57 protein-coding genes and 2 pseudogenes (2 of these 59 only partly in view) are annotated in these 54282 nt (G+C 61.0%); 24 read left to right on the plus strand and 35 right to left on the minus strand.

The annotated features are described in order from the left end of the window. The 6 genes from WGT02_RS06730 to WGT02_RS06755 form a co-directional block, all read right to left on the minus strand. On the minus strand, positions 1-55 hold the 5' end (the start) of the coding sequence (locus WGT02_RS06730) for a hypothetical protein (protein ID WP_024317912.1). Its footprint begins 377 nt before the window's first position; only the first 55 of its 432 coding nucleotides appear in the window; it begins with the start codon at positions 53-55; the stop codon falls past the left edge of the window. 120 nt (positions 56-175) lie between these two features. Beyond that, on the minus strand, positions 176-334 hold the full coding sequence (locus tag WGT02_RS06735; RefSeq protein WP_167546200.1) for a hypothetical protein: 159 nt from the start codon (positions 332-334) through the stop codon (positions 176-178). 421 nt (positions 335-755) lie between these two features. Then, positions 756-2264, minus strand: coding sequence for a glucose-6-phosphate dehydrogenase (gene zwf / locus WGT02_RS06740; RefSeq protein WP_024317914.1), 1509 nt, complete (start codon positions 2262-2264; stop codon positions 756-758). A gap of 146 nt (positions 2265-2410) precedes the next feature. Then, positions 2411-3181, minus strand: coding sequence for a trans-aconitate 2-methyltransferase (tam, locus tag WGT02_RS06745; protein WP_208248584.1), 771 nt, complete (start codon positions 3179-3181; stop codon positions 2411-2413). After that, positions 3141-3884 carry a hemolysin family protein gene (locus WGT02_RS06750; RefSeq protein ID WP_051166740.1) on the minus strand — a complete coding sequence of 248 codons (744 nt, stop codon included), beginning with the start codon at positions 3882-3884 and terminating at the stop codon, positions 3141-3143. Before WGT02_RS06750 ends, tam begins: the two co-directional genes overlap by 41 nt. Continuing rightward, positions 3881-4513: a CYTH domain-containing protein gene (locus WGT02_RS06755; protein ID WP_024317916.1), complete on the minus strand. Its 633-nt coding sequence runs from the start codon at positions 4511-4513 to the stop codon at positions 3881-3883. Before WGT02_RS06755 ends, WGT02_RS06750 begins: the two co-directional genes overlap by 4 nt. Positions 4514-4627: 114 nt before the next feature. Between WGT02_RS06755 and WGT02_RS06760 the strand changes: the two genes are divergently transcribed. Both WGT02_RS06760 and WGT02_RS06765 read left to right on the plus strand, forming a co-directional pair. Further along, entirely contained in the window at positions 4628-5059 is a 432-nt protein-coding gene (locus WGT02_RS06760; protein ID WP_029710366.1) for an NUDIX hydrolase, read from the plus strand. A gap of 159 nt (positions 5060-5218) precedes the next feature. Further along, positions 5219-5560, plus strand: a complete 342-nt coding sequence (locus WGT02_RS06765; protein ID WP_024317917.1) for a gamma-glutamylcyclotransferase family protein — start codon at positions 5219-5221, stop codon at positions 5558-5560. A 131-nt stretch (positions 5561-5691) separates the two neighbouring features. Here the strand turns inward: WGT02_RS06765 and WGT02_RS06770 are convergent, their stop codons facing one another. Next, a complete protein-coding gene (locus tag WGT02_RS06770; protein ID WP_157997330.1) occupies positions 5692-6021 on the minus strand; it encodes a hypothetical protein in 330 nt (109 codons plus the stop codon). A 276-nt stretch (positions 6022-6297) separates the two neighbouring features. Between WGT02_RS06770 and WGT02_RS06775 the strand changes: the two genes are divergently transcribed. Next, positions 6298-6849, plus strand: a complete 552-nt coding sequence (locus WGT02_RS06775) for an alpha/beta fold hydrolase (protein ID WP_208248581.1) — start codon at positions 6298-6300, stop codon at positions 6847-6849. A 45-nt stretch (positions 6850-6894) separates the two neighbouring features. Here WGT02_RS06775 and istB read toward each other — a convergent pair whose 3' ends face one another. Next, entirely contained in the window at positions 6895-7791 is an 897-nt protein-coding gene (istB, locus tag WGT02_RS06780; protein ID WP_208245168.1) for an IS21-like element helper ATPase IstB, read from the minus strand. Continuing rightward, positions 7788-9260, minus strand: a complete 1473-nt coding sequence (gene istA, locus WGT02_RS06785; RefSeq protein WP_208245170.1) for an IS21 family transposase — start codon at positions 9258-9260, stop codon at positions 7788-7790. Before istA ends, istB begins: the two co-directional genes overlap by 4 nt. 377 nt (positions 9261-9637) lie before the next feature. On the opposite strand from istA, the gene WGT02_RS06790 reads away from it, so the two are divergent. Next, positions 9638-10075: a DUF6634 family protein gene (locus WGT02_RS06790; RefSeq protein ID WP_024317919.1), complete on the plus strand. Its 438-nt coding sequence runs from the start codon at positions 9638-9640 to the stop codon at positions 10073-10075. 158 nt (positions 10076-10233) lie between these two features. Here WGT02_RS06790 and WGT02_RS06795 read toward each other — a convergent pair whose 3' ends face one another. After that, positions 10234-11016, minus strand: a complete 783-nt coding sequence (locus tag WGT02_RS06795; RefSeq protein WP_024317920.1) for a DUF6030 family protein — start codon at positions 11014-11016, stop codon at positions 10234-10236. 407 nt (positions 11017-11423) lie between these two features. Here WGT02_RS06795 and WGT02_RS06800 point away from each other — a divergent pair, with 407 nt between their 5' ends. From WGT02_RS06800 to WGT02_RS06810, 3 genes are all read left to right on the plus strand, one after another. Continuing rightward, a complete protein-coding gene (locus tag WGT02_RS06800) occupies positions 11424-12029 on the plus strand; it encodes a hypothetical protein (RefSeq protein WP_208248580.1) in 606 nt (201 codons plus the stop codon). A 163-nt stretch (positions 12030-12192) separates the two neighbouring features. Next, positions 12193-12741, plus strand: coding sequence for a nucleotidyltransferase domain-containing protein (locus tag WGT02_RS06805; protein WP_225039584.1), 549 nt, complete (start codon positions 12193-12195; stop codon positions 12739-12741). After that, complete coding sequence (locus WGT02_RS06810) at positions 12722-13048, plus strand: hypothetical protein (protein ID WP_225039867.1); 327 nt, start codon at positions 12722-12724, stop codon at positions 13046-13048. Before WGT02_RS06805 ends, WGT02_RS06810 begins: the two co-directional genes overlap by 20 nt. Here the strand turns inward: WGT02_RS06810 and WGT02_RS06815 are convergent. The 4 genes and pseudogenes from WGT02_RS06815 to WGT02_RS06830 form a co-directional block, all read right to left on the minus strand. Continuing rightward, positions 12981-13405, minus strand: a pseudogene (locus tag WGT02_RS06815) (CNNM domain-containing protein); the annotation flags it as partial. The gene WGT02_RS06810 and the pseudogene WGT02_RS06815 overlap by 68 nt on opposite strands. Positions 13406-13993: 588 nt before the next feature. Continuing rightward, complete coding sequence (locus WGT02_RS06820; RefSeq protein ID WP_208248576.1) at positions 13994-14458, minus strand: cupin domain-containing protein; 465 nt, start codon at positions 14456-14458, stop codon at positions 13994-13996. Between the two features lie 122 nt (positions 14459-14580). After that, on the minus strand, positions 14581-14739 hold the full coding sequence (locus tag WGT02_RS06825) for a hypothetical protein (protein WP_176703581.1): 159 nt from the start codon (positions 14737-14739) through the stop codon (positions 14581-14583). Between the two features lie 516 nt (positions 14740-15255). Next, positions 15256-16296, minus strand: a complete 1041-nt coding sequence (locus WGT02_RS06830) for a zinc-dependent alcohol dehydrogenase family protein (protein ID WP_024313837.1) — start codon at positions 16294-16296, stop codon at positions 15256-15258. A 240-nt stretch (positions 16297-16536) separates the two neighbouring features. On the opposite strand from WGT02_RS06830, the gene WGT02_RS06835 reads away from it, so the two are divergent. Continuing rightward, a complete protein-coding gene (locus WGT02_RS06835) occupies positions 16537-17424 on the plus strand; it encodes a branched-chain amino acid aminotransferase (RefSeq protein WP_208248574.1) in 888 nt (295 codons plus the stop codon). Between the two features lie 64 nt (positions 17425-17488). Here WGT02_RS06835 and WGT02_RS06840 read toward each other — a convergent pair whose 3' ends face one another. The 3 genes from WGT02_RS06840 to WGT02_RS06850 all read right to left on the minus strand — a co-directional run bounded on the left by WGT02_RS06840 (position 17489) and on the right by WGT02_RS06850 (position 20331). Beyond that, a complete protein-coding gene (locus tag WGT02_RS06840) occupies positions 17489-18730 on the minus strand; it encodes a multidrug efflux MFS transporter (RefSeq protein WP_024313835.1) in 1242 nt (413 codons plus the stop codon). Next, positions 18727-19404, minus strand: a complete 678-nt coding sequence (locus WGT02_RS06845; protein WP_208248572.1) for a YbhB/YbcL family Raf kinase inhibitor-like protein — start codon at positions 19402-19404, stop codon at positions 18727-18729. The genes WGT02_RS06840 and WGT02_RS06845 overlap by 4 nt, the downstream gene beginning before the upstream one ends. A gap of 87 nt (positions 19405-19491) precedes the next feature. Next, the gene (locus WGT02_RS06850) at positions 19492-20331 is read right to left on the minus strand and encodes a helix-turn-helix domain-containing protein (RefSeq protein ID WP_024313833.1); all 840 of its coding nucleotides are present in this window, start codon (positions 20329-20331) and stop codon (positions 19492-19494) included. A 166-nt stretch (positions 20332-20497) separates the two neighbouring features. On the opposite strand from WGT02_RS06850, the gene WGT02_RS06855 reads away from it, so the two are divergent. Beyond that, positions 20498-20842, plus strand: coding sequence for a nuclear transport factor 2 family protein (locus tag WGT02_RS06855; protein WP_024313832.1), 345 nt, complete (start codon positions 20498-20500; stop codon positions 20840-20842). A gap of 429 nt (positions 20843-21271) precedes the next feature. Here the strand turns inward: WGT02_RS06855 and WGT02_RS06860 are convergent, their stop codons facing one another. The 3 genes from WGT02_RS06860 to WGT02_RS06870 form a co-directional block, all read right to left on the minus strand. Continuing rightward, on the minus strand, positions 21272-22072 hold the full coding sequence (locus WGT02_RS06860) for an ATP-dependent Clp protease proteolytic subunit (RefSeq protein ID WP_024313831.1): 801 nt from the start codon (positions 22070-22072) through the stop codon (positions 21272-21274). After that, a complete protein-coding gene (locus tag WGT02_RS06865) occupies positions 22069-23370 on the minus strand; it encodes a hypothetical protein (protein ID WP_024313830.1) in 1302 nt (433 codons plus the stop codon). Before WGT02_RS06865 ends, WGT02_RS06860 begins: the two co-directional genes overlap by 4 nt. Positions 23371-23474: 104 nt before the next feature. Continuing rightward, on the minus strand, positions 23475-23726 hold the full coding sequence (locus tag WGT02_RS06870) for a hypothetical protein (protein WP_024313829.1): 252 nt from the start codon (positions 23724-23726) through the stop codon (positions 23475-23477). Positions 23727-24736: 1010 nt separating this feature from the next. Between WGT02_RS06870 and WGT02_RS06875 the strand changes: the two genes are divergently transcribed. Together WGT02_RS06875 and WGT02_RS06880 are read left to right on the plus strand one after the other, a co-directional pair. Then, positions 24737-25339: a superoxide dismutase gene (locus WGT02_RS06875; RefSeq protein ID WP_024313828.1), complete on the plus strand. Its 603-nt coding sequence runs from the start codon at positions 24737-24739 to the stop codon at positions 25337-25339. Positions 25340-25445: 106 nt separating this feature from the next. Continuing rightward, positions 25446-26300: a metallophosphoesterase gene (locus WGT02_RS06880; protein ID WP_024313827.1), complete on the plus strand. Its 855-nt coding sequence runs from the start codon at positions 25446-25448 to the stop codon at positions 26298-26300. A 197-nt stretch (positions 26301-26497) separates the two neighbouring features. On the opposite strand, the gene WGT02_RS06885 is transcribed toward WGT02_RS06880, so the two are convergent. Further along, positions 26498-26971 carry a VOC family protein gene (locus WGT02_RS06885; RefSeq protein WP_024313826.1) on the minus strand — a complete coding sequence of 158 codons (474 nt, stop codon included), beginning with the start codon at positions 26969-26971 and terminating at the stop codon, positions 26498-26500. 176 nt (positions 26972-27147) lie between these two features. Then, complete coding sequence (locus tag WGT02_RS06890) at positions 27148-28056, minus strand: AraC family transcriptional regulator (protein ID WP_024313825.1); 909 nt, start codon at positions 28054-28056, stop codon at positions 27148-27150. Between the two features lie 171 nt (positions 28057-28227). Between WGT02_RS06890 and WGT02_RS06895 the strand changes: the two genes are divergently transcribed. Continuing rightward, positions 28228-29007: an SDR family NAD(P)-dependent oxidoreductase gene (locus tag WGT02_RS06895; protein ID WP_037069158.1), complete on the plus strand. Its 780-nt coding sequence runs from the start codon at positions 28228-28230 to the stop codon at positions 29005-29007. Between the two features lie 118 nt (positions 29008-29125). Here the strand turns inward: WGT02_RS06895 and WGT02_RS06900 are convergent, their stop codons facing one another. Beyond that, positions 29126-29827, minus strand: a complete 702-nt coding sequence (locus WGT02_RS06900) for a YafY family protein (protein ID WP_024313823.1) — start codon at positions 29825-29827, stop codon at positions 29126-29128. 128 nt (positions 29828-29955) lie between these two features. Here WGT02_RS06900 and WGT02_RS06905 point away from each other — a divergent pair, with 128 nt between their 5' ends. The 4 genes from WGT02_RS06905 (at position 29956) to WGT02_RS06920 (ending at position 33314) form a co-directional block, all read left to right on the plus strand. After that, entirely contained in the window at positions 29956-30594 is a 639-nt protein-coding gene (locus WGT02_RS06905) for a LysE family translocator (protein WP_024313822.1), read from the plus strand. Between the two features lie 157 nt (positions 30595-30751). Further along, positions 30752-31201 carry a cytochrome c gene (locus tag WGT02_RS06910; protein ID WP_024313821.1) on the plus strand — a complete coding sequence of 150 codons (450 nt, stop codon included), beginning with the start codon at positions 30752-30754 and terminating at the stop codon, positions 31199-31201. 97 nt (positions 31202-31298) lie between these two features. Next, complete coding sequence (locus WGT02_RS06915) at positions 31299-32216, plus strand: cytochrome c (protein ID WP_024313820.1); 918 nt, start codon at positions 31299-31301, stop codon at positions 32214-32216. Between the two features lie 132 nt (positions 32217-32348). Beyond that, the gene (locus WGT02_RS06920) at positions 32349-33314 is read left to right on the plus strand and encodes a hypothetical protein (protein ID WP_024313819.1); all 966 of its coding nucleotides are present in this window, start codon (positions 32349-32351) and stop codon (positions 33312-33314) included. A gap of 120 nt (positions 33315-33434) precedes the next feature. Here the strand turns inward: WGT02_RS06920 and WGT02_RS06925 are convergent, their stop codons facing one another. Together WGT02_RS06925 and WGT02_RS06930 are read right to left on the minus strand one after the other, a co-directional pair. After that, the gene (locus WGT02_RS06925) at positions 33435-34013 is read right to left on the minus strand and encodes a type 1 glutamine amidotransferase family protein (RefSeq protein WP_024313818.1); all 579 of its coding nucleotides are present in this window, start codon (positions 34011-34013) and stop codon (positions 33435-33437) included. 39 nt (positions 34014-34052) lie between these two features. Continuing rightward, positions 34053-34547 carry a GNAT family N-acetyltransferase gene (locus WGT02_RS06930; RefSeq protein ID WP_024313817.1) on the minus strand — a complete coding sequence of 165 codons (495 nt, stop codon included), beginning with the start codon at positions 34545-34547 and terminating at the stop codon, positions 34053-34055. 343 nt (positions 34548-34890) lie between these two features. Between WGT02_RS06930 and dmeR the strand changes: the two genes are divergently transcribed. From dmeR to bla, 3 genes are all read left to right on the plus strand, one after another. After that, positions 34891-35163 carry a Ni(II)/Co(II)-sensing transcriptional repressor DmeR gene (gene dmeR, locus WGT02_RS06935; protein ID WP_024313816.1) on the plus strand — a complete coding sequence of 91 codons (273 nt, stop codon included), beginning with the start codon at positions 34891-34893 and terminating at the stop codon, positions 35161-35163. 24 nt (positions 35164-35187) lie between these two features. Next, positions 35188-36162 carry a CDF family Co(II)/Ni(II) efflux transporter DmeF gene (dmeF, locus tag WGT02_RS06940; protein WP_024313815.1) on the plus strand — a complete coding sequence of 325 codons (975 nt, stop codon included), beginning with the start codon at positions 35188-35190 and terminating at the stop codon, positions 36160-36162. A gap of 66 nt (positions 36163-36228) precedes the next feature. Continuing rightward, the gene (bla, locus tag WGT02_RS06945; RefSeq protein ID WP_024313814.1) at positions 36229-37119 is read left to right on the plus strand and encodes a class A beta-lactamase; all 891 of its coding nucleotides are present in this window, start codon (positions 36229-36231) and stop codon (positions 37117-37119) included. A 73-nt stretch (positions 37120-37192) separates the two neighbouring features. Here the strand turns inward: bla and WGT02_RS06950 are convergent, their stop codons facing one another. The 3 genes from WGT02_RS06950 to WGT02_RS06960 form a co-directional block, all read right to left on the minus strand. Then, positions 37193-37651 carry a hypothetical protein gene (locus WGT02_RS06950; RefSeq protein WP_024313813.1) on the minus strand — a complete coding sequence of 153 codons (459 nt, stop codon included), beginning with the start codon at positions 37649-37651 and terminating at the stop codon, positions 37193-37195. Between the two features lie 115 nt (positions 37652-37766). Further along, entirely contained in the window at positions 37767-40106 is a 2340-nt protein-coding gene (locus WGT02_RS06955; protein ID WP_208248569.1) for a glucose/quinate/shikimate family membrane-bound PQQ-dependent dehydrogenase, read from the minus strand. Between the two features lie 134 nt (positions 40107-40240). Further along, on the minus strand, positions 40241-41740 hold the full coding sequence (locus WGT02_RS06960) for a YdiU family protein (RefSeq protein ID WP_208248566.1): 1500 nt from the start codon (positions 41738-41740) through the stop codon (positions 40241-40243). A 316-nt stretch (positions 41741-42056) separates the two neighbouring features. Here WGT02_RS06960 and WGT02_RS06965 point away from each other — a divergent pair, with 316 nt between their 5' ends. Continuing rightward, positions 42057-43508, plus strand: coding sequence for a DHA2 family efflux MFS transporter permease subunit (locus WGT02_RS06965; protein WP_208248563.1), 1452 nt, complete (start codon positions 42057-42059; stop codon positions 43506-43508). A 5-nt stretch (positions 43509-43513) separates the two neighbouring features. On the opposite strand, the pseudogene WGT02_RS06970 reads toward WGT02_RS06965, so the two are convergent. From WGT02_RS06970 to WGT02_RS06980, 3 genes and pseudogenes are all read right to left on the minus strand, one after another. Then, positions 43514-44461, minus strand: a pseudogene (locus WGT02_RS06970) (homocysteine S-methyltransferase family protein). A 93-nt stretch (positions 44462-44554) separates the two neighbouring features. Next, positions 44555-45076: a DUF1697 domain-containing protein gene (locus tag WGT02_RS06975; protein ID WP_024313809.1), complete on the minus strand. Its 522-nt coding sequence runs from the start codon at positions 45074-45076 to the stop codon at positions 44555-44557. A gap of 16 nt (positions 45077-45092) precedes the next feature. Beyond that, positions 45093-47201, minus strand: coding sequence for a S9 family peptidase (locus WGT02_RS06980; protein WP_208248559.1), 2109 nt, complete (start codon positions 47199-47201; stop codon positions 45093-45095). A gap of 236 nt (positions 47202-47437) precedes the next feature. Here WGT02_RS06980 and WGT02_RS06985 point away from each other — a divergent pair, with 236 nt between their 5' ends. Next, positions 47438-47827 carry a DUF930 domain-containing protein gene (locus tag WGT02_RS06985; RefSeq protein WP_024313807.1) on the plus strand — a complete coding sequence of 130 codons (390 nt, stop codon included), beginning with the start codon at positions 47438-47440 and terminating at the stop codon, positions 47825-47827. 179 nt (positions 47828-48006) lie between these two features. After that, positions 48007-48816, plus strand: coding sequence for a polysaccharide deacetylase family protein (locus tag WGT02_RS06990; protein ID WP_024313806.1), 810 nt, complete (start codon positions 48007-48009; stop codon positions 48814-48816). On the opposite strand, the gene WGT02_RS06995 is transcribed toward WGT02_RS06990, so the two are convergent. The 3 genes from WGT02_RS06995 to WGT02_RS07005 all read right to left on the minus strand — a co-directional run bounded on the left by WGT02_RS06995 (position 48817) and on the right by WGT02_RS07005 (position 52227). Further along, complete coding sequence (locus WGT02_RS06995) at positions 48817-50109, minus strand: FAD-binding oxidoreductase (RefSeq protein WP_024313805.1); 1293 nt, start codon at positions 50107-50109, stop codon at positions 48817-48819. A 19-nt stretch (positions 50110-50128) separates the two neighbouring features. Continuing rightward, positions 50129-51295 (minus strand): AI-2E family transporter, encoded by a 1167-nt coding sequence (locus WGT02_RS07000; protein ID WP_024313804.1) that lies wholly within the window; start codon positions 51293-51295, stop codon positions 50129-50131. 71 nt (positions 51296-51366) lie between these two features. Further along, positions 51367-52227: a VOC family protein gene (locus WGT02_RS07005; protein ID WP_024313803.1), complete on the minus strand. Its 861-nt coding sequence runs from the start codon at positions 52225-52227 to the stop codon at positions 51367-51369. Positions 52228-52518: 291 nt separating this feature from the next. Between WGT02_RS07005 and WGT02_RS07010 the strand changes: the two genes are divergently transcribed. Together WGT02_RS07010 and WGT02_RS07015 are read left to right on the plus strand one after the other, a co-directional pair. Continuing rightward, positions 52519-52935: a universal stress protein gene (locus WGT02_RS07010; protein ID WP_208248556.1), complete on the plus strand. Its 417-nt coding sequence runs from the start codon at positions 52519-52521 to the stop codon at positions 52933-52935. Positions 52936-52970: 35 nt separating this feature from the next. After that, a complete protein-coding gene (locus tag WGT02_RS07015; protein ID WP_024313801.1) occupies positions 52971-53294 on the plus strand; it encodes a TraR/DksA family transcriptional regulator in 324 nt (107 codons plus the stop codon). A 57-nt stretch (positions 53295-53351) separates the two neighbouring features. Here the strand turns inward: WGT02_RS07015 and WGT02_RS07020 are convergent, their stop codons facing one another. Beyond that, positions 53352-54282 carry the 3' portion of an NAD(P)/FAD-dependent oxidoreductase gene (locus WGT02_RS07020; RefSeq protein WP_024313800.1) on the minus strand. The gene runs 614 nt beyond the window's last position, so the window shows 931 of its 1545 coding nt (coding positions 615-1545); its start codon lies beyond the right edge, outside the window; the stop codon is at positions 53352-53354.

The following is a 54282-nucleotide window of genomic DNA, read 5'->3' on the forward strand; positions in this document are numbered from 1 at the left end:
CGGCGAGGCTGACGCATCCACAGGCAAGAAGAGCTGCGGCAATCAACTGCAACATCGGGCTCCTTTGCTTGGCGCAAGCGGCAAGAGAATCACGCGAGACAAGCTCAAGGATTTCTTTACTTGTTAAAGGAGCACTTCTGAAGCGTCATTATGTCAGGATCGGCAAGGCAAGCGGTCAATGCTTGCTCTTCGTTTCCCTTGCCAGCTGAAGGATGACGTCGTCAGCCGCGTCGGCCAGCGCCATCGCGATTTCGGCCGCCTTCCATCCCCGCTTCTCACCATTGCGGATGAGCTCGAAGAGGAGGGGCTCGAACTCCGACCTGCAGGTTTCCATACGTTGATCGGAAATCGAACGATTCTTAGACAAATGAGTATCTACCATGTCAATACCCCAAAACCCTCGAGATAGATTTAGCAAGGCGGTGGAAGAGCGCAAGTAAATATATTAATCGAGCTTTAACAATTTCGACTAATATATACTTTATTCGCCAAATGATAGAAAAACGCAAGAAGGGCCCGTCGGGGTTGGACGAGCCCCGCCTTCTTTGTCGCATTGGAACAGCAACGCGGTCAGCAGGAAAATCTTCGCTGTCAAAGGCGAAAGGGTCAACACATCAATATTTTGTATAGCGTACCATAAATGTGTTGCGATGGACTACGATCACATATTCATGATACAATATTTTCGCTCGCCATACGGGAGGCGTAGCGAAATGCTCTTCTGCTTTACTTTAGTTAAACGTGTATTTCCGAAATTACTTTCGAATGTGGTTGTGGATGATCACACCCAGCTCGTGCCATTCTCGGCCATCGCGCCGGATGAGTTCCTCGGCGCAAGACGGACCCATGCTCCCCGGTGCATAGGCCTCCGGAGTTTCGCTGATTTTCGCCCAGATATCGAGGAATGGCTGCACGGCCGCCCAGCCGGCTTCGATGCCGTCGGCGCGCTGGAAGAGCGTCTGGTCGCCGATGAAGAGATCGTAGAGGAGGGACTCGTATCCGGTCATCTTGCCGATGTCGAATTTGTCGGCATAGCGGAAGTCGAGCGAGACGGGGACGGTGTCCACGGAAAGGCCGGGTGACTTGATGGAGATCTCGACGCTCAGCCCCTCATCCGGCTGGACCTGGATGACCATCCTGTTCGGCGGCAGTTGCCGCTTCACGTCGGTCTCACGAAACTGCGCGAACGGCACCTGCCGAAAAGTCACCACGATCTCCGTATCGCGCGCCTTCATCGCCTTGCCGGTTCTCAAATAAAACGGCACGCCTGCCCAACGCCATGTATCGACAAAGAGCTTCAGCGCGACGAAGGTTTCGGTGTTGCTGTCGGGCGATACATCCTTGGCCTGGCGGAACGCCGTGATGTCGTTGCCATCGAGCTTGCCGGCCGTATAGGCGCCGCGCACGGCATGGGTGACTGCCTCCTCCGGTGTGCAGATGCGAAGCGCGCTCAGCGCCTTGCTCTTCTCGGTACGGATCGCCTCTGCGCCAAAACCGTTCGGGGCCTCCATCGCGATCATCGCCAGCAGCTGGAACAGGTGATTGGGGACCATGTCGCGCAGCGCGCCGGTGGCGTCGTAGAATTTGCCGCGCGTACCGACGTCGACCGTTTCGGCGGCCGTGATCTGTACGTGGTCGATATAGTTGTTGTTCCAGAGCGCCTCGATCATCATGTTGGCGAAGCGGGCGGTCAGAATGTTCTGCACCGTTTCCTTCCCCAGGAAGTGGTCGAGGCGATAGACCTGGCTCTCGGCGACGTTGCTGAGAATGCGGGCGTTCAACGCGCGGGCCGAGGCGAGGTCGGTGCCGAAAGGCTTTTCGATGGCAATCCGGCGGAAGCATCCGTCAGCCTCGCGGGTCAGGCCCTGTTCGGCCAGCTTTTCGACAAGCGTTCCGAAAAACTGCGGCGGCACGGCGAGATAGAAGGCCGCGTTGCAGCGCGTCAGGTGCTTCTTGATCTCGAGGAATATGCCGTCCTGGGTGAAATCGCCTGAAATGTAGGAGATTCGCTGACGCAGCCGTCGCCATGCATCGTCCGTCTCCGGCAGGATCGGTTCGCTCAGTCCGGAAAGGAAACCGTCCAGTCGTGCCACCAGCGAAGCGTCGTCGCCCGGCTCTATGCCGACGCCGAGAATGTTGAGATCGTCGCCGACCAATCCGCTTCGCGTCAGATTGATGATCGCCGGTATCAGCAGGCGTTGCGTCAGGTCGCCCGTAGCACCGAAAATGACAAGTGTGGCTGGCGGAATGGGGGCGGCGGCCATGAATGTCTCCTCGCTATGTGCGACGACTATAGTGCGCGCGGGTGCGGCGGCAAGCAGGATGCCGCCTGACCATTGCAAGACAATGTCAGCCGATCCTGCCGCCCATCTGATGCGCTAGCCAGGAGGCTTCCACTTCGACGGCGCTCTCAAGCCTTGACGGCAACCATGAAGATCCGCGGGAACCGCAGCAATACGCGGCCGTCCGACATCTTCGGGTAGGCCCTTTCCACGCGGCCGAGGTAGTCGGCCAGAAACGCGTCGCGATGCTCGTCGCCGGCGTGGTCGAGATAAGGCCTGAGACCTGTTCCTTTGACCCATTCGACGATCGCCGCAGCATCCGCCATCGGGTGGTTGTAGGCGGTATGCCAGATGTCGACGCGGGCAGCCTTGCCGATGAGCCGGCTGTAGTAGGTGGAGGGCGGCGGCAGCGGCTGACGGCGAACGCTCTGCGCTTCGAAGGCGGCTTTCCAGGGCCCGACATGCGCCGTCTCCTCCATCAACAGATGGGTTGGCTCGGTCAGGTTGTCCGGCATCTGCACCGCCAGGACGCCGCCCGGCGCAAGTCCGTTTATCAAGCGGTCGAAAATGTCCAGGTGGTTCGGCAGCCACTGGAAGACGGCATTGGCAAAGAGCAGGTCAGCCGGTTCGCTTGGCTGCCAGGTGGCAAGATCGGCCTCGACGAAGGGCGTGCCGGGCATACGGTTGCGGGCGGCCTCCAGCATGTTCAAGTCGCTGTCCAGACCGGAGACACCAGCCGCCCCGAAACGCTCGACGATCAGCTCAGTCGAGTTGCCCGGCCCGCAGCCGAGGTCCACCGCACGACGGACGTGCTCAAGCGGCACCTGCGCCAACAGATCGCGTGCCGGACGCGTGCGTTCATCTTCGAATTTGCCATACTGGCTGGCAGACCACGCCATGGAGCTTTCCTTGATTATGCAGCTTCCTCGATACGCTGGACGCGCACCTTGTCGATGTTGCGGCCGTCCAATTTGACGACCTCGAAGGCGGCTCGCCCGCTGTAAAGCCTTCTCCTTCGTGCGGAAGATGGCCGAGATGCCAGAGAATGAAGCCGGCGAGCGTCGAATATCTGTCCGTCTCATCGATGAGATCTGCGTCGAGCAGCCTGGGGGCATGACGAATGTCGATCCAGCCGTCGACAGTCAACGAGCCGTCCTCGCCGCGTTCGATCGTGAGCTTTTCCTCGTCCTCATCAGGGAATTCGCCGGCAATCGCCTCCAGGAGGTCGGTCGGCGTCACCATGCCTTCAAGATCGCCGTATTCGTCGAGCACGATGGCGACGGCTTGGCTGGATTGGCGCAGTTGCTCCATCAGCTTCAGTGCGCTGATGCTCTCGTGCACCACCAGCGGCTGGCGAATGGAGCGCTCAGGGTTGATCGCGCCGTCGACGATGATGTCGCGCAACAGGTCGCGAGCGCTGGCGATGCCGATGAAATTGTCCAGACTGCCACGGGCAACCGGGAAACGCGAATGGCCGAGGTCGAGGATACGGTGCCGGAGTTCGGCCCGCGGTGCGTCGAGGTCGAGCCAGTCGATGTCCATGCGCGGCGTCATCACCGACTTGGCCGACCGCTCCGCAAGCGTTAGCACGCCCTGGATCATGTCTTTCTCTTCGGAGGAGAAGACCCCTCCGCCTTGAAGACGGACCTCTGCTGATCAACGAGCGCGAATCCTTTTTCTGACTTGGAGCGGACGCCGAACCGGGACGGGACGATCCCGTCGACCTTACGCGCGAGGATGAACAGGTCTTTTCGGTCGCCATCTTTCAGTTCGAGTTCGACTTCACGGATGGCCGATTGTCGGTCGCCGGACATGGCCTCGCCCTGATCGACCACGACCTCGATGAGCGACCCGTTCTCCTTCACGTTCCAGACGCGTCTTTCCACATCGACGTCGAATACCGGCTCTACGGCGAGGTCGCTCCCGAACTCGCTCAACAGCGGGCTCGAATGGTCGAGAACGGGTTCCTCCCCGTCGATGGGAGTTTCCCATTCAGACCGCCCAAAGAGGGACTTGCTGGGTCCGGTGGCCGTCACCGTCTGCATGCAGGCGGCGCCGCTTCGCCGGATGCGGAGTGAGAAGCCTTCCTGGAAGGGCCTCCGCTCGACGGTATCGAAGTAGGTCGACGGCTGCTCCAGAACTTTCTCGGGTTCGCCGAGAAGGTCGGAACCAAGAAGAGACTCCAAGGCCTCGGTTGACAGTTCAAGCTTGATTTCGATTTCGGACGACAAGGTGGACTCCGACTGTTAAGGGGACGGTCGTCACAACGTTGAGGCTGCTGTCGCAGACCGATGTTACACCGATTTATCAACGCGTCCTATGTTTCGAGCAGCATGATGAAGGCGATGCTTGAGGAAGAACACCGAACTGCTGCAGGTGCCAGTCCCTTCGCGCGCGACGTCCGACAGGCAGGTGCGGTCTGTTATCGGCGAAACAAGAACGGCGACCTCAGGATCCTGCTGGTCGGAAGCCGCCGATACGGACGATGGGGCGTTCCCAAAGGACACCTCGATCCTGGCGAAACAACCGCGGCAGCAGCGCTGCGCGAAGCCTTCGAGGAAGCCGGCGTCGAAGGCTTGGTCACTCCGGATGTCTTCGGTTCGTTCTCGTATCGGAAGGACAGTGCACCCCATCAGTATCAGGTCTCGGTCCATCTGTTCGAGGTCTCCCGCTTGGCGACGGAGTTCCCTGAAAAGGCAATGCGGAAGCAGAAGTGGTTCCCGCTCAAGATTGCCATTCGAGACGTCGCTCAGCCGGGGCTGCGGACGCTCCTTTAACGCCTGCGATAGACACCAAGCCAGTCAGGGCGAGGTGAGGGAGGCTGAGACGCGCACTCGCTCTGTGACCACACGTCATCTTGCTACAAACGTGCCAAACTTGTAGCAACGCCCGGCCGGGTCGCCGGCTCTGGATCTTTAGGAGCGCACCAAAGCATCATGGACGCCGAACATCGTCTCGCGACGTATGGAAGCCTCGCGCCCGGCGAGGTCAATCACGGACAGCTCGACGGCCTTCGCGGCACCTGGCGAAAGGGCACCGTCCGTGGCCGACTTCTTGAGGCCGGATGGGGAGCGGGGATTGGCTTTCCCGGTCTCGTGCTTGATGACGAAGCCTTCGAAGTCCCTGTTTCAGTATTCGAATCCCCGGACCTTCCGGAACACTGGAAGCGTCTCGACGAGTTCGAGGGTGAAAGCTATCAGCGTGTCGTCGCCATGGTCACGGTTGGAGGAGGCGTGCAGGTTGAAGCATTCGTCTACGCATTGGCGAAGATGACCTAACTGAGCGGTTCATTCGGTCGAACGGACATCGTCCTCTTCGGCATTGTCACGTCGGATGCGCCTGAAGGGCTGCCGGGCTCGCGAACAAACGAGATCAGGCCACGTTCGTCGTGGTTGGCATCAACTAGCCATCAAGACGCTGGCATGGGCGTCAGGCGCGGAGCAATAGCATCGGCGAAACGCTGCCGTGTCGCACTGTGTAACGCAAGGGCATCGTGCCGGAAACGACGCGACTCTTCGAGCACAAAATCGAGACCCCGGAAGCCAATCACCACAGCTTGGGCTAGCAAGATCAAGCCTGCAATTCCAAGTCCGAACTGCGTCGTCACCGCGTGCATCCCGTGGGTCCACACGTCATAGGCGGCGACCGATGCACACGACAGCGGAAACGCGACAAAAACACCTTGAACGACGGCGTTCATGAGCTTGTTGATGAGCGATCTGTCTTTCATGCGGTACACTCACATTGCTATTTCAGTTCCTCCGACAACCTTATCCGCCGCAACATGAACTAGCTCTGAAAGGGGCGTTCATAATGGGGACGCCGAGGCGCCTTTCGACCCACTCCCCGACACTTCTTCAAAGACTTTCGGATTCTGTCCGGTCTTCGAGTTGGCATCGTTTGGCCATTTGCCCCGCAGATTGAAGCGCTTCCGGCATTAGAAGAACCATCGCGTTCAACCTTCCAGGGGCGTGGTGCATCCGGCAACGCGATTGACCCCAGACGCACCTACAGCATGCCCGGATACGCCGACGCTTTGCTCGAGGCACTGGAGAGCATGAGGGTGGAAAGGTTTATCGCCGTCGGGCATTCGCTCGGTGGCCATGTCGTACTTGAGATGATCGCGAGGAACGCGGCTGTCGATGGTGCGCTGATCTTTGGAACCCCGCCGATAGTCAACAGTCCGGAAGGGCTGCAAGCCGGCTTCAAGCCCAGCCCGAAGATTGCCTACACCGGAAATGCAGAGCTAACCGAAGAGCAGGTCGGTATGGTGGTCGAACTCGCGCTAGGCGCGGACGCCCTGGACGAAGAGCCGTTCCATTCTGCCGTTCGAAGGACAGACGGCCGGGCCCGCCAGTATATGATCGAGTCCGCGGTTGCCGGGAGGATAGCGATCAGAGGTGCATCGCCGAGACCACGTCTATTCCCCTCGCGATCATCAACGGCGAAAATGATCCGGCGATCAATCTGGACTACATCGACAACATCGATTTCGCGAATATATGGGAAGGCGAACCAATTCGCATCCGTGGCGCTGGACACAGTGTCCACCGAGAGAAGACTATAGCGCGACGATCAGGATGAGACGCGAGCGACAATCTGGATGAGATTCTTATGTCGCGGTTGGAGCGAAGTTATCATGTTGATTGTCGCTGGCAAGAGTTTCATCGTGTTCTGATTGCCGCTCCGCGACAAGCTGGGAAGAGCTTTTGATTGTCGCGAATGAGGCGGGTCTGCCGCGCTGGCGTTTGGCTTCCATGGCCGAACGCCGCCGGTAGCTTTCGACATTCATCTCGAAGATTGTTGCGTGATGGACAAGTCGGTCCACCGCGGCAAGCGTCATGGCCGGGTCTGGAAAGACGCGGTTCCATTCTCCGAAGGGCTGATTGGCGGTGATCATGATGGAACGCCGCTCATATCTTGCGGAGATGAGTTCGAAGAGCACGCTCGTTTCGGCCTGGTCCTTGGTGACGTAGGCCAGGTCGTCGAGGATGAGAAGATCGAACTTGTCGAGCTTTGCGATGGCGGCTTCGAGCTGAAGCTCCCTCCGCGCGACCTGAAGCTTCTGGACGAGATCGGTCGTGCGGGTGAAGAGCACGCGCCAGCCGTTCTCGATTAGCGCGAGGCCGACGGCTGCGGCGAGATGGCTCTTTCCGCCGCCGGGCGGACCGAACATCAGGATATTGGCGCCTTTGGCGAGCCAGCTATCGCCGGCTGCAATCGCCATGACCTGGGCCTTGGAGACCATGGGAACAGCGTCGAAGGCGAAGCTGTCGAGCGTCTTTCCGGGTGGCAGGTGGGCCTCGGCGAGGTGTCTTTCGATCCTGCGATGGGCGCGTTCGGCCAATTCATGCTCGGCGATGGCCGAGAGGAAACGGGCAGCAGGCCATCCTTCCCGATCGGCCTGCTCGGCAAATTGGTGCCAGAACGTCTTGATCGTCGGCAGCCTCAGTTCGTTGAGCATGATGCCGAGGCGGGCTTCATCGACTGTGTGGATGTTGCTCTTCATGCGACCTCTCCCGCATAGGCCGTGCCGATCAGGGCTTCATAACCATTGAGCGACGCGAGTTGCACATGAACGATCGGCAACTGATCCGGGTCCGGGCTGAAGACCGCTCTCAAAGCCGCCAGATCAGGCAGTTTGTGGGCGTCGAGCGTTTTGGCAAGCTCCTCGGCCAGTTCACGCTCGCAACTGCGATCGTGAGCCAAGGCAAGCAGTTCCACGGTGATCTTGCAAGCCTGCCGCTCGGGCAGTTGCTCGATGAGCGCGTCGAAAGTCCTGCGATATTCCGGCCTGGGGAAGAGCTTGTCGCGATAGACGAGCCCCAAAAGCGCCATCGGCTTTTTGCGCAGGGAATGAATGACGTGATGATAGTTGACGACTTGATCGTGCTTGCCACTCGCATGGGCGCGGCCTCGGGGTAATGTCAGCAGATGCGTGCCGCCGATGAAGACGTCGAGGCGATCGTCGAACAGACGCACCCGCAGCCGGTGGCCAATCAGACGGGAAGGCACGGTGTAGAAGACCTTGCGCAAGGCGAAGCCGCCGGTGCTCGATACGGTGACGATGACCTCTTCGAAGTCGGTGGTGCGACGATCGGGAAGAGCTTGCAGATGCGTGCGCTCGGCATCGATGCGCTTGCCATGTGCGGCATTGCGGCGGCTGACGATCTCATCGATGAAGGCGCGATAGGATCCGAGGTCGCCAAAGTCCCTGGTTCCGCGCATCAGCAGAGCATCGCGGATCGCATTCTTGAGATGGCCGTGGGAACTTTCGATCGAGCCGTTCTCGTGCGCGACGCCCTTGTTGTTGCGCGTCGGCGTCATGCGATAATGGGCGCACAGTTCGTCGTAGCGATGCGTCAGATCGACCTTGGCGTCGGCATCGAGGTTGCGGAAGGCGGCCGATAAGCTGTCGCTGCGATGATAGAGCGGCGAACCGCCAACCGACCACAGGGCGTTCTGCAGCCCCTCGGCCAGAGCGACGAAGCTCTCTCCACCCAGGATGACATGGGCATGCTCGAAGCCCGACCAGACCAGCCGGAAGTGATAAAGCAGATGATCGAGCGATTGGCCGGCGATCGTCACGCCGAGGCTGCCCATGTCGGTAAAATCCGACAGTCCTAACCGACCGGGTTCGTGCATCTGACGGAAGATCACTTCCTGCTCCTGACCGTGAACAGCCCGCCATGATCGGATACGACGCTCAATCGTACGGCGAACACCTTCTGACAGCTCTGGATGACGCCGCAGCATCTCGTTGTAAACGGCGACCGCTCGGATGCCGGGCGCGGCCTTGAGGAGCGGAACAACCTCGGCGTCGAAGATGTGCTCAAGGGGATCGGGGCGACGCCGGTCGCGCGGCGGCTTGGTCTGCGATGGAAGACGCGCATCCTTCTCGATGCGGTAAGCCGTCGCCCGGCTGATCGACGCCTTGGCGGCAGCGACCTCAATGGGGTTGTTTTGTCGGTACTTCATAAAAAGCCTCGTCTGATGATCGGTTACATGGCGACCCGGCACAAAGGTGATTCTCCATTCTCAGAAAATCACCGACGCTACCGGGCCAACCGCGATCATGAGACGCCGAAAAATTGCGCCGCGGCGGGGGTGTAACTCCAGTCGGGCTACGCCCTCCCTTCGTCACACCCCCGCCGCCGAGTCTCATCCTGATTGACGCTGAGTCTCACCTTGTTTGTCGCCGCGCAGAAGACGGAGAAGTTCAAGAGATCCTCCTCCGCTTCGAGGATTTCGTGAGGTCGCGATCCAGCCTTGTTCTCGAAGGAGACGATTTCGCGGCAAAGGATAGCTGAACTGAACCAAGCGGCAGGATCAGTCTTAGGAAGGATTTGTTACCAATGAACGAGGTCCCGACAGAAGCCGAGCTGGAAGCCGCGCCCATCCTTGAGGGGTGGGTGCTTGAGAGCCCGTCCGATAGCAGGCCGTGGCTCTACGGCTGGTTTTTCGGCCACCCGGAAATCGACGATGGTGATCACGGGCACACGGCTCCCGTCTTAGATATGGATAGAGGGAGCCCCGCCCGTTGGGCGAGGACGGAGAGCCGCCTGTATCGGCTTGGTTTATCCTATCCCCCGGCCGAGCGAGAAATCCGCTATTGGGCGCAAAAGCTTCGTAGACGCCGTCATCTCCCATTGGGAGAAGCACCCGGAGGTGGGAACGACATCGATGCCATGATCGCGTTCATCCGCGAGGAGAAGCCCTTCCGAGAGCAGAAGCTTACGCGCATGGAGCATGCCTACGGGGAGGAACAAGAGCAAATGGCCGCTGGGCGATGAGATGCCGGAAATCGATGGTGCCAAAACGTTCTGCGCGAGGGAGACGGATTACCGCGTCAGGGTCAGTTTGACGGAGGCTGTCGTGAGCACTTCGTATCGCGACCTACGTATGCGGCAACATACCGGCTGGCAAAACGGGGTTATTTTGGCAGTTCCGCTTATCGGCCCGACAGCATTGGAAGCACGGGACGTATCCTCCTGTAATCCGGATTGACCATCCATCTCTCCTGGGAGAAATACGCTCTCGTACGAGTCTGCTCGTTGGAGGTCTGGGAAAGGACCAGGGTGAAATCGTAACTGTTCTCGTGGCTCAGTTCTCGTGTGAACTCGAAAGATGCACCGAAGCGCTCGGATCGGACATCCAATAGTTTCTGGATCGGGACCAGCGTGTCCTGAAAGTCTCCCCACGTTGCTTGGCTGACCAGAACATTGAAGATGCGCATAAGGGACGGATCGAGGCTTCCTTGATCTTCCGTCGTCGGCCCTACAATTCTACCACTGACCTCAAGGACCTCTCCCCACGCGTTCCCGCGAACGCGCAGGAAGGTCGAGCGTAGAGGACGAACCTCGTCTCGTTCGTAAATGCGCTGAAAGTAGCATTCGTAACTCACACTGCGCATGGAAGCGGCGCGCCACTCTGTCGCCTCAATGCCGGCGTCTCGAAACGCTGCACAGATTTGGGGTCCGGAAATCCGCCAGGTGCGGGTGAACTGGCTGGCCAGTTCATAAATTGGAGCCTCGAAAAGGCGCGCTTCATTCAACGTAGAGGATCGTGAACCGACGGGCTCTGCAATCGCATCCCCAGTCGGCTGAGAGGACAGGGCCTCATTGTGAACAACCGGATGTGCGCTGCCTGTCACGAGATGGTGCCAATAGGGCGCGCTCGACAGTGCAACGACACCTATGATTGCAAGGCAGCAGAGCCCCATGAGGAGCGCCATGCGGCTTTTGATCCAGAGCGGCGGGGTTGCTCGACTTCCTGAAGTCTGGTTTCCCAAATCCAATACCGTCGTAAGCGCGAATGCGAGATCGCTAACATAGCAGTGGTTGAAGGCCTTTGGAAGTCATCGGTCAGCGAGCTGCACTGACACAACGCGATTAGCGTAACTTGTCAGTAGGAATCTCCCGATATTGATCGGCGCTTTCAGGGAGTGAGTGATGGTTTCTGCAATTGACCGACTTGCCGACCTACTGCGGGAAAAAGAACTGACTCCTTATGATGTCCATCTGAAAAAGATCCTTCAAAAGCCCGACGTTCTGCGACTTCTGTGGAACGAACACCGACTAGCCGGAGGTAGGAATCCGCACCGGATGCATTGGCGCTTCTGAGCCCATCGGCGCGAACGACATGACCTTTGTCGGGGAGGAATATCGGGAAACACAGGCAACGTATAGAGCTGATATCGTTGTCACCGCCGGGCGCAACAGGCTGCTCCACGTCGAGCAACAAACGAAGCATAGAGGTGCGATGGTAGCCGAGATGCTGCGGCGTGGCATGGATGTACCCTTAACGTTCAAAGAACTTGTGGGGCAGCCTGGATTGGTCGAAAGCTGGACGCCGCGCCCTGAGGTTCTTGTTCCTCATGCCGAGGCTCCGGACGTCTACTGGATCGCCGACGACCCGGCTGTCGCAATGTTGAAGGCAGGTTGGATCGCGCCGGGCAATCCATTCGCAGAACGTGATCCCTCAGCCCTTCTCGAACGGATCATGACCGAGACTGTCGATCAGGATCCGCTGCTGTGTCCGGGATTCGCAGTGCGTCTGATCGATATAGACAAGGTTGACGCAAGGCGGCTGTCGATTTTTCGGGAAAGGGTGGAGGTGATGGAGGAGCGGGTCCGTCCCCGTACTCCTAGTGACGCTGTCGGTGATCTCAGCGGCGACGGCCGCCGGATCTGCTCGATTGACACTTGTACAGACACCAGATATTTAGTCTTAAAGCCAAATATCTAGCACATAAACTAGGTATCTGGTCTTAAAGCTAAACAACTGGTTTTTGTCGAGGAGCCGAATGGCCCGATCATCACGAGAAAGCGCGATACGGTATCCCATTACCGCCATTCTTGGCGTCGACTCGAACACACGCGTGTTAAGGGTCCTTTCGCTACATGGAGGAATGCTGGCGTCCAACGAGATTGTTCGCAAAAGCCGGCTGGTTCCGGAAAGTGTACGAAAAGCGTTAATCGATCTCGTTTCGCTAGGGATCGTATCTTCGTCTGGGGCGGGGCGGTCGCGCGCGTACTGCTTGAATGCTGACCATTATTTCTCGTCAGCGCTATCGAATCTGTTCAAAGCCGAAAGCGACCGCTTTACTGCGATCTTGGAAGCAGTCCGGCAAAGCGCCGCCGGAGAGCCGTTCTTCAGTCTGTTCTACTACGGAAGTGTTGCCCGCGGAGAAGATAGACGGGATAGCGATCTGGACATTGGTATAGTCGCCCAAGCAGACGAACTTGCCTCCATAGTTGAACGAATCCGTGAGGAACTGAGGGATGCGTCGGAGAGATTTGGTTTTCTCCCTAATGTGGTCGGGCTGGACTTTGCCGATATCGAAAGACTAGATAAAGACTCGGATCCATGGTGGAAGAGCGTCATATCGGAAGCAATCGTCCTTTCTGGAAAGCGTCCCGAAGATGCGATCGGCTTCAATGGAGAGGGACGTGGTTAGAACCGGATCTACGAAGAACAAAGATGATGCTTTTGCCAACGGTAGGCTTCTGATAGCCCGCGGCTACCTCAAGAACGCGCGTAACAGCAATGCTGTCGCAGACCTTGGCGACATCGGCAATCCGTCGATGTCAACCGTCATCAACTGCGCGATCGCTTATTCCGACGCTTTGACAGCGAAGTTCCGCGGCGAAATCAACCAAGACGACCATCAAGCTATCACCAAGCTTCTGAAAGCAGCGCTGGGGAAAGCTGCAGTGCCAGAGATTTGGGAGCAAGCTCTCCTAGGACGATTTGCAGTGACGTGATTATGACGAAAGCGATCACGACGGCGATCGTATGGGATGCCGTTTCCGACCAACCCCCGACAATGTTTTCAAGAACTGGCTCGATGAGGTGGGCAAAGGCGGGCTCCCCGACCCATCCAGTGCGAGCGACGAGATTGTGATCCCGAGTTGTGTCGCGGCGAGATGTGCGTCAAGATTGTCGACCGCGACCTGCAGCGCTTTCGAATTAGTGCGACGTCTTTGAACCAGCTCGGCAACACGGCTGCGGCGGACCGAAACGAGCGCGAACTCCGCGGCAACGAAAAAGCCATTTGCAGCGACGAGCACGAGCACTGGGGCGATGCCGAGGTAGTCGCGGGCGAGATTTGAAAGTGACATTCGGCAAGTCTCATTTGCAAGCGTTTAGGGCGCGACGATTTCCCGTCGAATGCCGTCAGCTCGGCCCTCGGCTACATTGTAGCCAATCTAACTATCTGATTTTCCTGCTCAGCTACAGGTTCGTGCGGGGAAGCGATGCCGAGGACGATCTCGAGCACGATCAGGGTAGCAAGGCCGACCCAAGCGGAAGGGTCGGATATCCAGTCGAAGAACATCAGTGGTTCAATGCGGCCATATCAGTTGGACCGCTCCTTTTGGCATGAAAATGGGGGTGAGCGCAGCACGCCGGGCCTCGTTCACTGCAATCATGATGAAGAGAGCCGCTTTGCCTTCGGCTGGATGCCTCGCGTGGAAGCGATCGCGGTCGCTTCTTCTACAGTGGTCGCCGCCATCGTCTGCCGGAATATCACGGCTCGAACGGGCGGAACCGGTACTGGAGGGGTCGCTGTCAGGCATGTCGCAATTTTGGAGAGGAACCGGAAGAAGCGCAACGGGCCCGCGAGCAAAATCGCCTATGGTCTTAGTGTGACAGTATCTTGTAGGAACAGGGGAACCGCCCGAAGTTGCGGTCCGGGCGGCTCTTGAAGCTCAGGCCGCCAGGATGGTGATGCCGTGGGCGTTGGCCGCGGCCTTCATGCGTTCCATCGTTTCCGCGGAGGGTGTCGCCTTCGGCGGCTCCTGCGAGCCGGCAGCCTCAAGGAATTCCGCCATATCGCGGTCGACGATGGCCGAGAAGACAGCCGTCTGCGGGCCGGGATTGGAATAGGCGTGCGCCTGGTTCGCCGCGATGCGGACGATGTTGCCTGCCATGGCTTCGAACTCTTCCAGGCCGTTCTCCGTCGCACGGCGGATGGTCAGTCGGCCTTCGATGATCCGGAAGACCTCGGGGCTCGCGTGACGGTGCAGTGGCGTCCGGCTGCCCGGCGGCACTGTAATGTCGAAGATGTTGAGCCAGGCTCCCTGCAGACGAGCGCGTCGCTCGATCCGATCGCCCAGCACGAAGAAAACCTTCGCGCTCGCCTGGGGCGCTTTCACAAATGAGTTGGACATCATGTCTCGCTTTTCTTTTTTTGGCGGCGAGCCCGTTAGACCTTTCCGAAGCCCTTGGCAACCCGCAGCCGCCGATCGTCGCGTCGCGATTTGTCCGGCGCATATGGGTTTTCGCGTTTGCCGCTTCAAGCGGCGGCGCTCTCTTGCGTGTCGCTCTGCGCGGCGAGAATGCGCCTGGCGATGACGCGCTCGATCAGAGCCGGCGGAAAATAGGTCGGCGCGGCCAAGGTCGCCCGCGCTTCCCAGAAGCGGAAATTGCTGTTCTTCTTGTCGGAGTTCGACATGAACAGCGCTGCGCGGTTGCGGATGTCGCAAGCGGGGATGAGGACGGCAGATAGCCCCTTGTCGAGCGTCGCGGTTCCGAGGCGCTGGTTCGCTTTGTCTCAAGCGCATCGGCGTTGTCGCTCGGATCGTTGAGGCCGAAGGGATTGAAGACATCGGAAAGCCAGGGCTTCCGGAAAATATCGGCGCCTTCGTTCTCGTAAAGGCTGAGCAGATCGGTCGGCGTGCAGGCGGCTTCGCCGGTGTTTGATGGATGAGGGCAGGGCAGGCCGGCCACAACGATGTTCCAGCGATCAGGTCAAAGACCTTGTGTAGCGCAAAACCGTCAAGTCGTTTTGCCAGTTCCACCAGGATGACGGCTGGTATGATGCCGCCGCCGTCGATAGAAAGAATAAAACGCGTGGCCATTTGCCCCTCCATGCCGGTCCGTCCGGTAGTGGGCCGCATACATTGCAATCAAGAGGGTATCGCAACCTGAGCTGCTCGTTTTGATTGAGGTCGGCTGTGCGAGCCCGAAGTCAGAACTGCGTGATGACGCTGATGCCGATCCCTTCCGCCCGATCGAGCGTCATCAGCCCGGGGATCGCCTCTTCGAGCGTGATCCGGCGGCCGATCAGCTTCTGCGGCGCGATCTTGCCTGACGTCAGCATCGACAGCATCGCATCGTAGCGCCAGGCCTGCATGCCATGGCTGCCGTAGATCTCCAGCTCGTGGCCGATCACCTGCGCCATCGGGATCTGCGGTGCCGCATATTCGCCGAGCATCAGGCCGACCTGCACATGCCGTCCGCGGCGGCGCAGATTCTTGATCGAGTTGAAGCAGGTCACGGGGTGGCCGAGCGCGTCAATCGAGACGTGCGCGCCGCCCTTGGTGATTTCACGCACCGCTTCCGCCACATCGGCTACGCTGCTTGCGTTGATCGTCGCCACCGCACCGCATTCGCGGGCGAAGGCAAGCTTCTCGTCGGAAAGATCGATGCCGACCGCGTTCGCTCCGAGCGCCGTCGCGATCATGATTGCCGAAAGGCCGACGCCGCCGCAGCCGTGCACGGCGATCCACTCTCCGGGGCCGGTGCGCGCGTGATCGACGACGGCGCGAAACGATGTCGCAAAGCGGCAGCCGAGGCTTGCCGCCGTCGCGTCGTCGATACTATCAGGCAGATGGACGAGGTTGGTATCGGCATAGTCGATCGCCACGTATTCCGCGAACGAGCCCCAATGCGTGAAGCCCGGCTGGAACTGGTTCGGACAGACCTGCTGGTTGCCGGAATGGCATTCGCTGCAATGGCCGCAGCCGGAAACGAAAGGCACGGTCACCCGGTCGCCGATCTTGAAGCGCATGACGCCCTTGCCTGTTGCGACCACCTTGCCGGCCAGTTCGTGGCCCGGCACATGCGGCAGCTTGATATCCGGATCGTGGCCCATCCAGCCGTGCCAGTCGCTGCGGCAAAGCCCGGTCGCGCCGACGGCAATGACCACACCATCCTCGCTGGGCGTCGGATCGGGCAGGGTGCGGATTTCGGGAGCCTTCTCGAAGGCGTCGTAGAACATGGCTTTCATCGATTTCACTCCGCATCGCTTCCGGTGCATAATGGCACGACGCTGATATTGCTTCCAATCGCGCAATCCATGATTTTCAGTGATATACCCATCGATGGCGCTTAAGGGATCGCGCATGAATATTACTCCCTGGGAAGCCTCTCCGCCATTTTCTTGCGTAGGATTCCGGGGTGTGGATTTCCACTTGACCGGGTCTTCGCGTGGGGATTTTGCTCTTCGAACTTTTCAAGGAGAATGCCTATGGCCGTCGACACATCGCCCCGTTCAACCACCTGGACTTACGTCGAGGGCGAGTGGCTTACTGGCAACCCGCCGCTCATCGGGCCGACCTCGCACGCCATGTGGCTGGCCTCGACGGTCTTCGACGGCGCACGTTGGTTCGATGGCATCGCGCCGGACCTCGACCTGCATTGCGAGCGCGTCAACCGCTCGGCGAGCAGTATGGGCCTGAAGCCCGTGAAAACAGCCGAGGAGATCGAGGCTCTCGCCTGGGACGGTATCAAGAAGTTCGACGGCAAGACGCCGATCTACATCAAGCCGATGTATTGGGGCGAGCACGGGTCGGCCGGCAGCGTCGTCACCGTCGACGGCGAGTCCACGCGCTTTGCGCTTTGCCTCTTCGAAGTGCCGCTCGGCAACAACGCGCCGAATTCGCTCACCGTTTCGCCCTATCGCCGCCCGTCGCCGGAAACGGCGATGACGGATGCCAAGGCCGGTTCGCTCTATCCAAACAGCGGCCGCGCGATCGCCGAGGCGAAAAGCCGCGGGTTCGACAATGCGCTGATGCGCGACATGAATGGCAACGTCGCCGAGACGGCATCCTCCAACGTCTTCATGGTCAAGGACGGCATCGTCTCGACGCCGATCGCCAACCGCACCTTTCTTGCCGGCATCACCCGCGCCCGTGTCATCGGCCTCCTGCGCAAGGCGGGCTTCGAGCTGCGCGAAGTGACGCTCTCGGTCGAGGATTTCATGAATGCCGACGAGATCTTCACGACGGGCAACTATTCCAAAGTCGTCGGCATCAACCGCCTCGATGGCCGCGATTTCCAGCAAGGGCCGGTCACCCGCAAGGCGTTCGAGCTCTACATGGACTGGGCCTTCGGCCGCAGCGAAAGTGACAGCTAAGCCGCCATTTCTCACTTGAGTACAATGGCCGCGGTGGAAGCCCTAGCGCGTTCCGGCGTCGAGCTTATTTGCGGTCCTGCATAGAGGCGTTGAGCGGCCGCACCAGAAATGAATAGGCGGCGCCAGCAATCAGCAGCACTGATGTGCCGAGAAACACGGCCCGCATGCCGATATGGCCGCCGACAAATCCTCCTAGTACCGGCCCGGCAACCTGCCCGACATATTGCGAGGAGACCGACAGGCCGAGAATGCTGCCCGCGGCACTATCCGGCACGCTATGACGGATGACCGCGGAAATGCAGGGCAGCAGGCCGCCGAGCGCCATGCCCATCAGGAAGCGCAGGATGATCAGCTGCCAGGAGTTCGTCACGAATGCCTGCGGGATCAGCAGCAGGCCGGCAACCGCGAGCGCACCCGCAATGACAGGCCAGTGGCCGATGCGGTCGGCGAGCTTGCCGAGGCGGGACGCCGACAGGATGCTGCCGAGTGCTGCCGCTGACATGACGATGCCTGCGATCATCGTCACCTTGCCCGGATTTTCTGTGAGCTGCGCGACATAGACGGTGATAATCGGTTCGATCGACATGTTGGCGAGCATCAGCAGCAGGCCGGTTGCCAGCATCGCGATTACGGGGCGCTTGTCTGATATCGAGGCCCAGCCGCCGCTCGCCTTCGCAGCCTGCTTGCGGGCAGGGGACTTCTCTTCCTTGATCAGGAAGGTTGTCGCGAGGAACGCCAGAAAGATCATCCCGCCCGCGGCCAGGAACGTGTTGCGAATGCCGATCAGCGGCGGCAGCGCGCCGCCGATCAGCGGACCGACGAGGTTGCCCGCCATGATACCGGAGGCGAGCACGCCGAGCGCCCATGCGGATCGATCCTTCGGCGTCTGCGTGGCAACCAGCACCATCGAGCCGGACGAGTAGCCGCCCGCAAGACCCACGAACAGGCGCAACGCCACCAGTTGCCAGACGCTGTCGGCCATGCCCATCAGCGAAATCGCAAGCGTCATTCCGGCGCTGGCGCGCACCAGCATGAGCTTGCGTCCATAGATGTCGCCGAGCCGGCCCCAGAGCGGTGCCACGAAGGCGGCGGCCAGGAAGGTCGCGCCATAGGCGATGCCGGACCACTGCACGATCGCCGCGTGATCGCTGACACCGAGTTCCTCGACATAGAGCGGCAGGAACGGCAGCAATAGCGTCATCGCGACGATCGTCGTGAAGGAGCCGAGCAGCGAAATGACCAGATTGCGCTTCCAGTAGATCGAGCCGCTATCGACGACGGCTGCGTCCCATTTGGTATCGGTCATTTCAGCGCCTTTGCATTGATCGTATAGGTCAGTTCAGCCGCGCCGGAGGCAAGGATATGTCCCTTTGCGGCGGCAAGAAAATCGGCGCGGGTAAAGGCGTCGGGAAGCATAAGCCGGCCGGTATCGAGCGCATAAACCGTTACCCGATAGCGGTGGATGCGGAGATCGTTCCAGGGTGGGCACGCGCCCATATAGCCCCCGTAAGGACCATCCTTCAAGAAGGCTGCGAAACCATTCTGCCCGCGCCGGCCGTGCTTCGTATTCTCCAGCGGCAATCCTCCCTGCTGCTGGCCGTCGCCGTCGGCGCCTTCCGCCAGCCGGGTCACTGCGGTCGGGATGTTTGCCAGCATCCAAGGCGTGAACTCCATACGCGCTGCGTCCCTCGCGATCACCGTTCCGTCCTTGTTGAGCAGCGACAGGTCCCGCGGCACATCAGGATCGGTCATCACAAGTGCGTACGAGCGCGTGCCCGCCGGACCCTTCGACCAGGAAAGGGCGGGGCTCCTGTTATTGCCGGCGGCTTCCTTGCCGCCCGCCGCGATGCAGGAGGCATTCTCCGCCGGCAGTGTGCGTCCCTTGCCGCTCTTCTCGAAGGTGACCTGCAAATCCGTGGCCAGGATTGGCATCGCGTTGAGGACAAGAATGAGGGTGGTTGCCGTTATCGTTCTGCGCATGAGCTTGTCTCCTGTTCGATGAGACAGCTCTAGCAATCGCGGCGATTGCTCGATGCGCAGAAACGCTCAAAGAATGGTCGCAAAAGCTCAAACGTCCGCGGCGTGTGTCGCACGCTGTCTGGCCCGCATGCGTTCGGCAAAGCGTCGCGGTGAACGATACCCGGCCGCAAGTGCTGCCTCGCGAAGCGAAAACCCGTCCTCCGACAGCAGTGCCGCGACAAGGTCCACGCGCACTTCGGCGAGCAGGTCGCGCAGTGATGTTGCCTCCTCGGCAAGCCGTCGCCTCAGCGTCGCATTGCTGGTGCCGAGTTCGGCGGCGATGGCGTCGGCGGTCCAGGCCCTGTCCGGCTGCCAGCGGATGAGTGTGCGCACGGCGTCGCTGGTCGTCGTCGGCTTCACCGGCAGGACGCCGCGCATGCCAAGCACCATCAGCACTTCCATCACCCGATGTTCGATCAGCGCGGGCGGCAGTGTTCCAGCCGCTATGCCATCGCCAGCATGGTGAATTGCGGCAGCAAGTGCCGTGTCGAGCGGCAGATCGATTGGCCGAACTGGACGTTGAGGCGGGAACGAACGGGCCGCCCGCGCCACAAGTTCGTCGGGAAAGCCGATGAAGATCGCGCGGTAGACGCCGCTTGCGGGATCGGGGTCATTGACGACATCGCCTTGCCAACCCCCGGGAAGAACCAGAACGGTGCCCGCGCCAAAGCGCATCTGCCGTCCCATGGTCACGAGTTCCTTCGACCCCTCGACGATCGCCACGATCGAAGCACGCGGAAAGGCGCAGCCGGCGATGCGCTCGCGCTCGCGCGTCACGAAGGTAAAGAGCGCGGAGGACCGCTCCGCCACCTCCGGCAAGGCCAGCGGGCGGTTATCCTTGGCGGCAAGCTTCTGCAGCCGCTCCAATATGTGTTGCGCTTCCAGCATGAGATTGTCCGCCATCGACAGTGGCGATGATCTTGAACCATCGCCGCAGACTTTCCAAGCCGCATGTGGGGCGGCAGTTGCAGCAATGGCAGGGAGATGGTATAAATCTGATTGCAAAATGCAATCGGAGCTATGGGCACTGGCTGCTTGCCGAAAGGATTGTGCCATGGACCCCACCAGAACATCGCGCGAGCGGACCGTTCGCGGCCTCTACGATGCCTATCTGCAGGGCCGCAAGGATATTGCGGCCGAGATGCTGACAGAGGACTTCACCTTCTCCAGCCCGCGCGACGACCACATCGATCGCACTCGCTATTTCGACCGCTGCTGGCCCGAGCCGGTGCCGTTTCGCGATATGGAGATCGAATACCTCGAGATCGTCGATGACGAGGCCGTGGTCCGATACCGGGCGGAAAAGCATGACGGCGGCGCATTCCGCAACATGGAGGTCCTGCACTTCAGGGGTGACCGGATCGCCTCGGTGGACGTCTATTTCGGTCGCAACGAATAGAGCATATCTCCCGAAAGTCGAACCGGGCCAAGGACATCTGTGAAAACAAAGATTAAACGGAATTCGGTAGTAAGTGCGACCAGTTCTTCGAAAGACCTCCGGTGGTAGGTTTGCGCCGATAGTGCTGAAAAAGTCGAAAATCCGGGCTTACCGAAAAGTCAGCCAATTCGTGTTTTGAGTGAATGTTACCGCTCGATGCTGCTTCACTTCCGTTACGCGGCCCCACGCTGCTTGAACGCAAAACTGGCAGGCCCCCAGTTCAATTTTCTGTGTCGGCCTCTACGGCCGTTAAAAAATCAGAGTTTGCAGAAAACGGACTTTTTCAACAATATCGGCCGAAACCGGTCCTTGGTGACATCTTGGTGGCGTGCGTAAACTGCGACAAGTGATCTCAAAGATCGCGACGCGTTTTGGACTTGGCCCGCTCGCCTATTTCGCCTTCTTGGCTACCGCCGCAGGGGGCGCAACGAGCGCGAACTCCTTCATTTCATCAGGGGAAAGATAGTAGAGCCTGTCGGGCGGGGTCTCCATGGCGTGGATCCAGAGCCCCGGTTTGATTCCCATTTCGTCGAGATGGCGGGTCACGTCGGCGGTGGTGCGTTGTGCTTCCGACATGGCGAGTTCAGGCGAAAGCTTCTCCTTGGTGCCGTTGAAAACCTGATGCACGCCGAGAACGGCATCCTTGTCCGCCGTGCGCACGACACCGCCTGCCATGACGATCGGGCAGGAGGAAACGCAAAGCGCGCCGCCGGCAACGCTGGTTGCTATCTTGCGTTCGCGGATGAGCTTTGAGATCGCGAGCGCGTCGCCGACCGATCCCCCCGGCGAGTCGAGCGAGACTGTTTTGACATACTCGCCACGGGTTTCGATCTCGGTCTGGAAGCGTGCGGCCGCACCCACCTCGATCGTGCCTTGTGCGAGCAGCACGCCGCCTGGCTGCAGATCGAAGCGGATCGCCTTCTTCAGGAGCACGGGGTCGGTCTTCACCTCGACCGGCGCGCCCTGTGGTTTGCCTTCCGTCAGTGCCGGCGGCAGCACGGGCGGGGCGTTCGGCATCATCGGATCGAAGGCTGGAATATCGGGACTGGCAGAGCTGATTTCATGCCAGTCGATGACTACGAAGACCGCGGCCGCGGCGAGGAGGGCATGGAAGGCATGCCGCATCAGCGTGCCGTCATCGGCAGAAAGCACGTAGTCCTTCAACCGTTGCCCCGCCGTTTCTAGTCTCATGCCGGCGGCCCTTTGCGTGGTCCCTTGCCGGAAAGATCGAAGCTCGCAATGTTCGACTGATCGGCCGCTTCGGTGCGCTCCGCAGCATCCATGGCGGCTTCGATGTCGACGCCATGCCGCTGGATTTCACGTTGCACTTCCAGCGCCTGCAGAAGCTCGGCCGCGGTGATCCGTTCGGCAAAGGGCAGGCGCTGCTCCTGGCGGCGCAGCGTCGAATGGACGATCGACAGCATGAAGATCAGCACCGCCGGCAGGATATCGATCGAGATGGCGCCGGCCCAGCTTGGGATGAAATCACCGGCATAGCGCAGCACCGCTTCCGCAGAGGAGAGCGGCACGAAACGGCGCTCGGCCACCGGTTTGCGCTCGAGGATCTGGTCGGCCGCCTGCGATAGTACCTTGGATTGCGCGGCGACGGACGATCGGATCGTTTCCATGACCTGATCCTGCCTTGTGGCAAGGTCGGCCTCGCGTCCATCCGCCACCGGGGCGATGAAGCCGAGCGACAGGTCCTCCGCCGCGCGCTTCACCGACGGCGCTATCGACGTCTGCTCCAGCGAGGTGATGACACCGGAAAGCCCAACGACTTCGGCCGAGAATTGATCGGCGCGCGGGTTGATCGCACCCGGCGCGGAAACCAGCGTGCGCATGGTCTCGAGATGCTTCCGCCCCTCGTCGAACAGTGTCGTCACGCGCTCGCGTGAGGCGTTGATGCCATTCTCCAGCTCGGTCAGCTGCGAGGCCATCTGCGACAGAAGCTGGACGACGCTGCCGGCCCCGGTCGTTCCGGTCAGCGCGCCCGTCTCCCGCTCCTGGTCGGCAAGGCGCTGGAATCGTTCCTGTGTGCGCTGGATGTCGGGAAGTAGGCTCTGCGCGGCGAGTGCATTCTGGTGTGCCTGGTCGAGATCGGCCGTGTAGTCCTCCAGCGTTTCGGCCAGATGCTGTTCGAGCGCCGCCGAGCCCGCCAGTGCGGCCGCGTTCAGCCAGCTCGACATGGCGATGATCATCGCGCAGCCGAGCGCCATGACGCCGAGCATCGCGGTGCGTCCGGCCGTCCCCGTCACATGCGGATAGAAGCGAGCCATATAGGTCCAGAAGGCGTAGATCGCCACCGAAACGGCGCTGGAATAGATGAGCGCTGCGAAGAAGACTGCCGTTGCCGAGCCGTCGAGGATGCTTCGCACCCCAAGGTAGGTGTAAACGCCGGAGGCGAGCGCCAGGATCGCGAACGCGAAACGGGTCATGGTCTCGACGGCTTCGACGCCGTCCTGCAAGCGATGCGATGTGCCGAGCGCCATGGTCTCCTCCGGGCTAGCCCCTTAAGAAACCACTACAATACAGGCAAAAGCAAGGTTTGGCATCGGGCAGGCCGACGGCGCCAAACCGGATCTCGTTCGGCCGCTTATTCGGCCGGCGTAATGTGGGCCGATTCGGCGTCGAAACCCGCTCCGCGCAGCGACTTCTCCGAGATGTCGATCATCGGCGTGAAGCTTGCTACCGGCATGCCGACCTCGTCGCGCTGATCGAGGGTAGCTGCCGGCGCCATGCCGCCCGACCGCTCGCTGCGTGCGACTTCCAACTGGCCGGTCAGGATGGCACGCTCGGCGCGCAGCTGCCGGATTTCCGACTTGGCGATCTCCAGGCTGGTGCGCAACTGGCCGATTTCGTAGCGATGCGCGTGTCGATATCGCGACGCGGCGCATCGGCATCCCGGTCGCGGCGTACGCGCAGGCTCTCGGCTTCACGCAGCGTCAGCGCGCGCTGCCTGCTTGCACTTGCCGTCACCTCGGTCGCGAACTCCTGCCAGGCATCGCCTGACGAGGTGTGGGCCGCTCCTGCCGCGGCCAATTGTGCGTTTGTCGGTAGCAAATGCCACTATTGTTACGCGACTAGAAATTGAACGACAACTTTGCTACAAAAGGCAGCCTTGGGAGGCATGGAAGTTACGCTTGGTAGTGAGCGCAGAACTCTGTGCTCCGAGGGGCGGAGGCGTCGATGCCTTTCACACCTTCAACAGCGTCCATGGTGGCCTTCGCAGCGATATCGGTTTGCCTTTTCGCACAGAGCGATGCCCACCAATCCGACAGCGGTTGGACATACCCGCCATCGTGCTGCACCGGTAAAGATCTCGGTGGAGACTGCCGGGCCGTACCCAGATCTCAGGTGAGGAAAGGACCCAACGGATTCTCTGTTATCCTTCATCCGGGGGACCATCACCTGGTGACGCGAAACCAGTTGTTCCTGATCCGTTATGGAGATGAGTTACGCTCTGGAGACGGTGATTTTCACATCTGCCTGCAGCCAACCGATGACCCCACTGAGGCGGATGGGATAGGACGGGGTGGACGGTATCATATGAACTGCTTTTTTGCGCCTCCTGACGGCGTTTGATCACCAAGCGGGCTTTTGGGGACAGTTGCTGCAAATAGCGCAATTGTGCAAAAGCGGATTTTATTCCTCTCCATCTGAAAGGCCCCGTCTCCTGCTGTTGCGAAACGCGCCCATGATCAGCGATTTAGGGCCGCAAAGCCAAGTGCTTGGTAGAGGCAATTTTTCCTCTCGGCCGATCTTTTTTGATATTTCGCTGGTTGCCTCTCCATGCTTGCGCTCCTATGTTCCGCCTCACCTGCCGACTACGCAAACTATTGCCAAAGGAGACCCGCAATGGCTTTCGAATTGCCCGAACTTCCCTATGACTACGAAGCGCTTCAGCCCGTCATGTCGAAGGAAACCCTGGAATTCCATCACGACAAGCACCACAAGGCCTACGTCGACAACGGCAACAAGCTTGCGGCAGAAGCAGGCCTTTCCGACCTCTCGCTCGAAGACGTGGTGAAGAAGTCGTTCGGCACCAATGCCGGGCTCTTTAACAATGCTGCCCAGCATTACAACCACGTCCACTTCTGGAAGTGGATGAAGAAGGGCGGCGGCGGCAACAAGCTGCCGAGCAAGCTCGAAGCTGCCATCAGTTCCGATCTCGGTGGCTACGACAAGTTCAAGGCCGATTTCATTGCCGCAGGCACGACTCAGTTCGGCTCCGGCTGGGCATGGGTTTCCGTCAAGAACGGCAAGCTCGAAATCTCCAAGACCCCGAACGGCGAAAACCCGCTCGTACACGGCGCAACCCCGATCCTCGGCGTCGACGTATGGGAACACTCCTATTACATCGACTACCGCAACGCGCGCCCGAAGTACCTCGAAGCCTTCGTCGACAGCCTGATCAACTGGGATTACGTCCTGGAGCGCTACGAAGCCGCTGCGAAGTAAGCAGCTCGCAAGAACAAGATGTCAGCACCCGGCGGCTAGAAACGCCGGGTGTTTTCGTTTCGACGACCGTCACAAGCTTGTCATGCCGCGCGCCTAAAGCCCTGCCATGACATCCTTTTCCGATTTCCCAAGTCTCCGCTTCGGCATCGTCGCAGACCCGCAATACGCCGCAAGGGCGCCGCATCTCGGGATGAACCGCCATTATGCCAAAAGCCTCGCCAAGCTGGCAGAGGCAATCGAGGTCTTCAATCGTGAGGACCTGAGCTTCGTCATCACGCTCGGCGATATCATTGACCGCGATTTCGAGAGCTTCGACGATATCCTGCCCGTCTACGGTAGCCTGAGGCACGATAATTTCTTCCTGCTCGGCAACCATGATTTTTCCGTCGCAGCGGATCGATTGGTCGATGTCGCTAAGCGTGTCGGACTGACCTCGCCGTGCTACAGCTTCGTCCGACACGGCTGGCGGTTCATTGGTCTCAATGGCAATGAGGTCAGCACCTTTGCGCCACCGGAAGGGCATCCCTATCGAGACATCGCGGCCCGCCGCCTTGCTGAGCTCAGGGCTGGCGACGCCATCAACGCGCAGGAATGGAACGCCATGCCGAGCGACGAGCAGTTCGCCTGGCTTTCCGGCCAGATCGAGGACGCCGGCGCCACGGGCGAGCGCGTTATCGTCATGAACCATTATCCGGTCTATCCGCCGAACGAGCACGACAGCTGGGATCGTGAGCGCATCATCACGCTTCTGACGGCGCATGACAATGTCGCCGCCTACCTCAGCGGCCACAACCACGCAGGCAATTTCGGCACGCTCGACGGATGCCACTTCCTCAATTTCAAAGGCATGGTCGATACCGAGACCGAGAATACCTTCGCCATCGTGGAGATCTGGGCCGACCGCATGGAAGTCCGCGGCTTCGGACGCGAGGACAGCCGGATGCTGAAGCTCCGGCGCTAGGTCAGGATGATTTTGGCCCGAAGCCACCTGCGTGTTTCACGAAATGCGTAAAAAGGGGGCAAGCCGATTGATCCGACGCGATCGGCAGCTTTGCGCCCGTCAATGCGGCCCCACGTGAGGCGTGGCAAGGCGGCGCCATGTCTTGCGCCAGGTACGGCCGCTCTGGCAGTAAAATTTCCGCGCGATGCGATGGTGCCTCAGCCACGCCGGGCGGCTTCGATCACCCCAACGTCGATCTTCCTCATGGTCATCATGGCATCAAAGGCACGCTTTGCTTGATCACCGCCTGCCGCCAGCGCTTCGGTCAGTACGCGCGGTGTGATCTGCCAGGACAGACCCCACTTGTCTTTGCACCAGCCGCATTCACTTTCCCGGCCGCCGTTGCCGACAATGGCGTTCCAGTAGCGGTCGGTTTCTTCCTGATCGTCAGTTGCGATCTGAAATGAGAAGGCTTCGTTGTGTTTGAACGCGGAACCGCCGTTCAAGCCGATACAAGGAATACCCGCGACCGTGAATTCAACAACCAACACGTCTCCTTGCTTACCGTCCGGATAGTTTCCAGGTGCACGAATGACGGCACCCACGGCGCTGTCGGGAAAGGTTTCGGCATAGAAGCGGGCGGCGGCCTCAGCGTCTTTGTCGTACCATAGGCAGATCGTGTTCTTTGCCATTGCGCGGGTCCTTTCGCTCTTCATTTCCCATGTCCTCCCTGAAATAAGAAGCAAACCGTCTTTCTCCAGCCCATACGAGCCATGTCACGCGGCCGATAGCCAAGTGCCTCTGTATGGTCGAAGGGTCCGCTTTGGGCCCACAGTTGCGATTGGACCCGGTAGCTTTCGGTATCGCTCTAAGCTGCCGTCACCATCGGCAGCTCTTTGCGGTCCATGGCATCGCGCTTCGGCGGCGTGCCGAACATGCGCGAATATTCGCGGCTGAACTGCGAGGCGCTTTCGTAGCCCACCTGATAGGCGGCAGTGGCAACGCTCGCACCGTCCGAAACCATCAGTCGCCGCGCCTCCAGCAGTCGCAGGTTCTTCTGATACTGCAGCGGTGTCATGGCGGTCATCTGCTTGAAATGCTGGTGGAAGGAGGAGGGGCTCATGCGGGCGATGGACGCAAGCTGCTCGATGCGCACGGGCGCAGCGAAATTCTCGCGCAGCAGGTGGATGGCATCGGTCATGCGGCGGGCATGGCTGCCGGGTAGAGCAAGCTTGCTGACCTCGCCCGCATTCGGCCCCGTCAGCAGCCAATAGCAGATTTCGCGCATGATCGCCGGGTAGAGCACCGGAATCGCCCTCGGCGTTTCGGTCAGCCGCACGAGTCTCAGGACGCAGTCGGCAAGCACCCCGTCGAAATCCTGAACGAAGACCCCGGCTGCGCCGTCGCCGACGGGCCGAGGCGGTTGTTCCATCGCCTCCATCACCTCGCGGAGGATCGTCACGTCGAAATCGATGTTCAGGCCTATATAAGGTTCCTGCTTGCTGGCCTTCGTGATCTGTCCGACGGCCGGCACCTCGAACGTGACGATCAGCGACTGCATCTCGCCATATTGGAAGTCCCGGTCGCCGACCATGATTTCCTTCGCTCCCTGGACGACGACGCAGATCGTCGGCCGGTAGATCATGTGGTTCGGCATGACAGGATGGGTGACGCGGGATACCGAAAGCGCCGGCACCGGTGTCTCGAAGCGCCCGTCGGCCTCGCTGGCAGTTCTGTCGATAAAGGTGTGGATTGCTTGCTTGAGGGTATCGAGCATCGCCAGCTCTCCTTGGCCATCCCCCGACGGGGCCTTTCAAGATATGCGCCGCATAGCCCTCGGCCGCAAGTCTGTTGGAGGATCAGGCAAGAAATTCGAGAGTTCCGGCATTCAACAACAGGCCCTCACAGGCGTACCGTTAGGGCATCAACTTCAGCAAAGGAAGAGATCATGCCGAACGAAACTCGAGCAAATTCAGCATCTAAGATTGCCATCGTCACCGGCGGCAGTCGTGGGCTCGGCCGCAACACGGCGATCAATCTCGCCCGTCGTGGCGTCAACGTCATCTTCACTTATCGAGCAAATCGGGCAGAAGCGGAGGCCGCCGTTTCGGAGATCAAAGCACTCGGCGTCGACGCCATTGCTCTGCAACTGGACACCGGCCATATCGCCGACTTCGACGCCTTCGTGGGTAAGGTAAAGGACACCCTGCAAGGCCTTGGACGGAGTGAGTTCGACTACCTCGTCAACAATGCCGGCAGCAGCTATCACGCAGCGATTGTCGAGACGACGGAAGAGGCCTTCGACGAGCTCGTCAATGTGCACTTGAAGGGCGTCTATTTCCTGACGCAGAAGCTCTTGTCGCTGATGGCCGATGGCGGGCGCATCATCAATATATCGAGCGGCCTTGCCCGCTTCGCGGTGCCGGGCATCTCTGCCTATGCGTCGATGAAGGGTGCGGTCGAGGTCTTCACCCGTTACCTCGCCAAGGAGCTCGGTCCGCGCGGCATCACGGCCAATACGGTTGCACCCGGCGCGATCGCTACCGATTTCAGCGGCGGGATGGTGCGTGACAATCCGACCTACAACAAGATGGTTGCCGATGCGACGGCGCTCGGCCGTGCCGGCGTGCCTGACGATGTCGGCCCGATGATCGCCTCGCTGCTCTCGGAGGACAACCGCTGGGTCAACGGCCAGCGCATCGAAGTCTCCGGCGGCACATATCTCTGACGCGCCAGATCAGGATGATTTTAGGTCGTTCGACCTGAAATCTGAATCCCGATCTACATCAAAGAGCTAATAGAGCGGATTTCGGCCGAGAACCGCTTACACTTTTCGGCATCCCGCTTTAGGCGGTTGCGGCGGCCGGCGGGTTCAGCCACTCGCCCGTCCACAGCTGCCGCAACCGGTCGCCTTCGCCCCGGAAATAAGCGTCGGCCGCCTCGCAGTTCTCCACCCGGTCGCTGCGGAAATTGCGGATCGCCTGGCGCAGCTCGCACCAGGCCACGATGTTGGCGGTTTGCGAATAATAGATGAGCGCGATCGGTCGGATCTTGCGCTCGGTCGCGCGGCCAAGTTCGTCACGATAGTCGAGCACCAGCTTCTGCTCGTCGCGGATGGCGCGGCGAACAAGACCGAGGTCAAGGCCTGCCGGAGATTGGGCAACCGATCCCCAGGCATAGAGCGCTTTTCGTTCCATCGCCTGACGCAGCGGCGCCGGTACGGAGCCGGCAATCTTCTGGTTGACGCTCTTGGCCGCCCGCTTGAGTTCCTCGTCGCCGGTCCGGTCGAGCAAGGCCAGTGACAGGACGATTGCCTCCATTTCCTCGACCGAGAACATCAGCGGCGGCAGGTCGAAGCCGGGTCGCATGATGTAGCCGATGCCGCGACCTCCCTCGATCGGGACGCGCATCGCCTGCAAGGCGGCGATATCGCGATAGATCGAGCGTACGGTCACCTCAAGCATCTCCGCCATGGCTGCCGCCGTCATCGGCTTGCTCGCCAGTCGCAGGATCTGGATGATCTCGAAAAGCCGTGAAGCCTTGCGCATTTTCGCCTCCGTCGGTCTAGGCTCCTGACAATACCCTGTCAGTTGGGTCGTCGTACAGATCTCCCTATCAAATTGAAAATCAACAAGGTCCCGGAAATCGACCTTGACCTGGATAGCGAGCAACTGACATGACTTACAGCGAAAATCTCTGGCTCTATTTCACCCTCCTCTTCGGCATCATCATCGTTCCCGGTATGGACATGCTCTTCGTGCTGGCCAATTCGTTGACCGGCGGCAGGCGAACCGGCATTGCCGCGACTGCCGGCATCATGGCAGGCGGTGCAGTGCATTCGCTCTATGGCGCGATCGGCGTCGGCGTGCTTGCAATCCTCTTGCCGACGCTGTTCAACCCGCTGCTTTTTGCCGGTGCCGCCTACATGGTCTGGATCGGCTACACGCTGATGCGCAGTTCGATTACCGTCGATACCGTCGGGGCTGGTGGCCTGCGCTCGGGCTGGCGGGCCTTTGGCCAGGGTGCGGCGACCTGCCTGATGAATCCCAAGGCCTATCTCTTCATGATCGCCGTCTATCCGCAGTTCCTGAAGCCCATCTACGGGCCGATCTGGGCGCAGGGCCTCGTCATGGGCTTCATGACCATGGCGACCCAGGCTGCCGTCTACGGGACGCTGGCGCTGACGGCGGCGCGAAGCCGCAATTTGCTGGTGTCCAATCCCAAGGCGACGATCCTCGTCGGCCGGATCGCCGGCGGCCTCCTGATCGCTGTTTCGATCCTCACGGCATGGCACGGTTGGCGCGCGCCGTCGTGAGGCACTCGGTGTGAAACGATTTGGAAGCCTGTCTTTTCCTGAAATCCTTGAAATCTCACCCATTTGTTACTTTTGGAGGCGGAAAAATTTGCAATGATGCCGCGCGCCTAGCGAAGCGCCGGGCTTTGCGCACCTGTTATCAACGAGGAGTGGAGACATGAGACTGAAAACGATAGCCGCGGCACTGCTCGTCGCCGGCCTGGGGGTCGTGGGCGTTGCCATTGCAGCAGACGACGGCACGCACGAAGCGCGTTCTGCGCTGATGAAGAAGGTCGGCGGCGCGGCAGGGGCGATGACAGCAATCGCCAAGGGCGAGAAGCCCTACGACGCAGAGGTGGTGAAGGCTGCGCTGATGACGATCTCGGAAACCGCAAAGGTTTTCCCGGATCAGTTTAAGGCTGGCACCGAAAAGGGCGATAAGGCGGCAAGTCCGAAGATTTGGGAAGATCACGCCGACTTCAAGGCCCGTGCAGCGAAGCTTTCAGCCGATGCCGACGAGGTCCTCGCCCAGCTTCCGGCTGACGCAGCCGGTGTCGGCGGCGCTTTAAAGACGCTTGGCGGCAACTGCGGCGGATGTCATGAGAAATTCCGCATAAAGACCGAATAGCGATCCTGGCATTTCAGTCAAACGATCCGCGCCAGCCTTGTCGCTGGTGCGGATCGTTTTATGTTTTCAACAAAGCTATTGGCAACAGGAGCGGTGAATGTTCCGCAGGTTCGTCCGGTATTTGCTCTGTCTCGTCGGTGTGGTCGTCATTGGCGGAGCGGTCTTCTACTTCATCACCGCGCCCAATCCGCTTCCCGACAATCATTGGGCCAACCTTGGCGAACCCGATCTGAAGAACGGTGAAATGGTCTTCTGGACAGGTGGCTGTGTCAGCTGCCACGCTGCGCCGAGATCGGAAGGCGACGCCAAGCTCACGCTCTCGGGCGGCCTGGCGTTGAAAAGTCCCTTCGGCAACTTCCACGTGCCCAACATCTCGCCTGACGAGAAGGCCGGTATCGGGACATGGACGTTGGCGCAGTTCGGCAATGCCATGAAGCGCGGCGTCGCGCCCAACGGACAGCATCTCTACCCGTCCTTCCCCTACAATTCCTACGCCCGGATGAGCGACAAGGACGTCAACGATCTCTTCGGCTATCTGAAGACGCTGCCGAAGAGCGGCAACGTTGCCCCGCCGCACGAATTGCCTTTCCCTTACAACATCCGGCTGGTGTTGGGCGGCTGGAAGTTCCTCTATTTCAACGACGAGCCACGTGTCGCGCTTGCGGCCAATGTCGACGACAAGATTAAGCGCGGGCAGTATCTGGTCGAAGGGCCCGGCCATTGTGGCGAATGCCACACGCCGCGCGATCGGCTCGGCGGGTTCGAGGGTGACAAATGGCTGGCGGGTGCGCCAAACCCGGAAGGTCGGGGCAGGATCCCCAATATCACGCCGGGTTCGAAAACCGTCGGCTCATGGAGCCAGGAGGATATCGCCAACTATCTGGAAACCGGCTTCACGCCCGACTTCGATACGGCGGGTGGCTCGATGGCGGAGGTGCAGCGTAACCTCGCCCACCTGCCGAAACCGGAACTCGAGGCGATCGCAGCCTACGTGAAGGCGGTTCCGAACCGCTAATATTAGCAATATCTCAAAAATGCCGCATTGCAGCACTCCACTGGGTCGTGCGCACTGAACGCCCAGTGGCGAACCCTTCCGAGGTTCGCTTTCCGAACGACGCCCATCAACGTCTTCCGAAAGGACAGCTGCATGCACATCACGTCGGCCAACCCTGCAGATGATCTCGAGTCCGTCGCCCGCAAGGGCGGCAAATTGCGGCGCATGGCGGTGCGGATACCGACTTACATTGCGGATATCCGCGAAAATCCTGCCTGGCTGCCGATGTTCCTGCTGGCGCGAACAATACCGGCGCGCAAGGCGCATTGGCTGACTGCACGACGCAGCAATGGCGCGATCGAGAATCTGCCGACGCTTTTCACGGGCGTGGATTATGGAAGCGCCGTCGCGGCGCTGAGGCGGGATGGGATATTTCCCAACCTGACGCTCCCCGAAGCGATCACCCGTGAAATCGCCCGCTTTGCAAGCGCAACCCCATGCTTTGGCAATTTCGATCGGCAAATCGAGTTTCGGGCGTCGGATCATCGCGACGCAGAGCAGCAATGGGGACGGCCGATCCTGAGCGGCCACCACTTCGAGCGTGCCCTTGATTGCCCCGCGGTTCGTGCGGTCCAGCGCGATCCGGTCCTATCGGAAATCGCACGCTGCTATCTCGGTGCCCAAGCCCGCCTCATTACCACCCGCATCTGGTGGAGTTTTCCCACGAGGGCCGGCGAGACCGACCGCAGCCTGGCGTCGCTGGACAAGTATCACTTCGATCTCGACGACTGGCGAATGCTGAAGTTCTTCTTCTATCTCGTCGACGTCGACGAAGGCACTGGTCCGCATGTCTATGTCAGGGGTAGCCACAACAAGCGCCGCATCAAGCACCAATTGACCCTTGTGGTCGGCCATCCCGCGCATGAAATCCTGGATTTCTACGGGAAGGAGAGCGTGACGACGCTGACCGGCGCGGCAGGCTTCGGCTTCGTGGAAGATCCGTTCGGTTTTCATATGGGCACGGTCGCCAAGACGAAGCCGCGCCTGATGATGGAGGTGGGCTTTGGTGTTTCCAAGCCGTCGCGCCGCCGCTTCCACGGCGAGCCGGTGCTACGGTGAACCCAGCGCCGTCGGCGCCGCTAAAAGTGGGCGCCGGTTTCGGGATAAAGACATGCGTGAGACCAAAAAAAGCGCAGTAAACGCATCCAAAAGATCGCGACGCGCTTCAGTTAGTTTAGATCAGGCCGCTTTCGGCTGGTGCTCGGCACCGAACATCAGCACGTACTGGTCCAGTTCGTCGCCGGCATGTCCAAGCGCGCGGTAGATTTCCGCCGCAAAGGTCATCGGTGCCGATCCGGCCGCCGTCACCAGCTTTCCGTCACGCACGGCCTGCGGGATATCCTTGTAACGAGAGTGGCCGGCGTAGCCGGGCGCACCTGCGATAAAATTGGCGGCATTGCTGGTATGGTCGATGGCATTCAGCGCTCCTGCGCGGGCAAGGGCCAGCGTTGCGCCGCAAATCCCGGCGACGAGCTTGTCGTGGGCGATGAAGTCGTCGATCACCTGTTTGAGGTCAGGCGCCTTCTCCGTTTCCCAGATCGTTCCGCCGCAGAGCACGAGGCCGTCGAAGGCGTTGGCATGCAGGTTTTCAGCCGCGGTATCGGCCGCGACGCGCATGCTGCCCATCGAGCGCACTTCCTCGCCTTCGGGCGTTGCAATCACCACGTCGAAGCCGAAGTAGGAGCGTGCGGAGGCCGTCAGTTGCGCGACCTCCCAGTCGGCGAATCCGTCGGTCAGCACGATTGCAAGTCGGGTCATCGGTTTCTCCAATGAAAGAACGCAAGGGGCCAATGCCGCTCATGCTAAAGCCTGCATATAGCGCATGCCAGTGACCGGGCGAGGCACGAAGTCCATGTTCTCGTAGAAGCGATGGGCCTGCACGTTGCCGGTGGCGGCGCTGACCGAGAGATAGCCGCAGCCGGCGCTGCGAGCCGTGTCGCGGGCGCGGTTGACGAGATGCTGGCCGACGCCGTGGCCGCGATGGCCGTCGCGCACGAAGAGATGGTGCAGATCCATGCCGCGCGCACCGTCCTGCGCCCTGTAGAGCGGCACGAGGATCGCGTAGCCGATCAGGCCTTCGCCGGTCTCGGCAACGAGGGCGCTGATCCACGGCACAGGGCCGAAGAGGTCGCGCTCGAGCTGCTCCTGGCTCGAGGCGGAAGCATCGCCGTGGTGCTTGGCGAGCAGGGCGATCATTTCGGTGAGTTCGGGCAGATCGCGCGGCTTGGCGGCGCGGATATTGATCACCGGCGGGCGGATCAATGAGACTTCGCTGTCTTCGATTTCAACCATGGTCTTCGCGTCCTTTGTGGTTTTCTGCCGTCAGGACGCTGCCAATACAACAAAGCCGCCTGACGGCGGCTTGTTGACAATATGATCTGTCCAGCCGCCCCTTACAGGTACAGCCAAAAATACGTGCTGGTGATGTGCGCGTTCTTGATCATGCGTCGATAGATCGTCCAGAACGCGCCGTTTGTCAATGGGGTTTACGCGCGGGCGCCGGGAAGCGCGCAGCGTCCTTCGACGCAGCCGCCATCGACTGCTTTGCCGGTGGCATCGGAACCGCTTGCGCCAGCTACTTTTCATCGGCCTCATATTAATATAGGGTACCCCCCTATACTAAGTGGATGAAGCCATGTCGCACACCACGCACCACAAGAAAAAGCTGATGGCCCGCGTCAGCCGCCTGAAAGGCCAGCTGGAGGCCGTCGAGCGAGCCCTGGAGGCAGAGCGGCCCTGCGGGGAGATTTTGCAGCTGCTTGCCTCCATACGCGGTGCGCTGAACGGCTTGACCGGGGAGGTGTTGGACGATCATCTCCACGAGCATGTCCTGCATGCCGCGGATGAGAAAGCCCGGACGGAAGCGGTCGAGGAAATATCCGAAGTCCTGCGGACCTACATTCGCTGAGAAAACCGACATGAGGAGCGTGCAATGACTGCACAGACGGAAACACTTAAGCACGACCACGTTTTCCTGGGCGCGGACCACGACCGCAACGCCCGCCGTGTCTGGTTCGTCATCGCCCTGACCGCCGTCATGATGGTGGTCGAGATCGGCGCCGGAACGTATTACGGTTCGATGGCGCTGGTGGCCGATGGCTGGCATATGTCGACCCATGCCAGCGCTCTGCTGATCTCTGCGGTTGCCTACCGCTATGCGCGCCGGCAGGCGCACAATCCCCGCTTCACCTTCGGCACCGGCAAGCTCGGCGACCTCGCAGGCTTCGCCAGCGCCATCATCCTGGCGCTGATTGCGCTCTTGATGGCCTGGGAGAGCTTTCTGCGCATCACCCATCCCGTACCGATCAGCTTCGAGCAGGCGATCGGCGTCGCTGTCGTCGGCCTGCTGGTCAATCTGGCCAGCGCCTGGCTCCTAAAGGACGGCCATCACGGCCACAGCCACGGTCATTCCCACCATCACCACCACGAGCACGGCGATCATGCCCATCATGGCGACCATGCCCGTTCTGCACATGCCTCCGACAACAACATGCGTGCGGCCTATGTCCATGTCATTGCCGATGCGCTGACGTCGGTGCTCGCCATTGCCGCACTGTTGCTCGGCAGTCTTTATGGCTGGCTCTGGCTCGACCCGCTAATGGGCATCGTCGGCGGCCTGATCATTGCCCAATGGTCCTGGGGCCTGATCACGTCGTCGGGCCGCGTGCTGCTCGACGTTGTGCCGCGGGAGGTGGATCTGCAGCATGAGATTCGTTCGGCGCTGGAAACGGGTGGCGAGCGGATCACCGATCTTCACGTCTGGCAGGTCGGACCTGGCCATCATGCCGCGATCGTCGCACTCGTCGCGCCGCAGCCCGAAAGCCCGGCCTTCTACAAGGCGAAGCTCGAGCCTCTTGCAGGTCTTTCGCACGTCACGGTCGAGGTCTCAAAGTCAGCGGCCGCTTGACGCGACTCATCCGGGCCACAATCGGTCTCTAGCCCTGTCTCCATTGATTCAGGTAGAGGACTTTTCATGCGCGGCTTTTCCATCCGTCGCCGGACACTTCTTGGTTCGGCACTGCTTTCGCCCGCCTTGCTCCTTCCGCGTGTTGCGCGGACGGAAGACAGTGATGATGAAATCAATCGGCGGATCGGTGCACTCGAAAAGGCGATCGGTGGTCGTATTGGTGTATCCGCCATCGACACCCAGACCAACATTTCGTTCGGCTATCGCGAAACCGAGCGCTTTCCTCTCAGCAGCACGTTCAAGGTCCTGGCCGCGGGCCTTGTGCTTGCGCGGGTAGACAAGGGGCAGGAGACGCTCGAGAGGCGTGTCGTCTACGACCAGGCCAAGCTCGTCACCTATTCGCCCGAGACGGAAAAGCACGTCGGCGGCGAGGGCATGAGCCTCAGTGAACTCTGCGCAGCGGCGATCACGCTGAGCGACAATACGGCCGGCAACCTGCTGCTGGAAAGCTTCGGCGGCCCTCCCGAGCTCACCAAATGGCTGCGTACGCTGGGCGACCGTTCGACAAGGCTCGACCGCTGGGAAACGGCACTGAACGAAGCCAAGGACGGCGACCCGCAGGACACGACGACGCCCGATGCAATGGTCGACACGCTCGGCAACCTGGCGCTTGGCTCGGCGCTATCGGAGCCCTCGCGCGACAAGCTGACGGAATGGATGGTGGCGAATACGACGGGTGGCGCGCGCCTGCGCGCCGGCCTTCCGGGCGCCTGGAGGATCGGCGACAAGACCGGCACCGGAAACAACGGCAGCGCCGCCGATATCGCCATCGTCTGGCCGCCCGGGCATGGCGCGATCCTCGTTGCAGCTTATGTGACGCAGGCCAAGGCGCCATTGTCGGAGATCAACCCGGTCTTCGCCGAGGTTGGCAGGATCGTGGCCGATATGGTCGGATAATGCTTGTCGGTCAAAGAGATGCGACGGAAACGCAATTCTCCGTCGCATCGACCTGAATCAGTTTGTGAAGGCCTCAGACGCTGATAGTCGCGTCCGGGTTCGGCTTATCCTTGCTGTCGTCGTCGCCGGTCAGCTGTCGCTTCAGCTCGGCCGCGATCTGCTTTTCGATGGCCTCGCGCTGTTCCGGCGGCATTGCCTTGAGATCGTCCTCGGTCAGACCGAGCCGCTGGAGGATCTGGTCGCGAATGCGCTCTGCCGGCGTCTTGTTGGCGAGGTCCGTGAACTCGGAGACAACAGCGTCATGGCGCGCTTTCGCCGGATCCTCGGTGCCATCCATGGTCACCGTGCCGCTGCTCTGCAGCGCCCACATCGTGCTGGAGATTGAGGTCGGCGTGCTGCTTGGCTGAAGTGCCGCGCCGCTTTGGCGAACGCTCATCTCGGCATCACTGGACTGTTGCTTGTTGCGCTGGCCGGACTGGCCGAAGAGGTTGGTCAATCCATAGGTGCTGGAAATGCTACTGCCTATCTTCATGAAAATTCTCCCTGAAACAATGCGCGGGAGAATGGCGTGCCAGACATGCCTGGAGCTTGCCTCCGCGGGCTCGGACGGCGGCCTATAGAGGCGGCCGTCCGCCTCACGTCCCGAGTTAGGGCAGGGCGTAGCCGATCACGTAATCGCCGGGCTTGGTGCCGATCGAGCCGTGTCCGCCGGCGACCATGACGACGAACTGTTTGTTGTCGCTGGTCGTATAGGTCATCGGTGTCGCCTGGCCGCCGGCCGGCAGGCGGGCTTGCCACAGGTGGTCGCCGTTCGTCACGTCGTAGGCGCGCAGAAAGTTGTCGACCGCCGCCCCGAGGAAGGCAACGCCGCCTCTCGTCAGGATCGGGCCGCCGATGCCCGGCACGCCAACCTTGAAGGGTAACGGCAGCGGCGTCATATCGTAGATGGTGCCGTTCCTGTGCTTGTAGGCGATCTTTCCGGTACGCAAGTCGGCGCCGGTGACATAGCCCCATGGCGGCGCCTGGCAGGGGATACTCAACGGGCTGAGGAACGGTCCCATGAAGACGCCATAGGGCGCACCGTCGTTGCGGTTGAGGCCCTGTTCGCTACCTTTCTCGTCCTGGCCTCTCGGCGGAATGTCGGCCGCCGGCACAAGTCGCGAGGTGAAGGCGAGATAGGTCGGCATCCCGAACATGATCTGCCGCTCGGGATCGACCGCCACGCTGCCCCAGTTGAAGGTGCCGAAGTTGCCGGGGTAGATGATAGAGCCGACCAATGACGGCGGGGTGTAGCGGCCTTCGTACTTGTAGCGGTGGAACTGGATGCGGCAGGCGAGCTGATCGAACAGCGAGATCCCCCACATGTCCTTTTCCTGCAGCGGCGGCGGCGAGAAGGTGAGGTCCGAGATCGGCTGCGTTGGCGACGTGTGGTCTTCAGGGATCGCGCCGCCCGGGGCGGGTATCTCCCTGAACGGGATGATCGCCTCGCCGGTGCGCCGATCGAGCACATAGATGTCACCCTGCTTGGTCGGGGCAACGAGCGCCGGCACGGGCGTTCCGTCGGATTTCGTCATGTCGAACAGCACGGGTTGGGCGGGAACGTCCATGTCCCACAGGTCGTGGTGCACGAACTGCTGGACCCATTTCACTTGCCCGGTGGCGATGTCGAGTGCGACGATCGAGGAGGAGTATTTCTCCACATGGGCGCTGCGGTTCATGCCGAGCTGGTCGGGTACCTGGTTGCCGAGCGGGATGTAGACCATGCCTAGACCGTCATCGACACTGAAGACGGACCAGCTGTTCGGAGAGTTGGTGGTGTAGGTCTGGCCTTCGGGCAGCGGCGTGGTGACATCAGGATTGCCGGAATCCCAATTCCAGATGAGCGCGCCGGTATTGATGTCGTATGCGCGGATAACGCCGGACTGCTCCTTTGTGGAATAGTTGTCGTTGACGGCGCCGCCGACAATCAGCTTGCCGGCGACCGCGACCGGCGGCGATGTGGAATAGTAGTAGCCGGCCGGATTGTACTGCATACCTTTTTCAAGATGCAGCACGCCATCTTCGGCAAAGCTCGTGCAGATCTGGCCATTTGCCGCATCGAGCGCAATCAGCCTAGCGTCGGAGGTCGGCAGAAACACGCGCTCGGCGCAGGCCGAGCCGGGGGCTGCGGCCGTGTCGCGATAGTAGGTGACGCCGCGGCAGGTTTGGTGCTGGCGGTTCGGGTTCATGCCGGAGTTGGAATCGTATTTCCATTTCTCCTTGCCAGTCTTGGCGTCGAGCGCGATTGCCCAATTGTGTGGCGTGCAGAGGTACAACGTGTCGCCGACTTTCAGCGGCGTCACCTGATAGGTGGTTTCGCCGACATCCTCGGGTCGCTTCACATCACCGGTCTGGTAGCGCCACACCTCCTTGAGATCCTTGACGTTGCTGACATTGATCTGGTCAAGCGGCGAGTAGCGCTGACCGAAGGGTGTACGGCCGTATTGATGCCACTCTTCGTCGGGCACAACACCGCCGAAGGTCGCGGGGCTAGTGACGGCCTCGGTCGGCAAAGTGCCCGTGATCCGGTGCGGATCGGTGGTCATCGAATAGCCGGCGATCGTGATCGCAATCACAACCGGTATGGCGAGCGGCCAGGGGTTTGCCCCATAGGAGATCCCGGTCGGGCTGAGAAAGCCGAGCGGCCGGCGGATCCAGGGCGTGAGCAACCACAAGCCGAGAAGAATGATCAGTCCGCCGCGCGGTCCAAGCTGCCACCAGTCGAAGCCGACTTCCCAGATCGCCCATGCCAGCGCCACAATGACGAGCGCCGCGTAGGCCCACAAGGCGGCCGCTCGGCGCATCGCAAGCAGGATGGCGGTCAGCAGGAACATGGCGCCTGCGAAGGCATAAAAGACGCTGCCGCCGAGCATGACGAGCCAAAGACCGCCGCCGCCGAGCGCAAGGCCAATCAGGATGAAAAGAATGGACGTAATGACGATTGCCATATGGGAAGACTCCCGCTGAGGTTAGCCGGGTGCGATCAGAACGAGAAAAATGTCCGCAAATCAGCGAGATAGGGCGGTCGCAAACGCCGTCAACTGCGACCATAGGTGTCAGGATGGAGAGGGTTCGCGCCAGGTCACGTACCGCAGAAGGTCTGCAGCACGCGTTCCTCCGGCTTCGGCGGCTCCATGTAGGCCGCAAAGTCTGGTTGGTCGTCATAGGGCTTGGCGAGCACGGCAAGCAGCGCTTCGAAGAGCGAAAAGTCCGCATCGTCGACCGCCGCATTGATGGCCTGCTCGATGCGGTGGTTGCGCGGAATGAAGGCGGGATTGACAGCGCGCATTGTCGCTGCGCGGTCGTCCTCGGTCCGGCTATCGTCACGCGTAAGGCGCTCGCGCCAGCCGGCGAGCCATTCGCGCGCCGCATCGGGGTCGCGGAACGTCGAGAGGAACAATGCCTCGCCACCTGATCCTGAGGCGTCGGAGAGCCGGCGGAAGGCGAGGGTAAAGTCGGCCTGTTGCGCCTGCATCACGGCAAGCAGCGATTGAACGAGCTCCAGGTCGCCGTCCTCGACGGTCGCCAGGCCGATCTTCTCGCGCATGCCGCGCAGCCAATGGATCTGGAAGCGCTCGCCATATTGCTGGATCACGGTGTTGGCGAGCTCGACGGCCTTTTCTGCATCGGCATCGATGAGCGGCAGCAGCGTTTCTCCGAGCCGCGCCAGGTTCCATTGGCCGATGCCCGGCTGATTGGCATAGGCGTAGCGCCCGCGCTGGTCGATCGAGGAAAACACCGTGCCGGGATTGTAGGTGTCCATGAAGGCGCAGGGGCCGAAATCGATCGTCTCGCCCGAAATGGCCATGTTGTCGGTGTTCATCACGCCGTGGATGAAGCCAATATGCAGCCACTTGGCGATCAACGCCGCCTGACGCTCACAAGCGGCTTCGTAAAGGGCAATATAGGGGTTGTCCCTGTCCTTGAGTTCCGGATAGTGCCGGTCGATCACATAGTCGGCGAGCGCCCGCACGCCGTCCGTATCACCGCGGGCGGCGAAAAACTGGAAGGTGCCGACGCGGATATGGCTCGCCGCAACGCGGGTGAACACTGCGCCCGGCAGGATGCTCTCACGATAGACGGGCTGGCCGGTCGACACTGCGGCAAGCGCTCGGGTCGCCGATACGCCGAGCGCATACATCGCCTCGCTGACGATATATTCCCGAAGCACCGGTCCAAGTGCGGCGCGGCCATCGCCGCGGCGGGAGTAAGGCGTCTGGCCCGCGCCCTTCAGCTGGATATCACGGCGCTGACCGTTGTGGTCGATGACCTCGCCGAGCAGGATCGCCCGCCCGTCGCCGAGCAGCGGCACGAAGGAGGCGAACTGGTGCCCGGCATAGGCCATCGCCAGCGGATCGGCGCCATCAGGCAACAGGTTGCCCGAGAAGATCGCAGCGCCGTCGCGCCTGATCATCTCGACATCGAGGCCGAGTTCGGCCGCGAGAGGCTCGTTCAGCTTGATCAGCCACGGCTCGGCCACCTGCGAGGGGACCTGGCGCGTGAAGAATTGCTGCGGCAACCGCGCATAGCTGTTGTCGAAGGTGAATGGCCGCGAGGTGGACGCTTTCGGAATGATCGTCATATGTCCTAGGTAGGGCTCCGGCATGCATGACGCAAGCGGCCGAGAGCCTTTGCCTTGGATGGAGCGGCCGGTCCGATGGTGGTCGCGGGTGCCGCCACAGCCGCCTCGTCCATCGCCACGCGTCGCCGCGATATCTCGCGCAGACGCAAATGCTGCACAGCCATTCCCTGCGGGCACGGCTGCCCTTCCATATAAGCATAACGACGCCACATTTGCGGGCGTATACAAAGATCCTCAATCCTCTTTTGGCATCACGCCATACCATACCGCGGCCACGCTTCCGCGCCGGCCACGCCATTGCGAGTGATCCCTGACGATGTCGGATCAGATCTACCAGGCAGCCGCCATCGGGCGCGCCAAGCCCAATTTCCGCGTGATAGCGATGATCGTTGCGAGCGCCATGTTTATGGAACAGCTCGACGCAACCGTGCTGGCGACGGCGCTGCCGACCATGGCGCGTGATTTCGGCGTTAGCGCTCCGTCAATGAGCATTGCACTGACGTCCTATCTCCTCAGCCTCGCGATCTTCATTCCGGCAAGCGGCTTGATTGCCGATCGCTTCGGCTCGCGCACGGTTTTTCGCGCGGCGATCGCCGTCTTCGTCACCGGCTCCATCTTCTGCGCGCTGTCGCCCAATCTCCTCTGTCTTGTTCTAGCGCGTCTGTTGCAGGGTCTCGGCGGCGCCATGATGCTGCCGGTCGGTCGCCTCGTTCTGTTGCGCAGCGTCGACCGCAAGGACATGGTCAATGCCATGTCGTGGTTGCTGGTGCCGGCGCTGATCGGCCCGATTCTCGGCCCGCCGGTTGGCGGCCTGATCGTCACCTATCTCGACTGGCGCTGGATCTTCTACATCAACGTGCCGATCGGCATCATCGGCTTCACGCTGGTCTCGATCTTCATCGAGGATTTCAAGGGTGAGTCGAAACGTCGGTTCGATACGGCCGGTTTCATCCTCTCCGGCATCGCGCTTGGCTCCTTGCTCTTCAGTTTCGAAAGCTCCAGCCGGCCGGGCGAAGCGGCCTTTTCGCTGTTTCTCATTGCGGTCGGGATGCTATTCGGCATCGCCTACCTCAAGCATGCCCGCCGCCATCCGTCGCCGATCATGGATTTCTCGCTGATGAAGGTACCGAGCTTCGGCACCTCCGTTATCGCAGGCTCGCTGACCCGCATCACCCAAGGCGCGCAGCCTTTCCTGCTGCCGCTCTATTTCCAGCTCGGCTTCGGCCTCTCGGCCGCCAAGGCCGGCCAGCTAGTTACCGCCGCAGCACTCGGCTCGATGGCAATGAAAGCCGTTGCGCCGCGCGTGCTGCGCCGCTTCGGCTTCCGCAACAGCCTGGTCGCGAACGGCGTCATCGCCACCTGCGGCTATGCGCTCTGCGCCGCTTTTCGGCCGGATTGGCCGTTGGCACTGATTTTCGCGTTCCTCGTCATGTGCGGCTTCTTCATGTCGTTCCAGTTCACGGCCTACAACACGGTGGCCTATGACGAGATTGACCGCGACCGGATGAGCTCGGCCACCAGCTTCTACACGACCTTCCAGCAGCTGATGCTGTCGCTCGGCATCTGCGTCGGCGCGCTGGCGCTGCACACGTCGATGACGGTCAACGGCAGCGAGACGCCGCAGCTCCACGATTTCTCCGCCGCCTTCCTCTTCGTCACCGCGATCTCGATCACGGCGACCTTCTGGAATCTGCGCTTTGCGCGCAGCGCCGGCGCCGACATCAGCGGTCATGATGCGGGCAAGGCGGCACACGCCGCCGAGCACTGAGCCCGTCAGGCGTGGGTGGGTTCCGGCAGGCATGCCGCGCAGATGGCGGCCACATGCCGGTGATCGGTGCCACAGCAGCCGCCGACGATCCTGATTTGCGGCATCCGGGACATCAGTTGTCTGTAGTGCTGTCCGAGATCGACGGGATCGCCCGCATCAAGCGTCTCGCTCTCGTCGAGTTCGGCGTGGCTCATGCGTGAGGCATTGGCCCGCAGCCCGCGGATCCGTTTCGTCCAGTTGGCCTTTGGATCAAACGCCTCGGCGAAATGCGTTGGGTGGGCGCAATTGATCATGTAGTAGGCGGGTGAACCGCCAGTCGCCGCGTCCGTCGTCTCGATCGCCTCCTGCATGCTGCGCCCGGTCACCAGCCTACCGTCGATCTCGACCGTGAAGGAGATCGCGCAGGGCATGGCCCTGGCGGCGGCCGCCCGCGCCGATCGCCTCGTCGATGTTGGTCAGTGTGAAGGCCGTCACCATGTCGGCATCGCTTTCGGCGAAGCTGCCGATCTGGACGCCGTGGTAATCCTCGGCTTCGGTGGCATCCATGTCGCCGGCCTTGTAGCCGTCGCCGCGCGGCCCGATGGCGCCGCTGATGACGATCGGCTGTCCCGGTTGTTCGTATCTCCCGCGCAATCCTGCCAGCAGCGAGACGCTGCCCACATTGGCCGCGTGCAGGCTTCGCGCGTGTAGCCGAGCTTCCCGGCCCAATCCGGATTGGCGCGCCATGTCGGCGTGTCGAGGATGAATCCGGCGCCATGCTTGCGGGCGATATCGAGATAGCGGCGATAGTAGGCCTGCAGCCGATCGCGCCCTTCCTCCGAGGCCAGCATCACAAACGATGCGAAGTTTGGCAGCGGCAATCCGTCAAGAAAGATGAAGGTTGTCTCCATGCCGCCATCGGTCACGAAGAAGCCGCCCTCGAGCTGCGGTAAGCTGCGTCGGTAGGTCGCCATCGTATCTCCTCAGCCGGACGAAAGACAATGTTGCGACGTAACTGATGAGTTAGTATGTTCTAAAATAGACTCCCGCGATGGTACAGCGAAATCTCAGCGGTCCTCCATCGCCCAAGCCATCTCGGCGAGCTTGCGTACCGTATTCAGGTTGCGCGCCGTTCCGGGCTTCAGGGCCGGCAGCTTGAGCTTCGATTTGCCGGAGCCGATGGGGAAGTGGACATAGATTTCGCGCCCGGCCAGAACCGCCTCTTCGCCGTCGGGCGCGACCATCGCGTCGAGAGCATCGTTCTGTGCAGCCTCGGGCAGGAAGCTTACGAGCAGATAGTTGGGCTTGGCGTCGCGAAAGGGCGCGTTGGCGACGATCGCCTCGAGCTCCTTGCGGCTGCGGAGCATCACGCCGGGCTTCTTGCCGAGCACCTTTCCAAGCGCGTCATCCAGCTTTTGCTCGACCTCGGCTTCCCTCTCGTCGGAGCGGAACAGCACGTTGCCGCTCTGGATGTAGGTCTGCACGTCGCTGAAGCCGAGCTCTTTGCAAATTGCCTTCAGCGTCGTCATGGGCAGCTTGCCCGTGCCGCCGACATTGATCGCTCTCAACAGCGCCACATAGACCGTCACGGGCTCCTCCAGCCGATTACACCTTCCCAGCAACCTTGATCGCGAAGGCGTACTCGAAGGCGATCTCCTCCAGCCGTTGGAAGCGTCCCGAGGCGCCGCCATGGCCGGCATCCATGTTGGTCTTCAGCAGGATCGGCGCCGAACCGGTGGTCTTTTCGCGCAGCCGCGCCACCCACTTTGCCGGCTCCCAATAGGTGACGCGCGGGTCCGTCAGACCACCGAGCGCCAGGATCGGCGGATAGGCTTTCGCGCCGACATTGTCGTAGGGCGAGTAGGCGGCGATCTGCTCGTACTCGTCCTTGCTCTCGATCGGGTTGCCCCATTCCGGCCATTCCGGCGGGGTCAGCGGCAGCGTGTCATCGAGCATGGTGTTCAGCACATCGACGAAGGGAACGGCGGCGATCAGGCCGGCAAACTTCTCCGGCGCCATATTGGCAACGGCCCCCATCAGCATGCCGCCGGCCGAACCGCCTTCGGCGATGATGTTCGCGTAGGAGGTGAACTTTTCCTGATTCAGATAGTCAGCGGCGGCGATGAAGTCTTTGAAGGTGTTGGTCTTCTTCTCCATCTTGCCGTCTTCGTACCAGCCAAAACCCTTGTCCTTGCCGCCGCGGATGTGGGCGATGGCGTAGACGAAACCGCGGTCGGCAAGCGACAGGCAGTTGGTGTTGAAGCCGGCCGGAATGGTAATGCCGTAGGCGCCGTATCCATAGAGCAGGCAGGGTGCAGACCCGTCGAGCGGCGTATCCTTGCGATAGAGCAGGGTGACCGGCACCTGTTCTCCATCCCAGGCCGGCGCGAAGACACGGCGGGTGACATAGTCGTCGGGATTGTGGCCGGAGGGCACTTCCTGCGTCTTGAGGAGGGTACGTTCGCGCGTCACCATGTTGTAGTCATAGAGCTGTGACGGGGTCGTCATCGAGGAGTAGGAGAAGCGGATGACGTCGGTGTCGTATTCCGCCGCACCCTGCAGGCCGAGCGAATAGGCCTCTTCGGCAAAGGCGATGGCGTGCTCCTCGCCGGTGCGCCGGTCGCGGATGATGATCTGCGGCAGGCCGTCCTTGCGCTCCAGCCAGAGCAGATGCCGGGCAAAAGCCATGTGGCTGATGATCAAGGTGCCGGGCTTGTGCGGCACGACTTCGCGCCAGTTCGCCTTGCCCGGGTTTTCAACCGGCGCTTCCATGATCTTGAAATCCTTGGCGTCGCCGTCATTGGTCAGGATGTAGAAGACATCGCCGCCTTCCGTCATCGAGTATTCGATGCCTTCCTCGCGCTCGGAAACAAGCTTCGGCTCCGCCGTCAGATCCTTGGTGGAGAGCAGGCGGTATTCTGACGTCTCGTGGTCGTGAATGTCGATGTAGATGAAATCGTCGAGCAGCGAGCCGCCGACGCCCATGAAGAAGCCGGCGTCCTTCTCCTCATAGACCAGCAGGTCGTCGGATTGGGGCGTCCCGAGGATGTGGTGGAAGACCTTTGAGGGACGATGGTTCTCGTCGAGTGCGGAATAAAAGAAACTCTTGCCGTCAGGTGCCCACGCGCCGCCGCCGCCGGTGTTCTCGACCACGTCGGGAAGGTCCTCGCCGGTCGCAAGATCGCGCACGCGCAGCGTATAGAATTCTGAGCCCTTGTCGTCATAGCCCCAGATGCCGCGGCTGTGATCGGTCGAATGGTCGAGGCCCGCCAGCCTGAAATAGGCCTTGCCGGCCGCTTCCTTGTCGCCGTCGAGCAGAACGGCGCGGATCGTCTCGACCTTGACGTCGCCGTTGCGGGGAATGCGAAAATAGCGTGGCTGTTCGCCGCCGGTGACGAAGAAGGTGCCGTAGGCATAGTCGCCGTCCTTCATCGGCACGGAGCTGTCGTCCTCCTTGATACGGCCGCGCATCTCGGCAAACAGCGTCTTCTGCAGCGCCTTGGTGTCCTCCATCGCCGCGTTCATGTAGACGTTTTCGGCTTCCAGATGCTGGCGGATCGCCGGATCGAGGATCGTGGGATCCTTGAACATCGCCTGCCAGTTGTCCGCCCGCAGCCAGGCGTAGTCATCCGTGCGCGTGATGCCGTGGCGCGTATCAGAAAGCGGCTTCTTGGCGGCAACGGGCGGGTTCGGCATGTTCTTGAAGACGGTCAACGAAGGCTCCGGATACGTGGTGTCAGGTTGGCAAGAGATAGAGGCGCGGATGCATCGGATCAAGCGCCGAACGCACCTCCGTGACAAAACCGAAGGAATGCTCACGTTGCCTTGATGTCACCATATTGTTTAAGAAAGTCCGCTACGTCGCCCGGAATTTATGCCCTGTTCGACCGTGAAAGCCCCGGTCGTCCACAGGCGATTCCGGAATGAGAATGCAAAGGAATCCCACTGTAATGCCAAAACGCCTTGTGTTGCTTCTGTCCGCATTTAGCCTTGCGGTTCCAGCGTTCGCAGTCGATCCCGCAATCAAGAAGCAACTCGAAAAGCTCGACCCCGCGACCCGGCTCGAACAGAGCTGCGACACTGAGGCGATGAGCCGAATCAACAAGGACGATACTGGCTACAGGCCCGACAAGGTCATCGCCTACACCTTCAAGGATCCCGTTCCCAGTGACAACAAGCTGGACGCACCTGGCGCCGTGTTCCGAAGCAAGGGCGACTGGTATCACCTGTCCTACACCTGCATCACCGGTCCGCAGCACATGAATGTTCGCGAGCTTGACTATAAGATCGGCGAGAAGGTGCCGAAGGAGAAGTGGGAAAAGTACTACCTCTATGATTGATCGAGGGATCAGAGCGCTCGCCTGCCTTGCCTTTCTGAAGCCTTAGTCCTCAGGCATCAGCTCTTCGTTGAATGCTGGCGGCAAATCGCAGGAGCGACCGCAAGCGGCATCAGACCACATGGCGCCGGCGCGCTGGGTGCGTTATGCAGCGCTTGAACAATGAACGGCTTCTCTTTGGTATGAATCGAATTTTTCTCGCTCCGGCGCTGCTGATCGCCTCCACCGCCTCCATCGCGGCCGCTCTCCCGCCGCAGGAAACGCCCGCAATCACCGCACCACAGAACATCGCCCAGCCGCCAAAGATGGCAGCCCAGCCAAAGCTCATGGAGCCGCATCTGCGCATTGCCCGTTCCGACGTCAAGGGCCACGCGCGCGTGGCGTTGACGTTCGACGCCTGCATGGGCAAGGCTGACGACCGCATCCTCTCGGTGCTGGTTCGCGAGCGGATCCCCGCAACCATATTCGTCACCGCACGCTGGCTGAAGCACAATCCACAGGCGCTGCAGGTCTTCCTTGAGAACCCCGCTCTTTTCGAACTCGAGAACCACGGCCAGAACCATATTCCAGCCGTGGACAAGCCGGTCTCCATCTATGGCATTGCGTCTGCTGGGTCGCCGGAGGCCGTGCGCCAGGAAGTGCAAGGCGGCGCCGATGCGATGCTCGCAGCCGGCATTGCCCCGCCGCATTGGTTCCGCGGCTCGACCGCCAAATACGACCTGTCCTCGATCGCCCAGATCCGCGAAATGGGATACCGCATCGCCGGCTATTCCGTGAATGGCGACGGCGGCTCGCTGCTCGGTGCGGCGGTCACGGAAAAGCGGATTGCCGCCGCCAAGGACGGCGATGTGGTGATCTCCCATATCAACCAGCCTACCCACGTCGCGGGCGAGGGTGTTGCCAAGGCGATCCTCGACCTGAAGGCCAAGGGCGTCGAATTCGTCCGCCTGCAGGATGTCGAGGATACCGGCGACGACCAGACGACGCAGTGATTAGTTGACGGCGCTCTGCGTGCGGTCCTCACTGACGCTCGCATGTCCAGGTACATCCGGCGCGTCACGGTCCAGGGCGAAATCGTCGAACCAGTCGCGGTATCCTCCGCCGATCATTGCGCCGATCACCTGCGTCGCGAGATAGGAAAAGGTGATGCCGTTGCCGCCGTAGCCATAAGCGGCATAGACCTGCGGCATCGAGGGAACGGCACCAATTAGCGGCAGCCCGTCCGAAGTCTCCCCGAAGGTGCCGCACCACGCCGTCGCGACACGCGTGTCAGCCCTTGACCAGAGCCGTTTCATCTTTTCCCGGATCGTCACGATCTTCTCAGCAAGCTTGCTGTCGCGGATCGCGGGGTCGACGGTATCGTCGTCCTCGCCGCCAGCGATGATCCGCCCGTCCGGCGTCGTGCGCATGTAGAGATAGGGATGGCTGTCTTCCCAGATCAGCACTTGGTCGCGCCACAGCATTGCCGGATCCTGCGGCATCGTTGCAAGTGCCCAGCTCGACGTCGTCCGATGCAGTTTCGGCATATCGATGCCCGGCATGGCGTAGCCGGTGGCGAGCACTGCAGTTTCGGCTTCGATGACGAACGGGCCGTCGGTCTCGGCGCTCACCCGCCCACCTTCGCTATGGAGTTTGGTGACCGAGGCGCCGATGAGACGCGCGCCTTGCTTTACGGCAATGTCCAGCAGGGCCCAGGTCAGGAGCAGCGGATCGGCCTCCGCCGAGCCGCGGGACAGGATGCCCGCATCGCGATCGAGTTCGAATTCGGTAAAGAGATCGCAATGCTCCAGATATCGGCTGGGCAGGCCCGCCTGGCGGCGAAGCTCGACCTCGTTGTGCAGATCGCGGGCGCCCTCCTGGTTGCTGGTCAGGAGCAGCGACTGCCGAGGCAGCAGATTGCAGGCGATGCGATGGGCGACGATCAGCTTCGAGAGACCTGCGACCGAGGCAGCGCTTCGCCTGTAGATACCGACGGCGCGTTCGAAACCATAGACATGCTCGAGCTCGCTCAGCGTCCGGTCGATCTCCCATTGCAGCATGGCCGTGCTCGCCGCCGTGCTGCCGAGACCGGGCGTCTCGCGGTCGATGATGATCACGGAAAGCCCGCGTTCGGAGAGGTGCTGACCCAGCAGCGCGCCGGTGATCCCTCCGCCGATCACCATGGCGTCGACCTTGAGATTGTCCTGAAGTGGCTGGTAGGCGGGTTTTGTTCCGGCGTGGCTCCACGGGGGGATGCCACTCTTCAGCCGGTTGTGGCTGGACCCTGCAAGATTGATTTCGGCCATCTGACGCGTCTCACCTCAATTATTTCGGCAATTGCGGCTGCAGTCTCTCTTCGATGAAAAGTTCATCGATGATGGTCATGACAATCAGCGATAGTGGTAGCGCGAGCATAGCACCAACTGCGCCCCACATCCAAGTCCAGAACAGAATTGCCAGAAACACCACGAAAGGATTGATTTCCAGGCGCTTCCCCATCACCGCCGGGAAGACCAGATTTTCCATGATGAGGTGGACAATGAAGAATGCTGCGGCTGGCATGAGGCCGACCAGCAGGCCGTCATGCGTGATGATGCCGGCTACAGCCACCGCGAGCGTCATGGAGGCAATGCCGAGATAGGGGATGAAGCTCGAAAGAAAGGCAAAGAAGCCCCAGAGCACCGGCGCCGAAAGACCGCCGAGATAGGCGATCACCGTCATCATGACGCCCAGGCACAGATAGATCAACGAAGCCGTGGCGAAGTAGAAGCCGAGGACCTGTTCCACACTGTTGATCACCCGGATGGCGGCAAGCCGCTGCGGACGCGTCCGAAAGACCATGATGATCGATCTGCGCAGGCTGACACGTCCGGCAAGGAAGAGGAGCAGCGCCGCGAAGAAGATCAACGCCTGGACAAGGGCAGGGGTCAGGTTGGCGCTGATGAGATGCAGCACGTTACCCGTATTCTCGAGGAGCTTGTCGCTCGACATCGGTCCGCCCTGGAAGGTCTCCGGCGTGATATGCAGCCACCGGATCTGTTCGAGATAGGGCATCAGCCGGTTGAACGTCTTCTCGACGAAGGCCGGGCCCTCGTTGGCAAGCGTCGTCAGTGGTCCGGCGAGCGAATTGGCAACGAGGACGATCACCAGCGCGACGCCGGTCGACAGGATGACGGCGTTGGTGATGCGCGGTACGCCGAGTCTGCTGAGCTTTTCCGCCAGTAGCCCGAGAATCATGCCAACGACAACGGCAAGCGTCACCGGAACGAGAATGAGCGACATCATGTAGATGGCCGAAAGAGCGAGCACCGCAAAGATGCCGATCACAGCCCAGGCCATGGTGATATCAAGCCCGTCCTTTTCGACGCGGTGCATCGGCGCTTGCGGCATCTCCTCCGTGTCTTGCTTCAGTTTTTCGGCCCAGGCGCTGACAGAGCGCTCGCCCATTGTGATCTTGCTGGCCTGCTTGCGGATACCGTTGGCAATTCCCATGGATAGACGATCCCCGGAAGCCCAGGTGCTTCGCGACGGAAACGCACAGAACCCCTTCAGGTTCCTGAGGGTCAGGCGGACAGCGTCAGGCCGATACCCCAGGGGTCGTGCAGGAACACGCCACTATTGCGCTTCTCGCTCCTGATCTCGAGCTCGTCGAGCTTGGCGATGGCATTGTCGAGCGCGGCCTTGTCGTTGAAGCGAAGGGCATAGTCGGAAAGGCCGGTCATCCCCTCGGCGCGGGCGCCGGCGCCGGCGCTGTTCCAGATGTTGGCGGCGACGTGGTGATGGTAATCGCCTGTGGCAAAGAAGCTGGCGCCGGGATAGCGCGCCATCAGCCTCAAGCCAAGCACATCGCGGTAGAATGCGTCGGCCTCGGGTATGTCGCCGACCTGCAGGTGGATGTGGCCGATTGCGGTGCTGTCGGCCATGCCGTTCCAGGTATCGTCGGGCGCACTGTTGTAGAGCGACTGCAGATCGAGACGCCGCGTCGCCATCTCCACCTGGCCGTCGGGATGGAACTTCCACTGCTCGTGCGGTCGGTCGGCATAGATCTCGATGCCGTTGCCTTCTGGGTCGGAGAGATAGATGGCCTCGCTGACCAGGTGATCGGATGCGCCGTCCAGGGCGACATTATTATGTGCGGCGTGGCGCAGCCAGCGGGCGAGCTCGGTGCGGTTGGGCATCAGGAAGGCCGTATGGAAGAGGCCGGCGGCATTGCGCGGCGCGATGCGGACATCCTTGCCCGTCGTCAGCGCCAGAAGCGGCGCGCCGTCGACGCCGAGCACGTCGCCGCTGGCGCTTTTCTCGATGACCTTCAGGCCGAGCATGGACTGGTAGAAACTGGACACCAGCGGCAGGTCGGTGACGACGAGGTGCGACTGGTCGACATAGGCAGGGCGCGTCAGGGCGTAGGACGTTTCGGTGTTCATGGGCGTATCTCCTGCCTTGGCTGAGGGAGTCGTACCGGCGCTGGCGGCGAGAGCGCCGCCCGTAGCGATACCAAGGAATTTGCGCCGGTCCATATGCCTCAGAGGTCCCCTTGGCCGCTGTACTTGCTCTCTATATGGCGGATTCCGATTGTTCACAGAAGCCCTGTTTTTGATGATTGAGCGTTCGACGATCGTTGACAAAAATCCGCGCGATCTTGATCTTGATCAAAGCGCCTTATTTATCTCCTGAGAGGATGTGGCCGTTAGAAACGGCGGCGCTGGAGGGCCTGAATGTACAAGAAAATCATCGTTCCAATCGAACTAGGCGCGCTGCACAGCGGCGAGAGGGCTTTCCGCAAAGCATCCACGCTCCTTGATACGGGTGGCGAGATCATTTTGCTCAACGTCGTCGAGGACGTTCCCACCTATGTCGCGATCGGTCTGCCGGCCGAATTGCTGCAGAACGCGATCGATGATGCCCAGGAAAAGCTCGGAATGCTGATCCGCACGAGCGGCATACCCGCAATGATCGAAATCGGCCACGGCCGCCCGGCCCATAGCATCCTCGCCACGGCCGAAACGCATGATGCGGATCTCATCATCGTCGCTTCCCATATCCCCGACTTCAGCAACTACTTCATCGGCGCCACCGCCGACCGTGTCGTCAGGCATGCCAAATGCTCTGTGCTGGTCGACAGGCAGCGCTAAGGAGAAAATGGCACAGGACCGATGGAGGAACTTCCATGAGCGACACGCAGACATACGAGAAGATCCTACGCGACCGCCAGCGTGAGCTTGAATCGCGGCTGAGCCGCATCGACGGCGATCTCGGACGCACCAAGGAGCAGGACAGCGACGACCGCGCGGTCGAGAGCGAGAACGACGAAGTGCTGGAGGGGCTCGGCCAGGCCGGCCAGGAAGAGCTGCGCGCCATCGGCGCCGCTCTCGATCGGATCGCGAAAGGCACGTATGGCACCTGCGTCCGCTGCGGCGAGTCAATTTCAACGAAGCGTCTCGGCGCCGTGCCTTATGCCCCACTCTGCGAGGATTGCATGGGCCAGGGCTAGCACGCTTTACCACAAGGGAGCGATCCGGTCTGCGCGGCCGCCCCCTTGTGGTGCGTTTCAAGCCGCCGCCGTCGCAGCGGCAGCGCGCAGCATGTCCCGAATGCTGCGTTCTTCGGCGGTAAAATCCTCGCTTGTGATCGCGCCGAACTCCGCGGCGGCCTTTTTTGCGAGAAAGGATGCGTTCGGCAGACGGTCCGGGCCCTCGAGCCTAAAGGAAATTGCTGAAAGCGGGCCGAAGAGCAGCGCCCGTTCCAGCTCGGGATAATGCTCCAGGGAAGGCTCGATGCCAGCGTTGCGGGCAAAGGCGAGGGCTGCGACATGCGTCGGCACCGCGGGTCCGAACGTGCGAGCCGCGCGACTTCTTGACAGAGCCATCGCCTGCTTCTCGGGAGTCGGCCGCGCCGCAATACCCGTAAAGGAATAGGCGATCCAGCGTGCCTGCAGCTCGATCGCTGGAAAGAAGGGACCAATAAGGTCGATCAATCCCGCAAAGGCGAGGCCCGGCAGATCGGGATGGAGCGTGAAGTCGTGAAGCGTCATGTTCGCCGTGTCGAGCTCCACCGTCTCGGCGAGCTCCGGCGACAGGAACGGTAAGGACAGCCGATAGCCGGTGCCCAGCAAGAGCGCATCCGCTTCAACAGCGCTTCCATCGGCAAAATGCACGGTTCTGCCGTCGATCCGTTCAATCCATGGCCGCGTCACGATCCGCCCCTCGGCAACGGCAGGCAGGAAGTTTTGCGATTGCGTGATGCCGGCAGCGAAGATGTTCTCATGCGGCTTGCGGGCGCCGAACTGTTCAGGGCTGCCGGCCGCGTTGAGCACCATCGCCTTCAGCGCTTCGGCGGCGATGTCGGGTGGGCAGCGTTGCGCCGCGATGGCTGCCGCACGCGTGAACATGACGGATTCGGTCGGCACCCCCTTGATGAGTTTGGGCAGCACGTAGCGCTGGCGGCGATAGCTCGCAGTCACCTGCGCAGCGCCGGCAAGG

The organism is Rhizobium sp. T1470 (assembly GCF_042140505.1).
In the GTDB taxonomy this organism is placed as follows: domain Bacteria; phylum Pseudomonadota; class Alphaproteobacteria; order Rhizobiales; family Rhizobiaceae; genus Rhizobium; species Rhizobium favelukesii.

Excerpts from the sequence above, each read along its gene's own strand:
- WGT02_RS06760 (WP_029710366.1), top strand. The coding sequence starts at position 4,628 with ATGCTTGAGGAAGAACACCGAACTGCTGCAGGTGCCAGTCCCTTCGCG.
- WGT02_RS06850 (WP_024313833.1), bottom strand. The coding sequence starts at position 20,331 with ATGCTGGAAGCGCAACACATATTGGAGCGGCTGCAGAAGCTTGCCGCC.
- tam (WP_208248584.1), bottom strand. The coding sequence starts at position 3,181 with ATGGCGTGGTCTGCCAGCCAGTATGGCAAATTCGAAGATGAACGCACG.
- WGT02_RS06920 (WP_024313819.1), top strand. The coding sequence starts at position 32,349 with ATGCACATCACGTCGGCCAACCCTGCAGATGATCTCGAGTCCGTCGCC.
- WGT02_RS06835 (WP_208248574.1), top strand. The coding sequence starts at position 16,537 with ATGGCCGTCGACACATCGCCCCGTTCAACCACCTGGACTTACGTCGAG.
- WGT02_RS06885 (WP_024313826.1), bottom strand. The coding sequence starts at position 26,971 with ATGGCAAAGAACACGATCTGCCTATGGTACGACAAAGACGCTGAGGCC.
- WGT02_RS06895 (WP_037069158.1), top strand. The coding sequence starts at position 28,228 with ATGCCGAACGAAACTCGAGCAAATTCAGCATCTAAGATTGCCATCGTC.
- dmeF (WP_024313815.1), top strand. The coding sequence starts at position 35,188 with ATGACTGCACAGACGGAAACACTTAAGCACGACCACGTTTTCCTGGGC.
- WGT02_RS06865 (WP_024313830.1), bottom strand. The coding sequence starts at position 23,370 with ATGGCGCTCGGCACATCGCATCGCTTGCAGGACGGCGTCGAAGCCGTC.
- WGT02_RS06930 (WP_024313817.1), bottom strand. The coding sequence starts at position 34,547 with ATGGTTGAAATCGAAGACAGCGAAGTCTCATTGATCCGCCCGCCGGTG.
- WGT02_RS06775 (WP_208248581.1), top strand. The coding sequence starts at position 6,298 with ATGCCCGGATACGCCGACGCTTTGCTCGAGGCACTGGAGAGCATGAGG.
- WGT02_RS06900 (WP_024313823.1), bottom strand. The coding sequence starts at position 29,827 with ATGCGCAAGGCTTCACGGCTTTTCGAGATCATCCAGATCCTGCGACTG.
- WGT02_RS06790 (WP_024317919.1), top strand. The coding sequence starts at position 9,638 with ATGAACGAGGTCCCGACAGAAGCCGAGCTGGAAGCCGCGCCCATCCTT.
- WGT02_RS06805 (WP_225039584.1), top strand. The coding sequence starts at position 12,193 with ATGCTGGCGTCCAACGAGATTGTTCGCAAAAGCCGGCTGGTTCCGGAA.
- WGT02_RS06800 (WP_208248580.1), top strand. The coding sequence starts at position 11,424 with ATGACCTTTGTCGGGGAGGAATATCGGGAAACACAGGCAACGTATAGA.
- WGT02_RS06795 (WP_024317920.1), bottom strand. The coding sequence starts at position 11,016 with ATGGCGCTCCTCATGGGGCTCTGCTGCCTTGCAATCATAGGTGTCGTT.
- WGT02_RS06910 (WP_024313821.1), top strand. The coding sequence starts at position 30,752 with ATGAGACTGAAAACGATAGCCGCGGCACTGCTCGTCGCCGGCCTGGGG.
- WGT02_RS07005 (WP_024313803.1), bottom strand. The coding sequence starts at position 52,227 with ATGAACACCGAAACGTCCTACGCCCTGACGCGCCCTGCCTATGTCGAC.
- WGT02_RS06820 (WP_208248576.1), bottom strand. The coding sequence starts at position 14,458 with ATGATGTCCAACTCATTTGTGAAAGCGCCCCAGGCGAGCGCGAAGGTT.
- WGT02_RS06955 (WP_208248569.1), bottom strand. The coding sequence starts at position 40,106 with ATGGCAATCGTCATTACGTCCATTCTTTTCATCCTGATTGGCCTTGCG.
- WGT02_RS06915 (WP_024313820.1), top strand. The coding sequence starts at position 31,299 with ATGTTCCGCAGGTTCGTCCGGTATTTGCTCTGTCTCGTCGGTGTGGTC.
- WGT02_RS06985 (WP_024313807.1), top strand. The coding sequence starts at position 47,438 with ATGCCAAAACGCCTTGTGTTGCTTCTGTCCGCATTTAGCCTTGCGGTT.
- istA (WP_208245170.1), bottom strand. The coding sequence starts at position 9,260 with ATGAAGTACCGACAAAACAACCCCATTGAGGTCGCTGCCGCCAAGGCG.
- WGT02_RS06845 (WP_208248572.1), bottom strand. The coding sequence starts at position 19,404 with ATGCGCAGAACGATAACGGCAACCACCCTCATTCTTGTCCTCAACGCG.
- WGT02_RS06965 (WP_208248563.1), top strand. The coding sequence starts at position 42,057 with ATGTCGGATCAGATCTACCAGGCAGCCGCCATCGGGCGCGCCAAGCCC.
- WGT02_RS07015 (WP_024313801.1), top strand. The coding sequence starts at position 52,971 with ATGAGCGACACGCAGACATACGAGAAGATCCTACGCGACCGCCAGCGT.
- WGT02_RS06905 (WP_024313822.1), top strand. The coding sequence starts at position 29,956 with ATGACTTACAGCGAAAATCTCTGGCTCTATTTCACCCTCCTCTTCGGC.
- WGT02_RS07000 (WP_024313804.1), bottom strand. The coding sequence starts at position 51,295 with ATGGGAATTGCCAACGGTATCCGCAAGCAGGCCAGCAAGATCACAATG.
- WGT02_RS06880 (WP_024313827.1), top strand. The coding sequence starts at position 25,446 with ATGACATCCTTTTCCGATTTCCCAAGTCTCCGCTTCGGCATCGTCGCA.
- WGT02_RS06840 (WP_024313835.1), bottom strand. The coding sequence starts at position 18,730 with ATGACCGATACCAAATGGGACGCAGCCGTCGTCGATAGCGGCTCGATC.
- WGT02_RS06890 (WP_024313825.1), bottom strand. The coding sequence starts at position 28,056 with ATGCTCGATACCCTCAAGCAAGCAATCCACACCTTTATCGACAGAACT.
- WGT02_RS06830 (WP_024313837.1), bottom strand. The coding sequence starts at position 16,296 with ATGAAAGCCATGTTCTACGACGCCTTCGAGAAGGCTCCCGAAATCCGC.
- bla (WP_024313814.1), top strand. The coding sequence starts at position 36,229 with ATGCGCGGCTTTTCCATCCGTCGCCGGACACTTCTTGGTTCGGCACTG.
- WGT02_RS07010 (WP_208248556.1), top strand. The coding sequence starts at position 52,519 with ATGTACAAGAAAATCATCGTTCCAATCGAACTAGGCGCGCTGCACAGC.
- zwf (WP_024317914.1), bottom strand. The coding sequence starts at position 2,264 with ATGGCCGCCGCCCCCATTCCGCCAGCCACACTTGTCATTTTCGGTGCT.
- WGT02_RS06860 (WP_024313831.1), bottom strand. The coding sequence starts at position 22,072 with ATGAGACTAGAAACGGCGGGGCAACGGTTGAAGGACTACGTGCTTTCT.
- WGT02_RS06995 (WP_024313805.1), bottom strand. The coding sequence starts at position 50,109 with ATGGCCGAAATCAATCTTGCAGGGTCCAGCCACAACCGGCTGAAGAGT.
- WGT02_RS06950 (WP_024313813.1), bottom strand. The coding sequence starts at position 37,651 with ATGAAGATAGGCAGTAGCATTTCCAGCACCTATGGATTGACCAACCTC.
- WGT02_RS06810 (WP_225039867.1), top strand. The coding sequence starts at position 12,722 with ATGGAGAGGGACGTGGTTAGAACCGGATCTACGAAGAACAAAGATGAT.
- WGT02_RS06735 (WP_167546200.1), bottom strand. The coding sequence starts at position 334 with ATGGAAACCTGCAGGTCGGAGTTCGAGCCCCTCCTCTTCGAGCTCATC.
- WGT02_RS06765 (WP_024317917.1), top strand. The coding sequence starts at position 5,219 with ATGGACGCCGAACATCGTCTCGCGACGTATGGAAGCCTCGCGCCCGGC.
- istB (WP_208245168.1), bottom strand. The coding sequence starts at position 7,791 with ATGAAGAGCAACATCCACACAGTCGATGAAGCCCGCCTCGGCATCATG.
- WGT02_RS06855 (WP_024313832.1), top strand. The coding sequence starts at position 20,498 with ATGGACCCCACCAGAACATCGCGCGAGCGGACCGTTCGCGGCCTCTAC.
- WGT02_RS06875 (WP_024313828.1), top strand. The coding sequence starts at position 24,737 with ATGGCTTTCGAATTGCCCGAACTTCCCTATGACTACGAAGCGCTTCAG.
- WGT02_RS06750 (WP_051166740.1), bottom strand. The coding sequence starts at position 3,884 with ATGATCCAGGGCGTGCTAACGCTTGCGGAGCGGTCGGCCAAGTCGGTG.
- WGT02_RS06925 (WP_024313818.1), bottom strand. The coding sequence starts at position 34,013 with ATGACCCGACTTGCAATCGTGCTGACCGACGGATTCGCCGACTGGGAG.
- WGT02_RS06960 (WP_208248566.1), bottom strand. The coding sequence starts at position 41,740 with ATGACGATCATTCCGAAAGCGTCCACCTCGCGGCCATTCACCTTCGAC.
- WGT02_RS06990 (WP_024313806.1), top strand. The coding sequence starts at position 48,007 with ATGAATCGAATTTTTCTCGCTCCGGCGCTGCTGATCGCCTCCACCGCC.
- dmeR (WP_024313816.1), top strand. The coding sequence starts at position 34,891 with ATGTCGCACACCACGCACCACAAGAAAAAGCTGATGGCCCGCGTCAGC.
- WGT02_RS06825 (WP_176703581.1), bottom strand. The coding sequence starts at position 14,739 with ATGTCGAACTCCGACAAGAAGAACAGCAATTTCCGCTTCTGGGAAGCG.